This window comes from Aeromicrobium fastidiosum (assembly GCF_017876595.1).
GTDB lineage: Bacteria > Actinomycetota > Actinomycetes > Propionibacteriales > Nocardioidaceae > Aeromicrobium > Aeromicrobium fastidiosum.
The window spans coordinates 1-54,942 of the sequence record NZ_JAGIOG010000001.1; the positions used below are offsets into that span (position 1 = coordinate 1).

Sequence of the window (54,942 nt, forward strand, 5' to 3'; positions counted from 1 at the left end):
CCTTCTGCTGCCCACCCACCTCTGTCATTCTGGGTGCTCGACGTACGGAGGACACGTGGCAATCGACGAGCAGGGCGTCAGCACCGGCACCTACGTCCGTGGCATGGAGCGCCTCGTGCAGGCCGTGCAGGAGCTGTCGATGGCCCGCGACCTGCCGCAGGTGCAGCAGATCGTGCGCACCACGGCGCGCGAGCTGGCCGGCAGCGACGGTGCCACGTTCGTGCTGCGCGACGCGGGTCAGTGCTACTACGCCGACGAGGACGCGATCGAGCCGCTCTGGAAGGGCAGCCGCTTCCCGATGGAGACGTGCATCAGCGGGTGGACGATGATCAACCGCCAGACCGTCACGATCGAGGACATCTACGCCGACGACCGCATCCCGCACGCTGCGTACCGTCCGACGTTCGTCAAGAGCCTGGTGATGGTGCCGATCCGCAGCCTCGACCCCATCGGGGCGATCGGCAACTACTGGGCCGACGGTCATGTGGCCTCCGGCGACGAGATCCGGCTGCTGCAGGCGCTGGCCGATGCGACCTCTGTCGCGATGGAGAACATCTCGGTCCACGACGAGCTCGAGCGGCGGGTCGTCGATCGCACCGCCGACCTCGAGCAGGCCAATGCCGACATCCGCACCCTGTCGGCCACCGACTCGCTGACCGGCCTGCTCAACCGGCGCGGCTTCTTCGACGCCGCCGAGGTGCTGCTCACCGGTGCGCGGCACACCGGCAGCACCTGCCTCGTCGCGTTCGTCGACGTCGACGGGCTCAAGACCGTCAACGACGACCTCGGTCACGTCGCGGGCGACGAGGTGCTGGTGCAGGTGGCTGCTGCTCTGCGCACCGTGACCCGTCCGCACGACGTCGTGGCCCGGCTCGGCGGCGACGAGTTCTGCGTGCTCGTGGTCGATCCACCGGTCGACCAGCGGAGCCTGCGCGACCGGCTCGTGGCGCGTCTCGACGCCGTCAACCTCGGACGCGACGGGCACCAGCCGCTGTCGGCCAGCGTCGGCACCGCGTCGACGTCCGACCTGCCGGACGCCTCGATCGACGACCTGGTGCTGGCCGCCGACCAGAGGATGTACGAGCACAAGCGCTCGCGCCACGACTCATGATGTGATCGACCCATGAGCGCCGACTGCCTGTTCTGCCGCATCGTGTCGGGCGAGGCGGATGCGCACCGCGTGCTGGACACTCCGGACGTGGTCGGCTTCCTCGACGTCCGGCCCGTGTTCAAGGGCCATGTGCTGCTGGTGCCGCGCGAGCACGTCGTGACGCTGTCCGACCTGCCGGAGCCGGGGATCGTGCCGCTGTTCTCGGCCGCCCAGCGGGTGGCGGACGCCTTGACGTCGGGGCTGGGTGCCCAGGGAACGTTCGTGGCGATGAACAACATCGTGTCGCAGAGCGTCCCCCACCTGCACGTGCACGTCGTGCCACGCACCAAGGGCGACGGGCTGCGCGGCTTCTTCTGGCCGCGGACGACGTACGACGAGGGCGAGGCGCAGACCGTCGCGACCACGATCCGGGAGGCACTGGCATGACCATGACGCGCGACGAGGCGGCGGCGAAGGCGCGCCAGGTGCTGGCAGCGGACGACGTCACACCGCACGTCGATCCCGAGCTGGAGGGCGACACGCTGTGCGGCGGCTTCGCGTTCGTCGCGGGCGACAGCGGGGCCGTCATCGGCTATCGGGGCGGCTACCAGACCAGCGTGCTCGCACTCTCGGGCGAGACGATCGAGACCCTCGTCATCGGGTGGCTCGCCGAGCAGCGCCACCAGTACGGCGTCGACGCTGCCCCGGCCGCCCCTGAGCGTCCGACTCACCCGTGCCCCATCTGCGGACGCGCCGTCGTCCACCAGGACCGCTACCCCGCCGCGGTGTGCCCCGAGTGCCAGCAGCGCGCCGCCGACCGCGACGGACGACGCATCGTCGGCTACAACGAAGGATGGTCGGGCGGATTCATCGCCCTCTACGCCGAGTCGCCGACGGGGCCCCAGACCGAGATGGCAGGTGAGGTGCTCGAGACCGGACGCTGCTGGATCGACGGCATCGAGTGCACGATCGGCGAGGCCCGCTTCGGCGGCGTCGTGGTGCAGCGCGCCGACTGACGAGAGAGCCAGTCGCCGGATCGACGTGCCCGCGGATGCGGGATAGCATCTGCGCAACAGCAGGTTGCTGCCGCCGCGGCTCGTCCGTGGCGCTGTAGAAGGGGTGCACAGCATGGCCAACGTTTCAGTTTCCTACCAGGAGATGCAGGACCAGGCGACCAAGCTCAACAACGGTCGCGTGGACATCGAGTCGCAGCTGTCGGCTCTCAAGACGCAGATCGAGGGCCTGGTCACGGGTGGCTTCGTCACAGACTCGGCATCCGACCAGTTCCGCACGTCGTACGAGGAATTCAACTCCGGTGTCTCCAAGGCCCTCGAGGGTCTCGACGGCATGGCGACGTACCTCAACAAGGCCGCCGAGACGTTCGCCGACGTCGACACGCAGCTCGCGAGCGCCCTCAAGGGCTGATCGACCCGCATCACCGACTCGGCAAGGGGTGGCCGGGCCAACGTCCGGCCACCTCGTGCTGTGTCGACTCTTTCTGTTGACCACTCCCACGCGAGAGAGCACTGAACGATGGCCGCTGACCTGACGTACGATCCCGACCGGTTGTCCACCCTGGCCTCCCAGATGGCGACGATCACCGACAACCTCAAGGACGACCGAGACCTCAAGGGCTACGACGAGGACGACGTCGCCCATCACAAGGTGGCCCAGGCGATCGACGACTTCGTCAACGACTGGGACGACAAGCGCAACAAGCTCACCGAGAAGGTCGAGTCGCTCGCGCAGATGGCAGACAAGTCGGCCACGGAGTTCGACAAGGTCGACCGCGACCTCGCCGCCGCCCTGAAGGAGAAGTCGAAGTGAGCAGCCGTCGCACCGCCGAGTGGCACCTCGTGGGCCGCGACCGTGACCCGGTCCCCGCCGACATGGCCGACGTCGAGCACGTGGCCAAGGACTTCAAGGACCGTGGCACCGTCATGAACGAGGCCGCCGACACCCTGAAGTCGTTGGCCGGCCTGGACGGCTGGACCGGCGACGCCGCCAAGAAGTTCGCCGAGAAGGCCGACGAGGCCCATGGCGATCTCGCCAAGGCGGCCGACAAGTACACCGGTGCCGCGACCGCGCTCTACACCTTCGCCGACGACGTCGACACCGCCCGCACCAAGACCTGGACCGCCGTCAAGGCGGCCGAGCAGGCCAAGCGCGATCAGGACGCCAACCAGGGCAGTCTCCTCGACGGCGTCGACGATCCCACCGATGCCCAGAAGGAGGCGGACAAGCAGCGCGGCAAGGACCGCGAGGCCGCGGCCTCCGCCCTCGGGCAGGCGCGTACCGACCTCGACAATGCGATGGACGATCTGGCGACCGCCGCCTCGAACGCGGCCGCCAGGATCAACAAGGCGTCCGAGAAGTTCAAGGACAGCAAGATGGACAACATCAAGGGCTTCGTCGCGGCGGCGATCGACGTCCTCAACGTCATCGCGATCGTCATCCTGGCCGTGGTCATCGTCATCCTGATCGTGGCGACGTGCGGCGGGTTCCTCGGCGTCGTCCTGGCCGCAGGCGGCATCATCGGCACCCTGATGACGATCGGTACCGTCGTGGGAGCCGCGATCTTCGCGTTGACCTTCGTGCAGATGCTGATGGGCGAGGCCAGCTTCGGCGACCTGCTGATCTCGTCGCTCGGCGTCATCGGCGGTCCGATCGGCAAGCTGGGCGGCAAGCTCGCCGCACCGGCCCTCGCCCGCATGACGACGCTGGCCCGCACCTCGGCAGAGCTCGGGGCCCGCGGCTCCCTGTCCTACCGGATCGCCGGTGCCGTGCAGCGCATCCCGATCGGTCCTCTCCGCACCGGGCTCCGCGAATTCCAGCAGGGCTTGGTCGATGACGCCATCCGGGCAGTCGACGACCGACTGGTGTCCGTCGCCACCAAGCCTCGCCCCATCGGCGTCGTCACCGGCTTCGACGGTGCCACCGAGATGCTCGGCAACCTCAGGGCCCTGACCAACATGGCCGATCAGCTGCCTGCCGACGTCTCGGCCATCCGCCGTGCCATCGCGGTGCACACAGCCGGCGGCACCGCCACCTTCGCGGGTCAGGGCAACGACATCAAGGGATTCGGCGAGAGCCTCGGCAACACCCTCGACAACCTGCAGAACCTGCCGGACGTCTTCACGATCGAGGCTCCCGATCGCCCCACGACCATCGTCCCCGTGGGTCGATGACACGGTCGGTCCTCCAGGCGGCCACGCACGGCGGGCTGCTGGTTGCTGACACTCGCGGGTGGAGGCTGCTCGCCGGCTCAGGCGGCTCCGTCGTCGAGCACCGCCCGGACGGATCGACGCGCACCGTCGCCGAGGCGGGGCAGGTCGACCGGGTCGTCCTCGTCAGGGGTGCCGACCTCGCTCGTCGTCTGGGCGGCGGACGTGCCCGCGGCGACGCGATCTCGTTGCTGACCGACGACGCTGTCGCGCTGACGGTGCCGCTGACATCAGTGCACCTCGGCATCGAGACCTTCGACACCGACCTCATGCGGGCGACGTCGGGCGCGGCCGACTTCGCGCTGGCCATCGGCCGCACGCTCGAGATCGCGACACCCGACGAGATCGCGCGCGTCAACGCCGCCCGTGGGGCGTTCACCCGGGGTCCCAGCTCTGACGGCATGCGCCGGGTCCGCATCCTGCACGTCGGACTGCTGCTGCTCGCTGCCGTCGGGTTCGTCCTGTCCGTGGCCGCCGACGACGACCATCGCCGCCAGGTCCAGCTGGCGACCATCGTGCTCATCGCGCCGCTCGCCGTCGTGGCGGCGAGCCTCCTGCGTCTCAGCGGCACGTTCGTCGGACAGCGACCGCCGCCCCCCGATGGTCGCGCCGTGGTGCCCAACGTGCTGCCTGCGGACCGGTGGCTGTGGCTGCGCGAGTCGCAGCTGCAGATCGGTGCCGACGACGTCGTCCACACCGAGCACGCTCGCGAGACCTGGCTGCCGGGTCCCCGCCGCGGCGGGGTCGTCACGTGCGTCATCGCTCCGGGTGCGATCTGGTTCCTCGACCGCCACGGGGTGACGCTCGGGGTCGTGATGGCCGAGCGCTGGATCACTCCCGGCGGCTCCGCCGAGGCGCTCGAGCTGGCCTGCGCGGGCGCCGGCATCGCGGTCGACTTCCACTCGACCGGCGACGTCCCGCCGACCCTGCAGGCCGACGTCGACCCCGCCGTCTACGCCTCGTCCCAGGCGCTGCTCTACCTCCAGCCGCCGCTCGAGCGCGGCGTCCCCGTCCCCGCTGAGAGCTGGGTCGTCGGATTCCTCGGATTCACGGTCGGCGCGGGCAGCCTGGCGCTCCAGGTCGCCGACGGCGTCGACCCCGTCGACATCGTGTACTGCATCGTCGGGCTCACGATCGCGGTCTCGCAGATCGTCGTGACGATGCGCTTCCGCCGCTGGAACAACCGCCAGATGTCCACTGACACGACAGGAACCCGATCATGATCGAACAGCTCGAGTTCGGGGTCTACCCCGAGTGGCTCGCCCTCCCCGTCGACCAGCCGGCCGACGCGCTCGTCGCCGACATCGTGGCGCGCTTCGCCGGCGACCCCAAGCCGGCCGACGTCAAGCAGACCGTCGCCGAGGGACTCGCGAGCCTGCGCTCGCAGGTCGTCGACGCCGCAGGCGACCAGCTGCAGGTCTTCACCGTCTGGGTGCTGCTGCCGCTCGGGGGTGAGCTGCTGTCGCCCCGCGCCGCTGCGTTCGGTGCCGTCGCCGCGATCGAGCGCGGGACGACCCCGATGGAGCTGGTCGAGTCGCTCATCGGCGACGCTCCTCTGCACCAGCCGGTCGATCTGCAGGAGCTCGCCACACCGATGGGGCCCGCCCACGTCATGCGGGCGCGCACCTTCGCCACGACCGAGCACGGCATCAATCTCTCCGAGACGACGACGGTCGCGTGGCTGCCCGATGACGACGACATCGCGATCGTCCTCACGACCCTGCCGGTCGACGACCTCGTGCTGGCCAGCGACGCCTCGTCCGCCCTCGTCGGTCTCGCCGAGACCGCCACGTCTGCGGCACCCGCGTCGTGACGGGCACGCAGAGGGTCGTCGCCGCCCCGGGTGCCTACCGGCTCGTGCTGCCCTCGGGATGGTTCACGATCTCAGCCGACCCGAGCCGGCGTGACAAGGACATCACGCGGTTGATGGACCGGCAGTTCACCGGCACCGCCCGCGACGAGCTGATCGGCCTGCGCGTCGAGCTCGACCGCCGGTTGCGCCGTGACGTCGCCCGGGCCGCGGAGCGCGGCACCACCCAGATCCACGCTCTGGTCGACCCCCTGCTGGGACTGCCGATCTCCGCGACGCTCGTCGTCGCCCAGCTGTTCGCCGGACCCGCCGGTGCCCTCGACCTGCAGGTGCTCGAGCTGCTCGGCGACGCCGAGGGCGTGCTCGAGAACGACGCCGTGCGGATCGCCGGCGTCGACGCCCTGCGACGCGTCCGCCGTGCCGAGGCCCCGCTGACCGAGGACGAGGGCGCGCCCCTGGTGTGGCACACGCACGTCGACTACGTCGTGCAGGCCGATGCCGACCGGCTGCTCGTCCTCAGCTTCGTGACCTCGACCGACGAGGTCGCCGAGGCCATGGTCGTGGTGTTCGACAAGATCGCGGCCACGCTGCACCTCGACGGTGACGGCGACCTGACGTGGTCGGCACCGTCGCTCACCGAGCAACCCTGAGGGACGCAGTCGCCTCCGACACGATCGTGGTGCGGGAGCGGAAGCCCGGCGGGGCGAGCGCCAGGTCGACCGTGCGCTCGAGGCGCACCCGCACCTCGTCGCCGTCGGTGACGACCCGCACGACGCGGACCCCGGACCTCGACACGTACGACCTCACCAGCCGCTGTGCCTGCGACCCGTCGAGCTCGACCTGGCCGGTGCGGTAGAAGACGTCCGTGCTCAACCCGTCAGCGGCCGAGCGTGCTGCTCCGTCGGCCAGGTTGTCCAGCTGCTGACGCTGCAGGAAGGCCGCCGACGCGTTGACCACGACGGCGGCGAGCAAGCCCAAGAAGAGTAGGAAGCCGATCGTCATGACCGTGATGGTGCCCTCGTCGCGCCTCATCGCGTGGCTCGATAGCTGCCATACGGCTCGGTGTGGGTGCTGTCGACAGAGATGCCGCCGAGCCTGGAGCCCAAGGCCCTCGGTGTCAGCGGCAGGGGCTGGGTCGTCCGCACGACGACCCGCACTGACGAACCCGGCTCGAAGCACTCCGACGGCGTCGGCAGACAGCTCACGTCGACGCTGGCACGGGCGACACCCTGGTCGGCGAGTGCGGCGTGGGCCGCGACCTGGGCCCGCTGCTCGCCCGTCGCCGCATCGGGCGACTGCAAGAAGGCGATCGCGGCCGCCCGACTGGCCGTCGAGACACCGAAGGCGGCGCGCTGGGTGTCGAAGACCGCCACCAGCACGTAGACCAGGGGCACGAGCAGCAGCAGCGACAGCCAGACGAACTCCACCGTCGCGGTGCCACGCTCGTCGGCGCGGCACCTCATGGCTCGACCTCGCGAATCGCGTGGCCGCGCACCGAGATCGGGACCGACGGTCCGAACAGTCCCAGTGCCGGCACCCGTGTGCGCACCTCGACCTGCGCGCCGGGCATTCCACCGACCGTCGTCCACGACGCTCTGACTCCGTCGGCGTACTGATCGTCGAGCGCCGCCCGGATCATCGTGCGGGTGCGCTCGGCACCGTCGGCCGGCGTGGCACCGACAGGCGACGCCGCTCGGGCACCCTCGGATGCGGCGGATGCCAGGGTGTTGCGAATATGGAGCACCAGCGCGACCTGGGCGATGCCGAGCACCAGCGGGACGAGCAGCACCATGACCAGCACGAACTCGACGACCGCCGCACCACGCTCGCGGACGGCCACTGTTCAGCCGCCGACCGCCGACAGCGCCTGGTTCAGGATGCTGCGCAGCTGCGGGCCCGCGGCGGCGGTGATGATCGCGACGAGGCCGGCGGACATGACCGTGATCATGACCCAGCCGGGCACGTCGCCCCGCTCGTCATGACGGTGTGACCTGAAGATCGACATGGGAGTTTCCTTCCTACGTTCCGGATGTGAGATGAAGACCGACGAAGCCGGGGAAGAATGCGAAGACCACGGTCACGGGCAGGATCAGGAAGACGACTGGGATCATCATCGTGACCTCCTTGCGTCCGCCAGCCTCGATGAGCTCGCGGCGGCCCGACTCCCGCACGTCGGCGGCCTGGGCATGCAGCACGTCGACCAGCGGCGTCCCTCGTTCGACCGCGATGGCCAGCCCTTCGGCGAAGCGGGCGATGCTGGTGACGCCCGTGCGCGCGGCCAGGGCGTCGAAGGCATCGGCGATCGGCGTGCCGGTGCGGACGTCGGCGATGACACCGCCGAGCTCGTCGGCCAGGGCACCGTGACAGACCTGCATGATCCGGTCGAGGCCCGCGACGGGGCTCTCCCCTGCGGCGACCGCGAGCGCGAGCAGATCGGCCACGACCGGGAACTCTGCCTGCATGTCGCGTTCTCGAGCCGTGACGCGGCTCGACAGGTTCTGGTCGCAGAAGAGCACCCCGGCGACGAAGCTCATGGCACAGACGACGAGCAGGATCGGCGCCGAGGCACGGCCGCTCGACCACAGGACGGTCGAGACGGCCACACCCCCACCCAGCCCCGCCGCGCCCCACAGCACCTGTCGGACCCGGAACTCGTCGACGGTCATCGCGGATCCGAGCCGGGTCAGCCTCCGGGCGACGCTGGCAGACCCGCCCAGCACGTCTCCGACCATCTCGCCTGCCCGGCGGACTGATGGCCCGAAGACTGCCTCGACCGCGGTGGTCGACCTGACGAGTGAGGGCAGCTGGGGGTGGACGTCGCGGATGTAGGGCAGGACCCGCTGCTCCAGCGTGGGTCGGCGGGCGCGCAACCATCCCGACACCGCGAGGAGCATGCCTGCGGAGAAGCCGAACCCCATCAGCGCGCCCGTCATGCCAGGATCCTCCGCTCGGCCGGCAGGCGACCGATCCACATCATGGTCCGGTAGGCGACCGCGCACAGCGTGGCACCCGACAGCAGGACGAACAGCCCCGCACCGCTCGCGAACCGCTGCACGACGTCGCCCTGCAGGCACATCAAGAGCAGGACGAGCCACGGCGCAGCGACGGCGAGGCGCGCGCCGTTGACCGTCCACGACTGCCTGGACTCCAGTTCGCCCCGCGTGCGCAGGTCCTCGCGCAGGAAGCCTGACAGCGACCGCAGCATGCGTCCGAGGTCGCCACCGCCGACCTCTCGGGCGATGCGGAGCGCCTCGATGACGCGATCGCCGACCGGGTCGGAGAGACGGTCCTTGAGCAGGTCGAGCGACTCGTTGAACCGTCCCGTCGCCTGGTAGTCGCGGCCGAACTGCACGAAGGCGTCCCGCAGCCCCTCCGGCCCCCGCTCGCCGAGCTGGATCAGCGCCTCCGGCAACGACAGCCCTGCCCGCACCGCAGAGGTCAGGTTGTCGACCGCATCGGGCCACACGGCAGCATGGTCGCGCAGTCGACGGGACGCACGCCCCCGAAGCAGCGCGATGGGTGCCCCGGCGGCCATCAGCCCGAAGACCAGACCGATCGCGGGGACACCTGACACGCCTGCCATGACGACTGCGGTGAGGACGAACGCGACTGCGCACATCCCGACGAGCTGCCCCGGCACGATGCCCTGCACGCCCGCACGGGCCAGCAGGTCGGCCATGCGTCCCCGGCCGCGACGGTCCCTACGCTCGGGTCGCCACTCCGGCTCGACGAACGTCCAGGCCACCAGGACGAGCCCGAGGCCGGCGAGGAACCCGGTCAAGGCACCCATCGACTCACCCCCAGCGCCTCGTCGAGATCGACCCCCGCGCGCTCGAACGCGTCCCGCCGCAACGGCACACCGTGCCCCCGTTCGAGCCGCCCGTCGCGACGGGCGAACACGGGCTCCGACTCGATCAGTCCGTTCTCGACCCGCCCGGTGACCGCGACGATCTCACGCACCGCCCTGGAACCGTCGGGATCGAGACCTGTGTGCACCACGAGGTCGACGGACGCGGCCACCGTCGGCACCACGAACCTCGAGCCGATGTTGTCGCCTGCCAGCAGCGGGAGCGTGCAGAGCTTGACGAGGGCCTGCCTCGCCGAGTTGGCGTGGATGCTGGCCATGCCCGGGAGCCCGGCGTTGAGGGCCAGCAGCAGGTCGAGACACTCGGCTGCCCGCACCTCACCGACGATGATGCGCGAGGGACGCATGCGCAGCGCCTCCTTGACCAGCATCCGAAGGTCGATCTCGCCGGTGCCCTCGAGCCCGGCCTGTCGGGTCTGCATGGCGACCCAGTCGGGATGCCCCGTCTGCAGCTCGAAGACCTCCTCGACCGACACGAGCCGCTGCGATCCGGGGATTGACGCGGCCAGGCAGTTGAGGAGCGTCGTCTTGCCCGCCTGGGTGCCGCCGGAGACGACGATGTTGAGACCGGCGCGCACGCTGGCGTCGAGGAACGTCGCCGCAGCCGGGTCGAGCGTGCGCAGCGTGACGAGGTCTGCCAGTGAGTGGGCCCGTGCCACGAACTTGCGAATGTTGACGGCGGCGAAGCCTCGGGCGATGCCGTCGAGCACGACGTGCAGGCGGTGACCACCCGGCAGCATCGCGTCGACGAACGGCTGGCTGACGTCGAGCCGCCGGCCCGACGACGACAGCATCCGCTCGACCAGCTCGCGCACCTGCTCGGCGGTCAGGATCAGCGAGGTGAGCTCGTGACGTCCCTCGCGGGCGACGAACACCCGTGAGGGCTCGTTGACCCAGATCTCCTCGACCGTCTCGTCGTCGAGCAGCGCCTGCAGCGGACCGAACCCCGACACGTCGGCCACGATCTGGCCGATCACAGCCTCGGGCTCGTCGAGCGTGCGGACGGCACCGGTGAGGCTCCGTGCCTCGTGCTCGGCGATCGCGTCGAGGGCGGCGCGACGCACCGATGCGGTGTCGGTGCGCGGGTCGATGCGGCGCTGCCTCACCAGATCCCTGACGCGGTCGGCCAGCGCCGACGTCGACGACTCCATGTCAGAACTGCCCTTCCCCCGAAGTGTTCTTGGCCAAATAGTTCCGGAACCACGGCAGATTGTGAAGGCCTGGAGCGACAGGTTGTGGAGAACTTGTCAGGGAGGTGACAAGTTCGACCGCCCCGAGGCCCTCCGGAGTGACGCGGTTCACGTGACCGGGCGCACGCCGCGACCCCGTCCGCCCGGTACGTTGGATTCCGCATACCGAAGGTATGTGACGAGGGAGGGGTTCACCGAGTGGTCACGCGGCGCACGAAGATCCAACTGCTGGTCTTCGCCCTGGTGACGATCCTCGGCGGCACCTTCGTCGGCGGACGCTACGCCCAGGTCGACCGGCTCGTGGTCGACCGCACCTACACCGTGCAAGCCCACTTCGCCGACTCCGGAGGCATCTTCGCCGGCGCGCCCGTGACCTACCGCGGCATCGAGGTCGGCCGCGTCGGTCGCCTCGCCCCCGACCCCGACGGCGTACGGGTCGACCTCGACATCGACAAGAGCGCACCGCGCATCTCCGCCGACGCCCAGTTCGTCGTGGCCAACAAGTCGGCCATCGGCGAGCAGTTCGTCGACATCCGCCCCCGCGGCACCTCGGCCCCGTACCTCGCCCAGGGCACCGAGATCCAGCGCGACGACACCGCCATCCCGATCACCTCGACGCAGCTGCTGGTGGACGTCAACAACGTCGTCACGTCGGTCGATACTGACAACCTGCAGACCGTGGTGTCCGAGCTCGGCCAGGCCTTCCAGGGCACCGGCCCCGACATCGCGAAGATCCTCGACACCTCGTCGTCGTTCATCCAGACCGCCGACGACAACATCGGGGTCACCCGGTCGCTGATCCGCGACTCCGACTCCGTGCTGCAGACCCAGATCGACAAGCGCGGAGCCCTCTCGACATTCTCCAAGAACCTCGCACTGCTGTCCGACACGCTCGTGGACGCCGACCCCGACCTGCGCCGCCTCCTCGACAAGGGCGGCGACGCCGCCGCCACGGTGCGCGAGACCGTCGACGAGAACGCCGACGACCTCGGCTCGATCGTGCGCGACCTGCGCACGACCAACGAGCCGCTGCTCAAGAACCTGACGGGCCTGCAGACCGTCTTCGTGCTCTACCCCTACCTGCTGTCGGGCACCTTCTCGGTGCTCAAGCCCAATGGCAGCAACTGGGACGCCGCCTTCGGCCTGGCCCTCACCGACACCGCGCCGACCTGCACCTACGCCCGCAACGGCGGCTCTGCCAGCGGCTACCAGAAACGCGGCCTCGAGGGGTCCATCGCCGACCGCGAGTTCGACGTCGACACCGACTGCCTCGTCAAGGGCCTGGTCAACCGCGGTGCCTCCAAGACGAGGTTCAACCGCACCGTCGTCGGCACCGGCACCAGCTGGACCGACCTGCTGTCAGACCCCGTCAACCGCTGACCGGGCGCACCACCGGTCGGTGCGACGATGGGGCCATGACCTGGCACTCCCCCACGCCCGATCCCGTCGACGGCCCCATGACGGGTGACGAGCGGCCGATCCTGCAGGGCATGCTCGACCACCAGCGGACAACACTGCTCAACGTCTGCGCCGGCCTGACCGCCGAGCAGCTCGCCGAGCGTCCGCTCGCGTCGTCGAACCTGAGCCTGCTGGGGCTCGTGCGTCACATGGCCAAGGTCGAGCGCATCTGGCTGCGCAAGCGGGTCGCCGTCGAGGACGTCGAGCACCTGCACAACTTCGAGGCGCGCGACGACACCGACTTCAACCACCTCGACCCCGCGGACGCGCCGGACGCCGTCGAGTCGTTGCGCGACGAGTGGGCGCTGGCCGACCGGGCCGTGGCCGACATCGACCTCGACCACGAGATCGATGTGCACGGCAGCGCGATGTCGCTGCGGATGGTCTACGTCCACCTCGTGCAGGAGTACGCCCGGCACAACGGCCACGCCGACCTGCTGCGCGAGGCTGTCGACGGCACGACCCGACGCTGACCCGGCCTCGACGCCGGGCGCGGTGGCCACCGAACGCGCGGCGGACGGGCCATCATGGACCCATGACGCACACACGCCACCTCGTCGCCACCGCCCTGGCCGCCACCGCGCTGCTCCTGTCGGGCTGCGGCTCGGACGCCACGTCCGACGACGCTGCGACTCCCGAGGCGTCGGCGACCACCACACCGGCGCCGGCCGCGACGACGGAGCCGACAGCGACTGCCACGACACCTGAGCCGTCCGAGGCACCGACGACGCCCGCCACCACGGGCAAGCTCATCAGCTACGTCGACAGCGAGGACGTCGGCGTCATGATCGCCCAGCCGTCGGACACCTCGAAGCTCACCGGCGCTCCCGCCGACTTCAAGGCCTTCATCGCCGCCGAGCTCGGCCGGCTCTCGCCCGACCAGGGCTGCACCGAGAAGCCGCAGATCTCGGTCGACCAGCTCGACACCGGCGGCTGGGCCCGCGGCGGCACCTTCGTGCCCCAGTGCGGCGGCTCGGCGAGCCTCTGGGCCAAGGACGGCGGCACGTGGAAGGAGGCCTGGAGCGGCCAGTCGCTGGTCGAGTGCTCGATCCTCCAGCGCTACCGCTTCCCGTCACGGATCGCGGGCGACCAGTGCTCGAACGGCAGTGACGCGGTGCCCTACCGGGGCTGAGCCGTCAACAGGGCCAGCAGCGGTGCCATCAGGCGGATGAACCGGTCGGGCGATGCACCCGGATTGGTAACCTGCCGGACGCCGACGCCGATCGCGTAGTCGACCGCGGCCTCGGCGATGATGTCGAGCGTCTCGTCGTCGAGCGATCCCTCAGGGGCCACCGCACGGGCCACGGCACCGGCCTGCACGACCGCCGCCGCCTGGCGCTCGACCTGCGCAGCGGCGAGTCGCGGGTCGTTGACCGTGTCGAGCAGCAGCTCGAGCTCGAGCCGGATCCAGCCTGACGCCGTCGCAGCCTCGGCCCACGACAGGATGCCCGCAAGCGCCTCCTCGGTCGAGGACACATCGGCCAGACGTCGGCCCAGCTCGGCGATCTGCTCGGCCTGGATGCCCTCGAGGACACCGAGGGCCAGATCGGCCTTGCTGCCGAAGCCGGAGTAGACGATGCCCGTCGTGAAGCCCGCCTCGCGGGCGACCGATGCGAGCGACGTCGACACGTAGCCGTCACGCAGGAAGGCTTCACGAGCCACTCGCAGCACGGTCTCGCGGTTCTGCTCCTGCACCTGGGTGCGGGTCAGACGCGTCATGGACGACAGCGTAGTCAGGCCGACCGGGCGGGCCGTCGGCCCACCGCGCGACTAGCCCTGGGCCCGGTCGAACGCCTCGAGGACCTCAGCCTTGATGCGACCGCGCTCGCTGACCTCGTGGCCGTTGTCCTTGGCCCAGGCGCGGATGTGCGCGAGCTCCTCGGACGAACGACCCGAGCCGGACGCCTTGCGCGACGGTGCCTGCGTGCCGCGCGAGCTGGCGCGCGTGGCGACCTTGACGTAGCGGTCGAACGTCGAGCGCAGCTCGTCGGCCTCGGCGTCGGTGAGGTCGATCGAGTAGTCGGCACCGCCGACGGAGAAGATGATCGTCTCGCCCTGACCCGGCTCGAGCTCGACTCCCGACAGGTCGCTCGTGATGATCTCGATGGTCTTCTTCGCCACGGATGTGCTCCTGTCGATGGGCTGTGTAGCCCTCAGCATAAGGGTTCACGGCCCGTCATCGCAGGCCAGGACGTCCGCGCCACGCCGCCGGCGAGGTCGTCTAGATCGTGGCGGTGGAATCGTCCGTCGAGGACGGAGCTCCGCCAGACGGCAGCTGGGACGTCCCGGGCGGCTGCATCCGGCCGCCTTGGCCCGACATGCCGCCCGGCACCCCGGTCATCGGCCCACGCAGCTGGCCGGGCGCGCGACCGGGCCCGCCTCCGCGTCCGTCGCTGCCACCGACCGCCCCCACCGCGCCGCCGGCGGCCAAACCGAGGACGACGACGACAGCGGCGGCGACCACGGTCGTGCGGGTCGACCACGTCGCACCGGTCGGTTCGTTCGTGCTCTGCTGATCGCTCATGCCCCGATGCTGCGACGGGCACCTGTCGACAACCTGTGAGCCACCCGGCAGCCGACTGGGTCGACGATTCACAGGCTTCGCACAGCCAGGTCCCAGGCGGGACGAGGCCTGTGCGCCGCACAATGACCGCATGGCCACTTCTCTGACCCGCGCCGACGGATCGGCGCTGCGCGTGCTCGTCGTCGACGACGAGCCCAACATCGCCGAGCTGCTGCAGATGGCGCTGCGCTACGAGGGCTGGGACATCCGCACCGCCGGCACGGGACGCAAGGCGGTCGCCTCGGCCAAGGAGTTCGGCCCCGACGCGATCGTCCTCGACATGATGCTGCCCGACTACGACGGCATGGAGGTGCTGCGCAAGGTGCGTGCCTTCGCGCCCGACGTACCCGTGCTGTTCCTGACCGCGCGCGACTCCGTCGAGGACCGCGTCGCGGGGCTGACCGCCGGCGGCGACGACTACGTCACCAAGCCGTTCAGCCTCGAGGAGGTCATCGCACGCCTGCGCGGGCTCATGCGCCGCACGGGTGCCCTGGACGCCCGGCCCAGCTCGATCATCGAGGTCGGCGACCTGACGCTCGACGAGGACAGCCACGACGTCGTCCGAGCCGGCCGGGAGATCGACCTGACGGCCACCGAGTTCGAGCTGCTGCGCTTCATGATGCGCAACCCTCGGCGGGTGCTGTCGAAGGCGCAGATCCTCGACCGCGTGTGGGACTACGACTTCGGAGGGCAGGCCAACGTCGTCGAGCTCTACATCTCGTACCTGCGCAAGAAGATCGACGCCGGGCACGAGCCGATGATTCACACCAAGCGCGGTGCGGGGTACGTCCTGAAGCCGGTCGGCTGACGCGTGCGCAGACTCGTGCCCTCCTCCCTGACCGGCCGGCTGATCGTCACCGCCGTCGCCCTCGTCGCGGCCGTGAGCGTGTTGGTGGCGTTCGCGGCGACGCTCGTCATGCGCTCCTACCTGACCGACCAGCTGGACGAGAAGGTCACGCAGTCCCTGGGCCGCGCCGAGTTCCGCGCCGACCGGGTCATGCCCGCGCCCCCTGCCGGGCAGGACCGTGGTGGCGAGGGCTTCGGTCGCGACGTCGGCAGCATCGAGGCGATCCGGTCGGGAGACTCGGTCACCGGCACCGTCGTCGTGGCCGGCAACGGCGGTGGCCCGAAGGACCTCTCGACGCAGGCAGCCCGCGCGCTCCAGCAGGTCGACGCCGACCGGGAACCACGGACGATCGATGTGCCGGGCCTCGGGTCGTACAGGGTCGCCTCCACCACGTCGCCATCAGGAACCGTCGTCTGGAACGGACTGCCCACCAACGACGTGGACGACACGATCTCGAGCCTCGTGCTCTGGGAGTCGCTGCTGGCACTCGCCGGCATCGCGACGGCGGCGGTCGCCGGTCGCCTCCTCGTGCGCCGTCAGCTGCAGCCGCTGCGCGACGTCGCCGCCACGGCCCACCAGGTCGCCGCGATGCCGCTGTCGTCCGGCCAGATCGGCGAGACCGTCCGCGTCCCCGACGCGCTGACCGACCCCGGCACCGAGGTCGGCCAGGTGGGCGAGGCCCTCAACAGGTTGCTCGGACACGTCGAGCACGCCCTCGACGCCCGCCACGAGAGCGAGCAGCAGGTGCGCCAGTTCCTGGCCGACGCGTCCCACGAGCTGCGCACGCCGCTGTCGACCATCCAGGGCTACGCCGAGCTCAGCCGGCGCACCGGCAGGGCCGACCCCGACCAGATCCTCGCCAAGGTCGAGTCGGAGGCCGGACGCATGGCGACCCTCGTCGAGGACATGCTGCTGCTGGCCCGGCTCGACGCGGGGCGCGGCATCGACCGCCGCCCCGTCGACCTGACGCGACTCGTCGTCGAGGCCGTCGACGACGCCCGCGTCCGCGACCCCGAGCGTCGCTGGACGTTCGACGTCCCCGACGAGCCCGTGACCGTCGCGGGCGACGAGCAGCGGCTCCACCAGGCCGTCACCAACCTCGTCACGAATGCGACACGCCACACACCGCCCGGCACCGTGGTGTCGGTGCGACTGACGAGCGGCGAGGCCGTGCGCGTCGACGTGCACGACGACGGGCCGGGCATCGACCCCTCGCTGCTGCCGACGGTCTTCGAGCGATTCACCCGCGGAGACTCGTCGCGCACCCGCGCCTCGGGCGGCGCGGGCCTCGGCATGTCGCTGGTCAAGGCGATCATGCACGCCCACGGCGGCACCGCGACGGTCCGCAGCGCGCCGGGCGACACGACGTTCACCCTGCTGCTGCCGACCGCCTGACGCTCACAGACTCGGCACAGACTCAGCACACCCCGCCCCCAACTCGCGATCGCATCGTGGGGACATGACCCAGACCGCGATCTCGCCCCCGGCACCGGCGCCGCACCGCGACGCCACCGCTCCGGCCACTCCCCCGTCCCCGTCCCTGTCCCATGCCCGCCGCCTCTGGCGAGGACGCGAGGACGACTCGCCGCTCGTCCGGCCGGCCCTGCTGGGGCTGCTGCTGGTCACGGCCCTGCTCTACCTGTGGGGCCTCGGTGCCTCGGGCTGGGCCAACTCGTTCTACGCCGCGGCCGTGCAGGCCGGGTCCGAGTCGTGGAAGGCCTTCTTCTTCGGCTCGTCCGACGCCGCGAGCTCGATCACGGTCGACAAGACGCCGATGTCGCTGTGGCCCATGTCGTTGTCGGTGCGGATCTTCGGCCTGTCGTCGTGGGCGATGCTCGCGCCGCAGGCCCTGATGGGCGTCGCGTCCGTCGGGCTGCTGTACGCGACGGTGCGCCGCACGACGCACGACGCCTGGGCGTCCCTGCTGGCCGGAGCGGCTCTCGCGCTGACCCCCGTGGCGGTGCTGATGTTCCGGTTCAACAACCCCGACGCCCTGCTGACGCTGCTGCTGATCGGTTCCGTGCACGCGACCATCCGCGCGATCGAGAACCCCGCGCGGGCCGTGCGGTGGCTCGCGCTCGGCGGCTCCCTCGTCGGCTTGGCGTTCCTGACCAAGATGCTGCAGGCCTTCCTGGTGCTGCCCCCGCTGGCACTGGTCTACCTGCTCACCGCGCGCGTCGGCGTCGTGGTGCGACTCAAGCACCTGCTCATCGCATTCGGATCGATGATCGTCGCCGGCGGCTGGTGGATCGCGATCGTCGAGCTGTGGCCGGCCTCGAGCCGGCCCTACATCGGCGGTTCGCAGGACAACTCGATCCTCGAGCTCACGCTCGGCTACAACGGCCTCGGCCGCCTCAACGGCAACGAGACCGGCTCGGTCGGCGGGGGTGGCGGCTGGGGCGAGACCGGCGTCTTCCGGCTGTTCACCTCTGAGATCGGCGGACAGGTGGCCTGGCTGCTGCCCGCCGCGCTGGTGCTGCTGGGTCTGAGCCTGTGGTTCGTCCGCCGGGCGGGCCGCACTGACCGGCAGCTCACGGGCCTGCTCGTGTGGGGTGGCTGGCTCTTGGTCACCGGACTGACCTTCAGCTTCATGGCCGGCATCTTCCACGCCTACTACACCGTGGCCCTGGCCCCGGCGATCGCCGCGCTGGTCGGCATCGGCGCGAGCATCCTGTGGGAGAACCGTGAGTCGCCGGTCGCATCGCTCGGCGCGGCCTTCGTCATCGCGATGACCTCGGCCACGAGCTTCGTGCTGCTCGATCGCTCGACCGACTTCGTGCCATGGCTCAAGTACGCCGTCGTGGCGTTCGGCGGGGCGGCCGCCTTCTTGGTCGTCGCCCACCGACTACTGCCGCGGCGCACCGTCGTCGCCGCGATCGCGACGGCTCTCGCGGCCGTCCTGGTCGGACCGGCGGCCTACGCGGTCGACACCGCCTCGACCCCGCACACGGGCTCGATCCCGTCGGCCGGTCCCAGCGCCGGTGGCGGCATGGGCGGTGGGCCCGGCGGACGGATGGGCGGCATGCGACGTCCGCAGGGCATGACGCAGGGCCAGGGCCAAGCGCAGGCCGGCGGCCAGACGCCGACCACGCCGAACGGGATGCGGTCCCGCGGCGGCGCGGGAGGCGGAGCCGGCGGACTGCTCAACGGATCGCAGTCGACCGACGCGATCAACGCCCTGCTCGAGACCGATGCCGACTCGTACACCTGGGTCGCCGCGGCCGTCGGCTCCAACACGGCGGCGGGCTACCAGCTCGCGACCGAGCTGCCCGTCATGGCGATCGGCGGCTTCAACGGCTCCGACCCCAGCCCCACGCTGGCCGAGTTCGAGCAGCGGGTCGCCGACGGCGAGATCCACTACTTCATCGCAGGCGGCGGATTCGGCGGCGGAGGGGGCCGCGGCGGCCAGAGCGGCGGCAGCAGCTCGAGCTCCGACATCGCCGCGTGGGTCGCCGAGACCTTCACGGCCCAGACCGTCGACGGCGTGACGCTGTACGACCTGAGCGGAGGCGTCCGGTGACGGCCACGGCCACGGTGCCCGGCAGCCTCCCGTCGCCCGGACGCGCGCCCGTCCTCGACATCGTGATCCCGGTGTTCAACGAGGAGGCGGCGCTCGTTCCCTCGGTCGAGAAGGTCCGGGAGCACCTGCGCACCCTGCCGTTCGACCACCGCATCACGATCGCCGACAACGCCAGCACCGACGCCACCAGCCTGCTGGCCCACCAGCTGGCCGACCGCTTCGACGACGTGAGGGTCGTCAGTCTCACCCGCAAGGGACGCGGCCGGGCGCTCAAGGAGGCGTGGTCGCACTCCGATGCCGAGGTGCTGGTCTACATGGACGTCGACCTGTCGACCGACCTCAACGCCCTGCTGCCGCTCGTCGCTCCCCTGCTGTCGGGGCACTCCGACCTGGCGATCGGGTCGCGGCTGGCGCGCACGTCGCGGACGACCCGTGGGCCGCGCCGCGAGGTCATCTCCCGCAGCTACAACGTCCTGCTCCGAGGTGCCCTGCGGGCCCGGTTCTCGGACGCGCAGTGCGGCTTCAAGGCCATCCGGCGCGACGTCGCCGCGCAGCTGCTGCCGCTGATCGAGGACGACGAGTGGTTCTTCGACACCGAGCTGCTGGTCGTCGCCGAGCGGGCCGGGCTGCGCATCCACGAGGTGCCGGTCGACTGGGTCGACGACCCGGACAGCCGGGTCGACGTCGTCCGCACGGCTCTCGCCGACCTGCGCGGGATGGGCCGGCTCGGCTGGTCGCTCGTCCGCGGTCGCATCCCGCTCGCCGACGTGGCGCAGGCGCTGGGCCGTGCGACATCGCGCAGCGCCCGCGGGGGGCTGAGCGCACAGATGGTCGTCTTCGCGCTGATCGGCGCGCTGTCGACCGCGGCGTACGGGCTGCTCTACGTGCTGCTGCGCAGCAGCCTCGGCGCGCTCGAGGCCAATGCCGTCGCCCTGGCGGCGACCGCCGTGGCCAACACCGCTGCCAACCGGCGCTTCACGTTCGGCCTGCGCGGTCCGACCGACGCCCTCAAGCACCAGCTGCAGGGGCTGCTGGTCTTCGCCTGCGGACTGGCCGTGACGAGCGGGACGATCTGGACCCTGCGCGCCGTCCGGGGCGACGGCCACCCGCTCGTCGAGGTCGCCGCCCTGACCGCCGCCAACCTGTTCGTGACGGTCATGCGCTTCGTCCTGATGCGGATCTGGATCTTCCGGGGTCCCCGCACGACGACCTCGCCCGGCACCTGAGCGGCGACGAGGTGGCCCGATCTGTTGTCTCGTCACCGGCCATGCAGCAAGATCGACAGCGACGGCATCCCTTCGAGACCGCCGACCGACGAAAGTGACGGAACACAGATGGCTCAGAAACAGTCCATCCTCGGGCGCATCGGGCAGCTGACCCGGGCCAACATCAACTCGCTGCTCGACAAGGCCGAGGACCCCGAGAAGATGCTCGACCAGCTCGTGCGCGACTACACGAGCTCGATCGCCGAGGCGCAGGACGCCGTCGCGCAGACCATCGGCAACCTCCGGCTCGCCGAGGCCGACCACGCCGAGGACGTCGCCGCGGTCAAGGAGTGGGGCTCCAAGGCCATCCGCGCCTCACAGAAGGCCGACGCACTGCGCGCCGCGGGCCAGGGGTCCGAGGCCGACAAGTTCGACTCGCTGGCCAAGGTGGCTCTGAGCAAGCAGATCGGCTTCGAGAACGAGGCGAAGGCCGCAGCCCCGCAGATCGCCGCCCAGAACCAGACCGTCGAGCAGCTCAAGGCCGGGCTCATCAACATGCAGGGCAAGCTCGGCGAGCTCAAGAGCAAGCGCGACCAGCTCGTGGCCCGTGCCAAGACCGCCGAGGCCCAGGCCAAGGTGCAGGACGCCGTCTCGTCGATCAACGTCCTCGACCCCACGAGCGAGCTGTCCCGCTTCGAGGAGAAGGTCCGCCGCGACGAGGCACAGGTCGCGGGTCAGGCCGAGCTCGCGGCGTCGAGCCTCGACGCGCAGTTCGCCGAGCTCGAGGGGGACAGCACCCAGACCGAGGTCGAGGCCCGCCTGTCCGAGCTCAAGGCACTGGCCGCCGGCGACCAGCCGACCGCCTGATGAGCATCATCCGTCACCACCAGAGGACCCAGGCATGAAGCTCAACGAGAAGTACACCTACGACGCCGGCGTGGACGCGGTCTACGCGATCCTGGTCGACCAGGCCTTCCGCACCGACTCGTGCGCCAACCAGGGCGCGACCGACTACGAGGTCACGGTGGAGCCGAAGGGCGACGGCGCGACCGTCACGATCGTCCGCACGCAGGACGCTGACCTCCCCGACTTCGTCAAGAAGCTCACGGGCAGCACCGTCAAGGTCAAGCAGACCGAGGTCTGGAGCGGACCCGACGCCTCGGGCAACCGCACCGCCGACGTCAAGGTCAGCATCATCGGCCAGCCCGCCGAGATGGTCGGCAAGGCCAAGCTCTACGCCGCCGGCGAGGGCTCGGAGTTCACGGTCGACGGCGACGTGACGGTCAAGATCCCGTTCCTCGGCAAGAAGATCGAGCCCGAGGTGGCCAAGGCCATCAAGGCCTCGCTGCGCGAAGAGGTCGACTACGGCAAGAGCAGGCTCTAGCCGGAACCCTCGACCAGCTCGATGACGGCGGCGATCTCCTGCGTGGCGAACCACGCGAGGTCGCCGCTGTCGTCGAGGTCGAGGTGCAGCGACGCGATGTCGACGAGCCGCACCGGCCCGTCGGGGTCGTCGAGCTCGGCCGCCGCAGCCACGGCCCCGTGCTCAGCCGCCTCCTCGAGCGCCGCCAGCTCGTCCTCCTCGTCGGTCGAGGCCGCGACGAACGCCTCGGACGGCGTCACCTGCTCCCCGCGGGCGAGGGCGACGAGCTCGTCGACGTCCAGCCCCAGATAGACCCTCATGCCGTCTCCTGCCTCGTGATGTCGTCGCCGGTCATGACCGCGCCGGACGCTGTCGGCCCCGGGGAGCGCGGGTGCGCCGGTCGTCGACCGACACGACCAGCTCGGCCAAGGCGTCCTCGATGCACTGCGCCAGCACGTCGACGTCCGGCACCGCGTCGCGATCGGCGACGATGCCGAAGAACACCTGGCCGTGGTACGACGTCACGCCGATGGCGACCGCCCGCTTGCCGCTGAGCGGGATGCACGGGTACACCTCGGCGACAGCGGTGCCCGCGAGGTAGAGCGCGTCCTGCGGACCGGGCACGTTGGTGATGACGATCTGGTGGCCGCGGCCCGCCTCGGCATCGGCCACGCGCGCGCCCACGGCGTGGAAGGTCGACGTCGCGAAGCCCGGCAGGCTCGCGAGCTTGTTGGCGGCGACGGCCGAGCCGGTCTCGCGGTGGTCCTTGAGCGCGTACGACACCTGGTGCAGCCGCACGACGGGATTGGACTCGCCGACCGGCAGCGACAGCAGATGACCGCGCACCTGCGAGCCCAGCGACGTCGGCAGGCCGTCCTTGGCAACGACCGACATCGGCACCATGGCCCGGAAGCTGGTCTTGGCCGTGACGGGCTCGGCGCGCGTCAGCATCCAGCCGCGGATGCCGCCGGCGATGCACGCCAGGATGACGTCATTGACGGTGCCGCCGTGCTCCTCACGGATGCGACGCAGGTCGGACAGGCTCACGGCGAGCGAGGCGAAGCGGCGGTGACGGCTCAGCTGCGTCGACAGGACGCTGCTCGGTGTCTGGCCGTCGGACCCGATGACCGGCAGCTTGCGGGCCAGGCGTCCCAGGTTGAGCTCGGTGACGCGCAGCGCCTCGGCGGGGTGACGGACGTTGCGGCTGACGGTGTTGACCAGCAGCTCGGCCGCATGGGGCTCCGAACGGGGGTTCCACTCCTCGTGGGGGATGTCGCGGTCGTGGGCCGTCTCCTCGAGCAGCACCTGGGCCAGGTCGACGGTCTCGCTGCCGTCGACGAGCGCCTGGTGCGACTTGAACAGCAGCGCGACACGGCCGCCCTCGAGCCCCTCGATGAGGTACAGCTCCCACAGCGGGCGATCGAGGTCGAGCCGGCGGGCGATGAGCCGTCCGACCAGCTCGTGCAGGGCGTCGGTCGTGCCGGGACGCGGCAGGGCAGAGCGGCGGACGTGCAGGGAGATGTCGAAGTTCTCGTCGTCGAGCCAGACCGGCGTGCCGAACGCGCCCGGCACCGACCGCGGGATCTGCCGGTAGCGCGGCACCAGGTCGATGCGCTCGTTGATGACGTGGATCAGGCGGTCGTAGTCGAGCAGCTGGTCGCCGGGCTCGAGGATCGCGAGCGAGGCCACCTGGCGAGGAACGGTCGGGCTGTCCTGATGGAGGAACATCGCGTCCAGGGGGCTCAACCGTTGCATGTCTCTCCTCGTGACGACCTGCAGAGAAGTTACCACCGGGTCAACGTCGGGACCCTGCGAGACTGTCGGGCGAGACGACCGCTGCCAGCACGTGCGAGGTCAGCACCTCGAGACGGGCGACGAACGGCGACGACGGAGCGGCCTCACGGGGTGCCCGGCCGCTCATCGCGGCGAGGTCGAGGCTCGACTGGTCGGACGGCAGGTGCACGACCGGCTCGATGCCCGTGAGCCGCGCGACGGTCGCCCGGACCTCCCGTTCCTTCCAGCCGAGGGTCGACCGCATCTGGTTGACGACGACCACCGGCTCGACACCCGGCACGATCGTCGCGAGGTCGTGCAGGCCCCGCACGAGCCGCGACAGCCCGACCGGGTCAGGACGCCCGACGACCACGACGACGTCGGCGGCGTCGACGACCTGCAGCGCCGTCTGGTGCCGGGAGGGCCCCGGCGCGCTCGGTTGCTCCAGCTCGGCACCGATGTCGACGACGATGAGCTGGGCGGCACCGCGCAGCTGGTCGAGCACGCCCTGCATCGCAATCGTGCGCACCTGCGGCCACATGTCGGCACGCGGCAGCCCCGTGAGCAGGCGCAGCGAGGGGTCGACGTCGAGCAGGTGGGTGGCGACCTCGTGCGGTCGACCGTTGTTGACGCCGCGACAGGCCGCCACGAGACCACTGACGTCGTCGAGCACGCCGAGCAGCTGACCCAGTGATCCGCCGTGGGTGTCGGCGTCGACCAGCACGGTGTCGACGGAGCGCGCCGCCGCGGCCGAGGCCAGCGCGAGGGCCACGGTGCTGCGGCCGGGTGCACCCGCCGGGCCCCACACGGCGACGACCGGCGCACGTCGGGACGGCTCGGGGCGCGGCTCGACCCAGCTCTCGTCGGCGATGCCCTCGAGCTCGCCCAGCCGGAGCACGCGGCGGATGCCCCACGCCTCGCTGAGCGACGGGTCGGGATCGACCGCCGCGACCCGCACGCCCGCGCCCTCCAGCTGGGTGACCGCGTCGAGGTCGAGGCCCGGCAGACCGGTCGAGACGATGGCCGCCCCGGCGCGACCTGCCTGGGCGACGGCCAGCAGGTCTGCGACGTCGACGCACCGGCGAGCCAGGCGCAGGACCGTGGAGGCCTCGACCTCGCGGATGGCCGCCTCCTCCCAGGCCGCTCCCCCGGCGGCGATCACGACGTCCATGTCACGACACCCGGACGAGCGTGACGTGCCCCGTGGCCACCGTGCTGATGACCTCGGTGCCCAGGCGTGACGCGTCGACGTCGACCAGCACGGTCTGCGCCGCGGCACCGCTCGCGGCGGCGGCCTCGTCACCGGACTGGACGACTCGGACGTCCTCGAGCACCCGCGATGCCTCGCCTCCGGGCTCGTCCCCGGGCCCCGGGCCGACCCAGACGTCGACCCTGTCGCCGGCCGCCAGGTCGGACGGTGCCGATCCCTGCGCGACGCTGAGCGGCAGCTCGACCTCGTCGGCGGCCGAGCGGCTGACCAGCGATGCCTTGTCGACCAGCGAGCCCGGTGCCATCGCATGCGCCCAGACGAGCTGGTCGAGGGGCTCGTCGAACTCCTCGTCGGTGCGGATGTAGCTCGTGGCCGCGTCGCCGGCGAGGCGCACCTTGGCCGGCCGCAGGTCGTCGCGCGACACGACGTCGCCGGGCGTCGTGCCGGCCCGCACCGACCAGTACTCGACGCGGTCGTCGCCCGCGGCCGCGACCCGTGCACCGAGCACCGTCGCCCCCAGCACCAGCACGACGCCGAGGACCAGCCTCGGGTCACGCCAGGGTCGGACCTGCAGTCGTGGTGTCGTCCCGCCTGATCTCCCAGGCCCCCGCCAGTTCGTCATGCCACGGTTCTACCGACATCAGGCCGTCCCGTCCAGCCCCTGGCCGACTTGTCCACAGGTGGGGCCCACCTCGCGATCGGCTGACACCGGGGCGTGGGAAACTGTGGGCATGCCATCTCCCAGCCCGCGGTTCCTCACGCTGGCAGACGTCGCGGAGGTGCTCAACGTGACGGTGCGGCAGGTCTACGCGCTCGTGCGCTCCGGCGAGCTGCGCGGCATCCAGATCGGTGGACGCGGCCAGTGGCGCATCGAGAACGACCAGCTCGAGGACTACATCTCCCGGCAGTACGCCCGCGCCGACCACGACGTGCGCGAGCTCGCGGAGTCGTCGGTCGACGACGACGTCACGTCCGACCGCTGACCATCGCGACGGCAGACCACAGCACGTCCTGAGACCGGCCGCCGTCGGTCGTCAGCCGCACGAAGTCGGCACCCACGACGCCGACTGTCCCCTCCCGTGAGCTGCCGTCGACCAGCCTCACGACGATGCCGTCGCCGTCGTCGCGCAGCGCCCGGAAGACGTGACCCCAGCCCAGGCTGGCCGCCACGCGGCCTGCCGGGTCGGCGCGCCGCTCTGCCGAGTGCACGACCAGCACGGCCGCCGTCGAGATGACGTGATCGGCCCGGTCGCCGGAGATCTGCAGCACCCGCTCGTTGACGAGGGTCACGGCACCCTCGACACGTCCGCAACCGACCACCTCGACCGCCACACGGCCTCCGAGCAGGTCCAGCCACGAGGTGTCCGCCCACTCACCGTCCCGCAGCTCGACGACGAGCGCGTCACGTTCCTCGCGCTCCAGGTCTTCCGCCTGGGCCTCGAGGTCGTCGAAGAGTCGGTCCCACCGCACAGCGGCACGGTATCGCACGTCCACACCCCCGCGCACTGTCCGTTGACAAACTACCTCGAAATGAATTTGATGTAATCAAACGTACTCAAACGTCATCAAGGGGGCTGACATGCAAATGTCGCGCACTGGCTGGGGTCTCGCGGCCGTCTCCGCCGTCGTGGTCGCCGTCCTCGCTCCCGATGTCGCCGACCTCGTCGCCGATGCGCACGGGCCCTCGTTCCCCGAGGCTGCCGTCGCCGTCGCGTCGCTGGGCCTGCTGGGCCTCGCCGCCTGGTCGCTGCTGGCATGCGGCGCGGTCGTGCTCGGGGCCTCGTCGCAGGTCGTGTCAGCACTGACCCCCGCCTTGCTCCGACGTGCCCTGCTGGTCGGCGCGGCCGGGGCGCTCACGGTGGTCCCCGCGCATGCCGAGTCGCTCACGGCGCCGAGTGCCGCCGACCCCGCCCGCCACACGGTCTCCGGGCTGCCGCTGCCCGACCGGCCAGATGTCAGGGGCGGGCCCACCGCACGCCGGGCGACCTCCCCTGCGACGACCCCGGTCCCGGCCGCAACCCCGGCCCCAGCCCCGTCGCGGGCCGTCGCGGTCCGGCCCGGCGACACGCTCTGGGGCATCGCGGCGCGCTCCCTGCCGCATGACGCCTCCGTCGCCGACATCGCGCGAGCCACGGAGCGGTGGCACCACGCCAACCGCGGCGTCATCGGCGACGACCCCGACCTGATCATCCCTGCCCAGCTGCTCCAACCGCCGACCGGAAGTGAATCGTCATGAAGACCGCCACCCAGCTGGTCGCCCCTGAGGTGACCGTCCCGTTCGTCGGACCGTCGAGCAGCCCCTTCGACGACCCCGTCGAACCGTCTGCCGGGCAGATCCCGCTGCCGTTCCCCGGCATGACCCCCGTGCTGCCCGCGCCGGTCGAGCGGGGCGACGCCCGGGTGATCCGCGAGCGGGCCGCGCGGTTCATGCAGGCGCTGGTCGAAGTCCTGTCCGGTGAGCGTCCACTGCGGCAGATGGCCGCCTGGATGGCACCCGACGTCTACGCGCAGCTGACCGCCCGGCTCACGGTGCACGCGAGGGTGCCGTTGCGGGCCAGATCGGGTCGGGGCGCGCGCATCGTCTCGGTGCACGTCGCGATGGTGCACGACGAGGCCGCCGAGATCGCCGGTCGCATGGTGCACCGCGGACGCTCACGGGCCATCGCCGTCAGGCTCGAGCTGCAGACCACCCACCGCGGCGACCAGGTCTGGAAGTGCACAGCCCTCGTCTGGGCCTAGGTGAGCACGCCAGCCCGCCCGACCCACGAAGCAACCATGGGCCGAGCGAGCGCCAGCGAGCGAAGGCAGGCGCCCAGGCGAAGCCTGGCCGCTGCGAGGTACGAGCAGCGGATGCGGCGACGAAGGAGCCGTGCGCCCTACCTATTGTTCTTGCGACTCTTGCGCTGCTGCTTCGTCTTCTGGCGGGCCCTGTTCTTGGCGTTGGCCACGCGGCGAGCCTCGGTCTCGGGAGACTCCTCCTCAACCGTCTCGCCGTGAACCTCGACGTCGCCGTCCTCGCTGGGGGCCGAGTACGACAGGTTCTGCGGGGCCGACTTCACGCCGAGGCCCTTGGCCGACAGCTGCATGACCTCGTCGGCGTCGTCGTCCTCGGTCTCCTCGACCTGGACGTCGAGGTTGAACAAGAAGCCGACCGACTCCTCGGCGATGCCCTCCATCATGGCGGAGAACAGCTCGAAGCCCTCGCGCTGGTACTCGACGAGCGGATCACGCTGCGAGTAGGCCCGCAGGCCGATGCCCTCGCGCAGGTAGTCCATCTCGTACAGGTGCTCGCGCCACTTGCGGTCGAGCACGCTGAGCACGACACGGCGCTCGAGCTCGCGCATGACCTCGGTGCCCAGATCGGCCTCGCGACGCTCGTAGGCGGCGAGGGCGTCCTCGGCGATCGTGGCGGTCAGCGACTCGCGGCTGAGACCCTCGCGGCCACCGGCCTCGGCCTCGACCTCCTCGATCGTGATCCCCACGGGGTAGAGGGTGCCGAGGGCGGTCCACAGCTGCTCGAGCTCCCACTCCTCGGGGAAGCCGTCGGTGGCACCGGTGACATACGCACCCGTGACCTCGCCGATCATCGAGCGGACCCACTCGTTCATGTCCTGGCCCTCGAGCACCTGACGGCGCTCGGTGTAGATGACCTCGCGCTGCCGGCTCATGACGTCGTCGTACTTGAGGATGTTCTTGCGGGTGTCGAAGTTCTGCGCCTCGACCTGGGCCTGCGCCGAGGCGATGGCACCCGTGACGCGCTTGTTCTCGATCGGCACGTCGTCGGGGATCTTCATGGTCTGCAGCACCCAGTTGACCCAGTCGGCCTTGAACAGGCGCATCAGGTCGTCCTCGAGCGACAGGTAGAAGCGGGTCTCGCCCGGGTCACCCTGGCGCCCGGAGCGTCCACGCAGCTGGTTGTCGATGCGGCGCGACTCGTGGCGCTCGGTGCCGATGACGGCGAGGCCGCCGGCCTCGGCGACCGCGAGCTTCTCGTCCTTGACCTGCTGCTCCATCTGCTGGAGCGTCTCGGGCCACGCGGCTTCGTAGGCCTCGGAGTCCTCGAGCGGGTCGAGGCCCTTCTTGCGCAGCGCAGCGTCGGCCAGGAACTCCACGCTGCCGCCGAGCATGATGTCGGTGCCTCGGCCAGCCATGTTGGTCGCGACCGTGACGGCACCCTTGTGCCCGGCCATCGCGACGATCGCGGCCTCACGGTCGTGCTGCTTGGCGTTGAGCACCTCGTGGGGCACTCCGCGCTTCTTGAGCTGCTTGCTCAGCCGCTCGCTCTTCTCGACGCTGGTGGTGCCGACCAGGATCGGCTGGCCCGTCGCGTGACGCTCAACGATGTCCTCGACGACCGCGTTGAACTTGGCCTCCTCGGTGCGGTAGACCAGATCGGGCTGGTCGACGCGCGCGACGACGCGGTTGGTCGGGATCGGGACCACGCCGAGCTTGTAGATCTTGTCGAACTCGGAGGCCTCGGTCAGGGCCGTGCCCGTCATGCCACCGAGCTTGTCGTAGAGGCGGAAGTAGTTCTGCAGCGTGATCGTGGCGAGGGTCTGGTACTCCTCGCGGATGCGCACGCCCTCCTTGGCCTCGATCGCCTGGTGCAGGCCCTCGTTGTAGCGGCGTCCGTCGAGGATGCGTCCGGTGTGCTCGTCGACGATCAGGACCTCGCCCTCCATGACGACGTAGTCCTTGTCGTTCTTGAACAGCTCCTTGGCCTTGATGGCGTTGTTCAGGAAGCTGATCAGCGGCGTGTTGACGGCGTCGTAGAGGTTGTCGATGCCGAGCTGGTCCTCGACCTTGTCGATGCCCTCCTCGGTGACCGAGATCGTGCGCTTCTTCTCGTCGACCTCGTAGTGCACGTCGATCGTCATCGCTCCGACGATCTTGGCGAACTCGCCGTACCACTTGACCTCGTCCTCGGTGGGGCCCGAGATGATCAACGGCGTGCGGGCCTCGTCGATCAGGATCGAGTCGACCTCGTCGACGACGGCGAAGTTGTGTCCGCGCTGCACGCAGTCGGCGATGTCGTCGGCCATGTTGTCGCGCAGGTAGTCGAAGCCGAACTCGTTGTTGGTGCCGTAGGTGATGTCGGCGGCGTACGACTCGCGACGCTCGTTCGGCGACATGCTGGGCAGGATCTGACCGACCGACAGGCCGAGGAAGTGGTGGACGCGGCCCATCCACTCCGCGTGGTACTTCGCGAGGTAGTCGTTGACCGTGACGATGTGGACGCCCTTGCCGCTCAACGCGTTGAGGTAGGCCGGCAGCGTCGAGACCAGGGTCTTGCCCTCGCCGGTCTTCATCTCGGCGATGTTGCCCAGGTGAAGCGCCGCCCCGCCCATGATCTGCACGTCGAAGTGTCGCTGGCCGAGGACGCGGAACGCGGCCTCGCGCACCGTCGCGAAGGCCTCGGGCATGATGTCGTCGAGCGACTCCCCCGCCTCGAGACGGTCGCGGAACTCGTCGGTCATGCCGCGCAGCTCGTCGTCGGTCATCGCGCGGAACTCGTCCTCGATCGCGTTGACCTGCTTGGCGATGGCCTCGAGCTGCTTGAGGACCTTGCCTTCGCCCATGCGAAGGATCTTGTCGATGACCTTGGGCACGAAATGCACTCCTGGGACGGCGGTTGCTGCACAGATGACTGATGAGGACGTAAAGCCTAGTCAGTCTAGGCCAGAGGCAAGACAGGTCGTGAGTTCCCCGGCCAGATCGCCCCGGGCCGGCGGATCTATCGCGCCGAGACCCAGCCAGCGGGCCATCAGTCGCAGCTCGTGGGCGAGCTCGTCGGCGGTGCGCGCCGGCGCGTGCGGCTCGGCCCACGCACCGTGCACGACCAGGGTGCCCGCATGCCGGTCCGCCTTGAGGTCGACCCGGGCCACGAGCCGGTCGCCCAGCAGGAACGGCAGGACGTAGTAGCCGTGGACGCGCTGGGCCGCCGGCACGTAGATCTCGATGCGGTAGCGGAAGTCGAAGAGCCGCTCGGTGCGAGTGCGCTCGAACACCAGCGGGTCGAAGGGGCTCAGCAACGCGCGAGCGTCGACCTTGCGTGGCGTCACGGCGTCGCGGTGGATGAAGGCGGGGCGCTTCCAGCCGGCGATCGTCGCGGGCAGCAGCTCGCCGATCTCGAGGAGGTCGTCGATCGCGGCCCTCGTCTGGGCGGGGTCCATGCGGAAGTAGTCGCGCAGGCACTGCGCCGTGCCCACCCCGAGCGCGCTCGCCGCGTGGCTGACGAGCACGCGGTGCGCCTCGGGGGCGTCCATCGGCGGCGCATCGAGCTGGGCCTGGGGGATGACCCGCTCGGGGAGGTCGTAGACCCGCTCGAACGCGGAGTTGCGCCGAGCGCACGTGACCTCGCCCTTCCAGAACAGGTACTCGAGCGCGAGCTTGACCTCCGACCAGTTCCAGCCCCACTGCTCGCGGTCGCGCTCCCGGGGCACGTCGTGCTCGATCTCGCGTGCCGTGAGCGGACCGTTGGCGCGGACCTCCTCGAGGACCCAGTCGACGAACGCGGGACGTTCGGCCGCGATCTTGGCCATGCCGCCCCACATGCGCGCTCCGGACTCCATGCGGAGCTGGAAGGCTTGCCACAGCCTGACGTCGACCAGGGCCGCCTCGTGCGCCCAGTACTCGAACAGCCGGCGGGGTGCCCGGCCCGCGGCGCGGTGCAGGATCTCGACGTCGTACGGCCCCAGGCGCGAGAACAGCGGCATGTACTGCGCCCGGGCCAGGACGTTGACGGAGTCGATCTGGAAGAAGCCGAGCCGGTCGACGACGCGCGCGACGTGCCGGGCCGCCACGTCGCCGTGGACGCCGGGACGCGGTCGCGTGAATCCCTGCGCCGCCAACGCGATGCGGCGTGCCTGCAGGACGGAGAGCTGACGGGTCAACGGGGTGCCGGCTAGGGCATGTCGTCGACGAGCTTGCTGCGCACGGCGTACATGGCAGCCTCCATGCGCGACTTCATCTGCAGCTTCTCGAGGATGTTGCGGATGTGGTTCTTGACCGTGTTCTCGCTGATGAAGAGCTCTTCGGCGATCTCACGGTTGCTCAGCCCACGGGCGACGTGGCGCAGCACGCCGAGCTCGCGAGGCGTCAGGTTGGTCGCGGGGGCCGGACTCTTGGACATCTGGACGAACTCGTCGAGCAGCTTGGTGGCCATGCTGGGGCTGATCAGCGACTGCCCCGACGCCACGAGACGCACGGCCTCGGCGACCTGGTCGTACGTCGACCCGTCCTTGAGCAGGTAGCCGGAGGCACCGCTGCGGATCGACTCGTACAGATCGGACTCGTCGTCGCTGGCGGTCAGCATGATGATGCCCGTCGTGGGCGACATCTGCTTGATCGCAGCGCAGACCTCGACGCCGCTGCGTCCTGGCATGCGAACGTCGAGGAGGACGACGTCGAACGGGTTCTCCGAGACGAGCTCGAGAGCCTTGTCGCCGTCGTCGACCTCCTCGAGCTCGAGCGAGTCGTCGGCGCTGAGCACCATCTTGACGCCGCGTCTGAACAGCTCTTGATCATCGACGAGCAGCACGCGAATGCTGTTGGCCCCGGAAGTCACCCGATGATCATGCCACGGAACTGGGACAGACGTGCACGGACAGTCATTCGACGACGTCGAGGTGGATCACGCCGTAGTCGTAGCCCTTGCGCAGGTAGACCACGCTGGGGCGCATCGAGTCCTTCTCGAGGAACAGGAAGAAGTCGTGCCCGACGAGCTCCATCTCGTACATCGCCTGCTCGAGCGTCATGGGCGATCCCTGGTGGGTCTTCTCGCGCACGACCAGAGGGCTCTCGCCCTGGACGTCGATCGGGCCGGCCTTGGTCCAGGGGATCTCGTCGGTGTCGTCGTCGACCTGGTCGACGACGGGGAGGCTGGCGGTGGCCTCGGCGACCGAGGTGGGCGTCTTGTCACCGTGGTGGATGCGCCTGCGGTCACCGGCGCGGCGCAGCCGGGACTCGAGCTTGTCGATCGCGGCGTCGAGCGCGGAGTGCTGGTCGGTCGAGGCGGCCTCGGCTCGCACCGCGGGTCCGCGGGAGCGCAGCGTCATCTCGACCTTGGCGGCCTTGTCGTGCTGACGGGGGTTCTTCTCGTGGGTGACCTCGACCTCGACCCGGGTGATCTTCTGGCGGGCGTCGTACTTCTCGAGCCGGAGGAGCTTCTCCTCGACGTGCTCCCTGAAGCGCTCTGAGATCTCGCTGTTGCGACCGTTGACGACAATTTCCATGTGGACTCCTCGTGTCGGTGTCACGCTTCTGGTGCGGTGGTCATGCCATGCCTAGGACGTTAGTCCGCACCGTGGGGATTGACCAGCGTTCAGCCGAAGTTCATCGGGCGGTCTCAGGAACGTCGCGGCGTTGCAGCGATCACCGCGATGCCGACCGGCCGACGTCCCGCCGCCGTGAGCGCACGGACGGCCTCCACGGCCGTCGCGCCGGTCGTGAAGATGTCGTCGACGACCACGATCCGCCGCGGCGACATGCCTTTGCGCGGGCGCGCCACGAAGGCACCGGCGAGGTTGTCGTGGCGCGACATCGCGTCGAGGCCGGCCTGGTCGGCCGTCGTGCGGGCGTAGGTCAGCGCCTGCACCGTGACGGTGTCGATGCCGACGTCGACCAGCAGACGGGCGGCCGACCTGGCCACGTCATCGACGAGGTCGCAGCCGCGCTCGCGTCGGCTGCGCCGCGACGTCGGCACCGGCACCAGCGCCACCGGCGACGATCCGTGCAGGTGAGGGACGACTGCTGCCGCGAGGTGATGCGCGAGGACGTCGGTCAGCCGTGAGACCCCCTGTTCCTTCCAGGCCAGGACGACCCGGCGCAGCACCCCGGAGTTGTCACCGGCAGCGACGGGCCGGACGCGTGTGGGCCGGGTCAGCTGGGCGGGGACGGGACGCGGCCACACCTCACGGGGGTCTGGCCGGACGATGTCGCCGCACGCCCGGCACAGCAGGAGAGCCGGTCCGCCGCAGCCCGCGCACCGGGCACCCAGCAGCAGGTCGGCGGCAGGGACGATCAGCTCACGCACGAGTCGAGCGTGGCTCACCAGACCGCCCCCGTCGACCGTCCGTGCGGAGGCTGTGGAGTCAGCGGCCGATCGTCAGGGCTGTGACCGGAGGCGTGTCGAGCACCTTCCACGAACCGCCCGGCGGCAGGAACCAGAGCCGGTCGCGCTGGTCCGTGACGTAGACGACCTGCGAGCGGCCCGTGCCGAGAGCCAGGGCGTCGGCACCGACGTCGGGGAGCAGAGAGCCGCTGCGGGACACCTGGCTCGTGGTCTCGGAGCCGTCGATCGACACGAGGTAGATCTGCGCGCCGGCCTCGCTGTCGCCCAGGAACGCCAGCTCGGTCGTCGAGGCCCACGACGCGGCTCGCGGTGCCTGCGCCGTCGTGAACACCGGGGCGGGGTCGCCGAGGCCGCGCACCTGGTCGGTGACGTCACGGAGGACGCGACCGACGTACAGCCTGCCGACTCCCCCGTCGATCGCGACGAGCGCGTAACGGGTGCCGTCGGGCGAGAGGTGGAAGTCGGTGACGTCGAGCCCCGCCACGGCGCCGACATCGAGCGTGGTCTGCTCGCTGCCGGTCGTCACGCGGACGCGAGTGCTGCCCGCCGGACGATCGACGAGCCACAGGCGACCGTCGGGGTCCCAGTCGGGCGCGATGAAGTCGGTGCCGCGGACGGTGCGACCGCCGGTGCCCTCGCGCGACGTGAGCCTCACCGCCGCGCCGCCCGGCAGCACCGCGGCGACCCCGGACTCCGCCACGGCGACCTGCTGGGCGCCGCGGGCATCCTTGCCCCACGTGCCGCTGATGGGCCGGGTCTCGCCGTCGTCGACCTCGACGACCTGGTTGGCGACGACGGCATATGCCCTGCCCCGCGCCGTGCTGGGCCCGAAGCCGCCCCACGCCTGCACGGGCTGGGTGTCGTCGCCGCCGGCCGTGAGCGCCGTCGTGCCGCCGAGCACCTGGACGCCCTCGACGTCCGGCACCTGGCGCAGCGTCCAGACGACCTGCGCCGAGAGCCGGTCGCGGGACGAACGCCCGAGGTCCGCGAAGTCGTCGGTGAACTCGACGTCGGCGACACCGCGCGAGCTCACCGGCACGGACGGACGCAGGGCCGAGCGCTCGGGCACGTAGGTGCGCGTGGCCTCACGGGCCGCAGCGGACGGGCCTCCCGCGAGACTTGTCATCAGGTTCGTGGCCAGCTGGTCGCCGACGACGAGGTAGACCGGATCGGGCACCAGCCGGCGACCGGGGCGGTCGAAGAAGTAGAGGTCGAACGACCTGAAGTAGTCGGCGAAGAACTTCTCGTTGACCAGCAGCCCGTCCTGCGGGTCGGTGATGCGCCACTCGCCGTCGACCTGCTCGAGCGTGTAGGCGACGGCCGAGGGGGCCGCGACCCGGGTGTAGCGGCCCTGGCGGTCGAGCTGGGCGTCCTCGGCGAACCCCAGTCGCACCGTCACGGTGCCGGGCACCAGCTCTCCGGTGTCACCGCTGCCCGCAGGCGCCTGTGGCTGCGACACCTCGGGCTGGGAGTAGACACGCACCTGCGACGACGGTGCCCAGCTGTCGGCGGCCTTGGCGGTCAGGAAGGTCGATGCCGTGCGGGTCGACTGCGGGAACGCGAGCATCGCGTCGAGGTAGCCCCGGACGATCTGCTCCGGCGTCGCGCCCTGCTGCGGCCCGGCCGGCGCGTAGCGCACCGCGCTCTGGCCGAGGTCCCCGTCGTCGGCGACCCTCGTGACCGGTCCGGACGACGGGATGCCGGCGCAGGCCGACACCGCGACGGCCACGATCGCGACGAGCAGCGTCCGCACCGCCAGACGGCGGTTCACGCGTACACCGACTCGAGGGGCGGGTGCTTGGCCGATCCCTCGGGCTTGGGGATCGTGAGGATGAACTCGCTGCCCACACCGGGACGACCCCAGGCCTGCAGCGTGCCGCCGTGGAGCGCGGCGTCCTCGCGCGAGATGGCGAGCCCGAGCCCCGTGCCGCCCTGGGTGCGAGCCGGGTCGGCGCGCCAGAAGCGGTCGAAGACGCGGATGTTCTCGTCGCCCGACAGCCCGACACCGAAGTCGCGGACCGACAGCGACGCTGACTCGGCGTTCTGCGCGACCTCGACCTCGACGACGTCGGAACCGCTGTACTTGGCCGCATTGGCCAACAGGTTGCGCACGATGCGGTCGATGCGCCGCGGGTCTGCCTCGACGAGGGCGGGACGCTCGACGCCGACCAGCCGCACCGTGATGCCGGCACGGGCGAGGACGGGGTCGTCGGCCGCACGGCGCGCGACCTGGGCGAAGTCGATCGTGTCGAGCTCGAGCACCGCGGCACCCGCATCGAACCGGCTGAGGTCGAGCAGGTCGGACAGCAGCGACTCGAACCGGTCGAGCTCACGCTTGAGCAGCTCGGCCGACCGGGCGGTCAGCGGGTCGAACCGCTCCCGCGAGTCGTAGAGCACCTCGCTGGCCATCTGCACCGTCGTCAGGGGCGTCCGCAGCTCGTGCGACACGTCGGACACGAACCGCTGCTGGAGGCGCGACAGGTTCTCGAGCCGCCGGATCTGGCTCTGCAGGCTCGCGGCCATCTGGTTGAACGACGTGCTCAGCCGCGCGATGTCGTCCTCGCCGCTGACGTGCATGCGCTGCTCGAGGTTGCCGCTCGCATAGCGCTCGGCGATGCGCCGGGCCAGCCGCACGGGGTCGAGCACCTGCCGCGACACCAGCCAGGCCACACCACCGACCATCAGGATCATCGCGAGCCCGCCCAGCAGCAGCGCCCGGCGCACCAGGTCGAGCGTGTCCTGCTGGTCCTCGAGCGAGAACAGGTAGAACATCGCGTAGGTGTCACCGCTGCCCGGCGCGCGCAGCTGGCTGCCCACGACGACCGACGGCTCGACGGAACCCGAGCCCACGAGCGACAGCTCGGAGTAGCGCCAGAACGTGCCCGGTCCGGCACGCACCGCGGCGGCCAGGTCGGCCGGGAGAGCACGGGGCTGGATCGCGGCGGACGAGCGGATGGGCACCTCGCCGTCGTCGGTCAGCAGCGGTCCCTGGAGCACGAGCTCGTAGGTGCGCTGGGCGCCCCGCGAGCGGGTCAACGAGTCGACCATCTGCGTCAGCGCCTGCGACTGCGTCGACGGCTCGGTCTCGACCGCTGCGTCCAGCTGGGTCTGCGCGTAGTCGAAGCCCGAGCGCGCCTCCGACACCGCTGCTGCCCGGCGACTGTCGGCCAGTCCGCTGGCCACGTCGCGCAGCAGCGCCCAACCCGTCAGGGCCACGACCAACGTGCTCAGCAGGATCGTGCTGGTGACGACCCTCGTCTGGATGGACCGCCGCCAGATCCGGACGAGGCTGGGCATCAGTCGTCCGTCACGAACCGGGCTGGATCGCCTGGTAGCCGACGCCGCGCACGGTGCGGATGACCTGCGGGTTCTCGGCGTCGTCCTCGATCTTGGACCGCAGACGCGTCATGTGGACGTTGACCAGCTTGGTGTCGCCGGGGTGGTGGTACCCCCACACCTTCTGCAGCAGGGTCTCGCGGGTGAAGACCTGTGAGGGATCGCTGAGCAGGCACGCCAGCAGGTCGAACTCCAGCGGCGTCAGCTCGAGCGGCTCGCCCTTGCGGGAGACCGTGTGACCGGCCGGATCGAGCACGATGTCGCCGAACTCCAGCGGCGACGCCAGCTGGTCGGAGCGCCGCAGCCGGGCCCGCACCCGCGCGACCAGCTCGGTGTTCTTGAACGGCTTGGTGATGTAGTCGTCGGCCCCGGCCTCGAGCCCCGCGACGACGTCGGGGGTGTCGGACTTGGCCGTCAGCATGATGATCGGCACGGCCGACTCAGCACGGATCTGCCGGCACACGCTCATGCCGTCGAGCCCCGGCAGCATCAGGTCGAGCAGCACGACATCGGGCTTGAACTGCGTGAACGCCGCCATGACGCGGTCGCCCGACCGGCACACCGCAGTCGTGAGCCCCTCGCCCTCGAGGACGATCGTGAGCATCTCGGCCAGCGAGGCGTCGTCGTCGACGACCAGCACGCGATCGCGCTTGGTGCGCCGGTAGCTCATGGGATCAGCTCGCTCATAGACCCTCCATCATACGGAGCCACGACAGCGACGAGCGCCCGGATTGGCATCCGGGCGCTCGTCGAGGTCGTTGCTGTGCTGCTCAGCCGCAGGTGCTCAGTAGCGGTAGAGGTCGGACTTGTAGGGTCCTTCGATCGGCACGCCGAGGTAGGCGGCCTGCTCCTTGGTCAGCTCGGTGAGCTCGACGCCGAGGGCGTCGAGGTGCAGGCGGGCGACCTCCTCGTCGAGGTGCTTGGGCAGCACGTGGACGCCGAGCTCGTACTCGTCGGCCTTCGTGTACAGCTCGATCTGCGCCAGCACCTGGTTGGTGAAGGAGTTCGACATGACGAACGACGGGTGGCCGGTCGCGTTGCCGAGGTTGAGCAGACGCCCCTCCGACAGGACGATGATCTTCTTGCCGTCCTCGAAGATCCACTGGTGGACCTGCGGCTTGATCTCGTCCTTGACGATGTTCGGGATCTTGGCCAGGCCGGCCATGTTGATCTCGTTGTCGAAGTGGCCGATGTTGCCGACGATCGCCTGGTGCTTCATCTTCTGGAAGTGCTCGACGGTGATGATGTCGAAGTTTCCGGTCGTGGTGATGAAGATGTCGGCGGTCTCGACGACCGAGTCGAGGCGCTTGACCTCGTAGCCGTCCATCGCGGCCTGCAGCGCGCAGATGGGGTCGATCTCGGTGACGATGACGCGGGCACCCTGGCCACGCAGCGACTCCGCCGAGCCCTTGCCGACGTCGCCGTAGCCACACACGACGGCGACCTTGCCGCCGATCATGACGTCGGTGGCGCGGTTGAGGCCGTCGATCAGCGAGTGGCGGCAGCCGTACTTGTTGTCGAACTTGCTCTTGGTGACCGAGTCGTTGACGTTGATCGCGGGGAACAGCAGCGTTCCCTCACGGAAGCGGTCGTACAGACGCAGGACGCCGGTGGTGGTCTCCTCGGAGACACCCTTGATGTCCTTCGAGATCTTGGTCCAGTGGTCGGGCTTCGCGGCGACCGAACGGGCCAGGACGCGCAGCACCTCCTTGAACTCCTCGTTGTCGGTGCTGTCCTGCGAGGGGACCTTGCCGGTCTTCTCGAACTCGACGCCGAGGTGCAGCAGCATCGTGATGTCGCCACCGTCGTCGAGCAGCACGTTGGGTCCGCCCTCGGCGAAGTCGAAGACCTTCTCGGCCTCGTCCCAGTACTCGGCCAGCGACTCGCCCTTCCAGGCGAAGACGGGGGTGCCCTGGGGGTCTTCGGCGGTTCCGTCACGGCCGACGACGACAGCCGCGGCGGCGTGGTCCTGCGTGGAGAAGATGTTGCAGGTTGCCCAGCGGACGTCGGCACCGAGGTCGACGAGCGTCTCGATCAGCACAGCGGTCTGAATCGTCATGTGCAGCGAGCCGGCGATACGGGCTCCGGCGAGCGGCTTGCTCTTGCCGTAGCGCTCACGCATCGCCACAAGGCCGGGCATCTCGTGCTCGGCGAGGTCAATCTCCTTGCGACCGTACTCCGCGAGGGAGAGGTCTGCGACGTTGTAATCCATGGTCCCAGCGTAACGCCGACCGGCGAAGTTGGCCGAATCGGCGAGCCGTCCCGGATGTGACACATCGCGCGTCATGCCGCCGGAACGTCAGGGGTGCTCAGTCGTTGACCACGTCGACCGCCGGAGCTGCGTCAGGACGAGCTCACGTCAGGGACCGGGCCTCGTCGACGAGCATGACGGGGATGTCCCGGCGCACCGGGTAGGCCAGCGCGCAGGCGTTGCACACGAGCTCGCTGGCGTCGTCGTCGACGAACAGCGTCGCCCTGCACTGCGGGCAGACGAGGATCTCGAGCAGGGCCGGGTCGAGGTTCATGGGTGCAGCCTATCCGCGGATGACCGCGAGGACGTCGTCGCGCACCTGCGCCATGGTCGCCTCGTCGTCACCCTCGACGTTGAGGCGCAGCAATGGCTCGGTGTTGGACGCGCGCACGTTGAACCACCAGGTGTCGCCCGTGACCGTCAGACCGTCCATCGTGTCCTGCGCCTGGTCGGCGTACGTCGTCGTCAGCTGCTCGAGGATCGCGGGGCCGTCTGCGACGGTGCTGTTGATCTCGCCGGACGCGACGTAGCGCTCGTACTGCGCCAGAGCTGCGAGACCGTGCCGTCGGTCTCGGCGAGGGCCGCCATGACGTGCAGCGCGGCGATCATGCCGGAGTCGGCGAGGAAGAAGTCCTTGAAGTAGAAGTGCCCGGAGTGCTCGCCGCCGAACACCGCGCCCGTGCGGGCCATCTCGGCCTTGATCAGCGAGTGCCCCACCGGGGTGCGGACGGCCGTGCCACCGTTCTCGACGATGATCTCGGGCACGGCCTTGGACGTGATGACGTTGTGCAGGATCGTGGCCCCGGGCGTCGTGATGAGCGCGCGGTGGGCGATGAGGCCCGTGATGGCCGAGGGCGACACGACCGCACCGGTCTCGTCGACGACGAAGCAGCGGTCGGCGTCGCCGTCGAAGGCCAGGCCGATGTCGGCACCGGTCTCGCGGACCTTCGCCTGCAGGTCGACGAGCGTCGAGTGGTCGAGCGGGTTGGCGTCGTGGTTCGGGAACGTGCCGTCGAGCTCGAAGTACATGGGCGTGAGCTCGACGTCGAGCGAGGCGAACACCGACGGGACGGTGTGGCCGGCCATGCCGTTGCCCGCATCGGCCACGACCTTCAGGCGTCGCCCAGCCGGGATCGGCACGATCTCGTGCAGGTAGGCCGCGTAGCGGCTGAGCGCGTCGAGCTGCTCGAACGTCCCGGTGGGCTCGGGAAGCTCCGAGCGCTGCAGCAGGACCGTGGCGTGCTCGGCGATGGCCGACAGCCCCGTGTCGTAGCCGATGGGCTTGGCACCCGCACGGCACAGCTTGATGCCGTTGTACTCGGCCGGGTTGTGGCTCGCCGTGATCATCGCGCCGGGCAGGTCTAGGTCGCCGGAGGCGAAGTAGAGCAGGTCGGTCGACGCCAGACCGATCGCGATGACGTCGCCGCCCTGCGAGCGGACACCGTCGGCGAACGCCTCGACGAGGACGGGCGACGTGTCGCGCATGTCGTGACCGATGACGGCCGTGCCGCGGCCCTGGTCGATGCCGGTCTCGACAGCGAACGCCTCGCCCAGCGCGCGGGTCAGCACCGGGTCGAGCTGCTCGGGCGAGCGTCCACGCACGTCATAGGCCTTGACGACTTCTTGCAGACGGGGGTCGATCACGGGTCGGGCCTCACGAGTCGTAGGGACGGGGGTCCGTCGGGGGTGGGAGCAGGTGGCTTGCCGGCCTCGCGGACGGCGTCGGCCAGGGCGAGGAGGTCGTCGCGGTTCGGTGCGGCGGCGGTCGGGTCGGGAGCGAGTCGCAGCACGCTCCAACCCTGTGGGGCGGACATGCGCTGCGCGTGCTCGTCGCACAGGTCGTAGGTGTGCGGCTCGGCATACGTCGCCAGCGGTCCGAGGACCGCGGTCTGGTCGGCGTAGACGTACGTCAGGGTCGCCACGGCGGCCTGCGAGCACGTCGAGCGCGTGCAACGTCGAACTGTTCCCACGTGGCGAGGCTAGCGGGGCCACCCCCACGACCGCGTTAGGCTCACCGCATGACCGACCCCACGCCCGGTCGCGCCGACGGTGGCGCGAGCTCTCGCTGGCGTGGCGTGGTCAGCGGCCCCCGCCCGGGACGCATGCGCGACCGGCGTGGACGCGGGCCCCGCGGGCCCATGGCGCTGCCCGGGCCGTTGTCGCCGCGCAGCGTCCCGGCCCACCGGCCGCCGCGCGAGTCGTTCGACCTGCTGGTCAGCGATGTGCTGTCGGCCCTCGAGCCGCACTTCAGCGTCGAGCCCGACCACGTCGAGATCGTCGTCGAGGAGGCGCCCCTGCTGCCTCCCGAGTGGACCGACGACGTGCCGCTCAGCATCGTCGCCCCCATCCCCGGTGGCAGCCGCATCATGATCTTCCGCATCCCGATCACGCACCGGTGCCTGACCGACCGCGATCTCGAGGAGGTCGTCTGGTCAGTCATCCTCGACCGGCTGGCCGAGGTGTGGCACCTGTCCCCCGACGACCTCGACCCGCGGCCCCGCTGACCGGGGCGTCCGATCAGCCGGCCGGTCGCACCTGCGGGCCGAGGACCGTCAGCGGCGCGCCGGCCAGCGCCAGCGAGCTGAGCGCATCGCCCTTCGCGTACGTCGCCGCCGCCACGACCTGCCCCGTCGGGCGCAGCACCAGGTAGGCGGCACCCGGGGCTTCCGGGGTGACGGTCGTCGTGGTGCCGGCGGCGACCCGCACCGTGGACGTCGCCAGCGGCTTCATCGCGGCGTCGAAGGCCTGCACCTCGACGCTCGCGGCCGTGCCCGGCGCGGTCAGGACGAGCTGCGGCACGTCCGTCCGGTCGCCCAGGGCCACCGGCACCACGGCCGGACCGGCGAGCGGCTCGGTCGCCTCGGCGTACGCGTAGTCGGCGGTCGTCGGCGCCATGCGGACGGTCGACGACACCGGCTGGTCGGACGTCAGCCGCAGGGCCTGGGCACCTGATCCGGCGGTCGGCGGCACCGTGACCGCCTGCAGCGTGCCGGCCTTGACCGTGACCTGCTCGAGGCCCGCGGGCGTGAAGGTGCCGGCTGGCCCGATGACCTCGACGTCGACGCGGGCGGTCGACGTGCCGGGGTTGAGCACGAGCAGGGTGCGCCCCGAGGTGCCGCCGACCAGGCCGCCGACGACCTGCTCCCGGCTGGGCGCAGCGGTCGCGGAGATCGGCTCGGTGCCGCGGAACGTGGCGGTGGAGGTGTCGTTGACGACGGCGGAGACCGAGCCGCGTCGGCGCTCGAGGTGCACGGCGACCTCCGACTCCCCGGCCGCGAGCGTGTCGAGCCGGATGCGACTCACCGAGAAGGGCTCGATCACGATGCCATCGGCGTCGACCGCGTCGATCTCGCCCTCCGGGCCCCACAGCGTCAGGTCGACCGAGGCCGGAGAGGCCGCGAGATTGGTCAGGATGAGGGTCGAGAAGTGCTTGTTGCCCGATCCGAGACCCAGCAGCCAGGCGTCGTCGACGATGCCGGGGCACGAGCCGACGACCAGGCCGCCGCCACCGGACTTCGGTGCCGTGCCGGCGAAGTAGCCGACGGCACCGGACCCCTTGCCCTGCTGGTCGACGATGACGCCCTGGCCGTCGACCACGCCGGTGCGCCACGCGTCGGCTGCTCCCAGCGCCTCGTCGGCCGTGCGAGACGGCAGAGCGGTCGCCGTGGCCGAGCTGCCGGGCACGACCTGGCCGGAGGCGACCGTGATGACCGATCCGGCCGGGCAGGCGTAGGACGACTGGGTGACGTCGACCGCGGTCGGTGCCCGGCGCGCGTCGTCGTCACCGGCCTTCGGCACCACCAGGGCCGTCACCGCCAGCAGCGTCGCGACGAGGGGGAACGCCGCCGCCTTGAGCACACCCAGTGCGTCACGGCCCGTCACGAGGCCACCTCCTCGACATCGCCGGCCAGGGGAGCCGGATCGGCGCGCCGGCGCACGGGTGCCGTCAGGACGATCGCGACGAGCCACGCGAGAACCTGCAGGCCCGTCAGCGGCCGGTGCCACCACGGGGCCGAGGGCCGGTCGAGGTCGGGCGCGGACGTCAGGGTCCAGACCCGGGAGTCGGGGTCGTCGCTGCCGGACGGCTCGAGCGACGGCGTCGCGTCGACGCGCCGGACGAGCTCGGGGTCGGCGTCGGGCGCGTAGATCGCGTCGATGCCTGCCGCGCTGAGGGTCGTGAGCTCGTCCGCGCTCGACTGCGCCAGCAGACGTCGCACCGCGTCGCTCAGCTGCGCGGTCGCCTCGTCGGACGGGGCGAGGGCCTCCTGGCCGAGGAACGGTCCGTCGCCCGCCACGACCCGCACGTCGACGCCACCGGCGATGCTGCCCCTGACGATCAGGGTGCTGCCGGGACGATCGGCCACGAAGGCGGGGACGACGGCGCGCGGCTGGTCGTCGAGCGGGTCTCCCGTGCCGCGTGCGACCCACCAGACGGCCGTCCCGATCGGCAGGACGAGCGCCAGGACGGTGGTCGCGACGACCACCGTCCGGGACCTGTCGACGACGGCGGGCACCGCCAGGAGCACCGCCGTCGCGAGACCGCCGATCCACAATCCGGTCGGGACGCCGACCCACGGCGTGACGCCTGCAGCTCCCGCCGCCGTCGAGAAGGTCACGAGCGTGCCGAGCAGCGCGACGCCGAGGCCGATGAGCGCCACGAGCCAGGCCAGCTGCACGCCCGGACGGGTCTCACGCGGCAGGAGTGCCAGCACCGCCAGCACCAGCAGCCCGACGCTGAGCCATCCCGGTGCCGATCCCGTGCCACCGCCGCGGCCGAGGAGCACGTCGGTCACGCTCGCGTCGCCGCCGACGGGCAACCCGGCCTCCCACCACATCTGCCACGGCCGGAGTGCCCGCTGGACCAGCCAGGGGCCCAGCAGCACCAGCGGCGTCACGAGGGCGACCACGAGCTGCCGGCTGACCCACCGTCCCTCGGACCACCACAGCACGAGCAGACCGGCCAGGCCCAGCACGAGCACGATCGGGGCGAACGCCGCGGCCAGCGCCGTCCAGATGCCCAGCCGGAGAGCCAGCTGCCAGCCGGGCTGCTCGGCCAGCTGCCAGGCGGTGTTGACGACGATCGGCAGGACCACCAGCGCGACCACGGTGCCGATGCGCCCCTGGGCCACGGCGCCCGTCGCGGCGACGGCCAGCGCGTAGCTGACGGCCCACACGAGCCGGGCGATGCGGTGCTCGCTGATCTGCCGGCCGAGGCGATGGGCCGTGAGCGCTGCCAAGGGGACGGCGAAGACCATGAGCAGCGTGACGACGAGGCCCGGTGCGAACCAGACCGGCGTCGCGGCGACCGCGAGCGGAAGGGCGAACAGCGGCGGCAGGGCCGTGCTGGCCAGGCCCGTGGCATGACTGCCCTCGAAGAGCAGGCCCCACCAGCCGGCTGCCGAGCCGGGTGCCGGCAGCAGCGCACCGCCGTCGAGGCCTCCTCCGAACAGGCTCCTGCCGGCCAGGACCGACAGGACGATCAGCGTCAGGACGGCGACGAGCCACGGCCGCCGCAGCAGCAGGGACGGTCCGTCGTCGAGGTCGACCGTCTCGTCGGGTGCACGGTCGAGCGTCGTCGACCGACGCCCGACCGACGACACGGCCTCTGGCTTGACGAGGGCCGTGACGGTGTCGCGGAGGACGTCGTAGCCGTGCTGGTAGGGCAGCCAGTACGGCGGGAAGAGGTCGCGGATCGCGCGGTGCGGACGCCTGCTGGTGCGCGCCCGGTGTCGTCTGGCCCGCAGCAGCGCGACGGGGTGCAGGTAGGTCGACCGCAGCGCGAGCAGCTCGTCGCCGGCTGCCTCCGGGTCCTTGCCGACCAGCAGGCCGAACACGCGGACCAGCGAGCCGACGAACAGGCGGACGTACTGCCACACGAAGTGCGGCATCGGGGTGTTGGCGAGCAGCGTGTAGAGCGCAGCACGCCGCTGCTCCCAGTGCGGGAGGTCGCCGGGCACGTGGGCGCGGGTGCCGCGACGGCTCGACTCGGCGTGGAACAGCACGGCCGTCGGCGCGGTGCGGGTGCGGTGCCCTGCCCGGGCCAGCCGCCACCCGAAGTCGATGTCGTCGAAGTGCAGCGGCAGGCGCGGGTCGAGACCGTCCAGCTCGTCCCACACGTCACGCCGCACCAGCATGCCGGCGGTGTTGACGGCGAGCACGTCGCGCGGTCGGTCGTGCTGCCCGGCATCGGGCTCGCCGGTCTCGAGCCCCGTCTCGCGCACTCCGGTCGAGGTGACCGTGAGGCCGACCTCGAGCAGGCGTCGCAGGGAGGGCCACTCGCGGATCTTGGGTCCGACCAGGGCGATGTCGGGCGATGACGTCGCGGTGTCGAGGAGCCCGGACAGCGTCCCGGGCAGCACCGAGGCGTCGTCGTGCAGGAGCCACAGCCAGTCGGTCGGCGGGAGGTCTGCCAGGGCCAGCTTGACCGCGTCGCCGAAGCCGGTGCCGGCCGGTGCGCGGGTGACGCGCTCGGCACCGAAGAAGTCTTCGAGCAGCTCGGTGGTGCCGTCGGTGGAGTCGACGTCGACGACCTGCCAGGCGGTCGGCGCGTAGTACATGTGCGTCAGCGACGCGAGCACCTTCGGCAGCCAGCGCGCGCCGTTGTGGGCCACGAGGACCGCCCCCACGGACGGTGGGGAGTCGAGCCAGTGGCGCGTCGCCCCCGCCTCGTCCACGCCTGCCTCGTCCACAACGGCCAACCCTAGGCCATCTCCCGAAACCCGCAGACGTGGTGAGTCAGGCCCGGGGCAAGGACGTCAGCCAAGCCTGGGCGGCGTCGCGCCCGTCCGGCAAGGCAGAGGAGGAAAGGCGCACTGGTGGGGGCACCTCCCGCGAGCGCTAGCGAGTGGGGGATTGTGCGCCGCCCGACGATAACGCCGCCGGTCGGGATGCGACGTCGTTCAGGCTCGTTTTTTGAGCTTGCGGCGCTCGCGCTCGGAAAGCCCGCCCCAGATGCCGAAGCGCTCGTCGTGGGCGAGGGCGTAGTCGAGGCACTCGCCGCGGACGTCGCACGTCAGGCAGACGCGCTTGGCCTCGCGCGTGGAGCCGCCCTTCTCGGGGAAGAAGGCTTCTGGGTCGGTCTGGGCGCAGAGCGCGCGCTCCTGCCACATGAGTTCCTCTTCGGGCTCGTGCGACAGTTCCAGATCGAATGACATACGTGGAATTACAGTCCTGTCGACTCGCACATGTCAAGCCGAATGGCAAGATTCGCGGAATGTGCGGCGTGTCGCCCCGCCGCGCGGCACCGGGTCGTGGGACGACACAATGGTCGGATGCGCATCACGCTCATCTCCGGCGCCGACGGGACCGCGTTCGCACGCGATCTCGCGGCGGCCCTCGCCCCCTCCGACGAGCTGACGGTCGTGGCCCCCATCGTGGGTGACCACTGGTCGGCGTGGCTCAAGGCCTGTCCCGATCTCGACGGCCTGCTGGGTGCGCCCGGTGTGCCGACCACGTTCGCCGTCGCCGACCAGCTGGCCGCGATCAACTACTCCCCCGCGTGGCAGCGCGTCAGCGACCAGGCGGTTGCTGCGCGACTCGTCCGCACCGAGCTCGTCGGCACGGGCTATTCGCTGTCGGAGGCGACGCTCGCGGCCGCGACCCGCGCTGGTCTGCCCTACCGGGTGCTGCCGATGAGCGACGACCGCGCCGAGCTGCGGGTCGTGGTGGACGGCGAGGAGCCACACGCGATCCACCTCGGTGAGTACCTCGCTGCTCCGGGCGCGCACTCCCCCACCGAGACCGTGCTGGTCGCGGAGGCGTGGACCGTGTCGCCGTCGGTCGTCGACCAGCTGCGCGCCACCGACGTGCTGGTGCTGGGTCCGTCGAGCCGCACCCTCGCGATCGACCCCGTCCTGCGCACACCGGGCCTGCTCGACGCGCTGCCGTCGACCGTCCCGGTACTGGTCGTCGACCACGACGACACCGCCCCGGCGGACCTCGTCCGGGTGGCCGGGCTGAGGGCCGACGACCCGGGCGCTGCCGAGCACGTGCCCGCCGACGCCGCCGCGGTCGCCGAACTCGTGCGACGGGTCGTGGCGTCGTGAAGACCCTCGACCAGCTGCTCCGCGCGGCATCCGACCCGTCGCAGCCGCTCATCACGTACTACGACCTCGTGACGGGCGAGCGCGTCGAGCTCAGCACCACGACTACGGCCAACTGGGTCGCCAAGACGAGCAACTTCCTGGTCGACGACCTCGAGGTCGAGCCGGGCACGCGCATCCGTGTCGGGCTGCCGAGCCACTGGTTGACGATGGTCTGGATCCTGTCCGCCTGGAACGTCGGCGCCGCCCTCGTCGACCACGACGCCACGATCGGGGTCAGCGGGCCCGAGCTCGAGGCCGACGAACCGCACCGGCTCGCCGCCTCGCTGCGGCCGCTCGGCGGACGGTTCGTCGAGGCACCGACCGGCTTCGTCGACCTCGGGGCCGAGGTCCCGGGGCACGGCGACCACTTCGTCGCGCTCGACCCGCCGTCCCCCGACACGCTGGCCCTCGACCTCGACGGCACGCCCCGCAGCCAGGCCGACGTCCTGGCGTCCACGCCTGCTGTGTCCGAGCGGCTGGTCGTCACCCCCGGCTCCCTGTCGCGGGACGCCGATCTGATCGCGGGCGCGTGCCTCGGCGGCGGCTCGCTGGTGGTCGTGGCGTCCGCCACACCCGAGCAGATCGCGGCAGTGGCGCAGCAAGAGGGCGGCGTCCCAGCATGAACCGATCCTCTACACTCGTCCGAGGCTGACGCGGCACGTCCCCGGGGCCACGATCGTCTGAACAGTAGGGACACGACACGCAATGACAATCGCCGACGACGCTGCGCGCGCTGGCCTGACCAAGGTCGGCGGTCGCCCGCCCCTGCGTGCCTACGTCACCGAGGTGTGGCAGCGGCGCGCGTTCATCTACTCCCTGGCCCGGTTCAAGATCGAGTCCGAGAACCAGCAGAACTCCCTCGGCATGTTCTGGGTCATCCTCAAGCCTCTGCTGAACGCCCTGATCTACGGAGCGGTCTTCGGCGTCCTGATCGGCCCCCAGGGACGTCCTCCGCACTTCGTCGAGTTCCTCATCATCGGCATCTTCGTCTTCGAGTTCTTCGCGCAGTCGTGGACCGCGGGCGGGCGAGCCATCACCAACAACTCCGCCCTGGTGCAGAGCCTGGCGTTCCCGCGCATGGTCCTGCCTCTGGCCGCAGTCACCGAGCGGTTCCTCAAGTTCCTGCCCACGGTCGGCATCATGCTGGTCTTCCTGATTGCCACCGGCAACCCGATCTCGTGGCACTGGCTGTTGATCGTGCCGATCTTCGCGCTCTTCTTCGCCTTCACCTGCGGCATCGTGCTGATCACGGCCCGCCTCGCCGTGCACTGGCGCGACCTCAACAACTTCCTGCCGTTCATCACCCGGTTCTTCTTCTACACGACCGGCATCTTCTTCAGCATCGAGGAGCGGTTCGGCCCCAAGCCACCGTCGGCCGCCAACCCGCAGGGCACACCCGGCCACCCCTGGCTCGTGACCGCGACCGACTACCAGCCCGTCCACGAGTTCCTGAGCATCGCCCGCGCATCGCTGCTGGACGGCCCGACCTACACGACCAACGGCGACTACTGGCTGTACGCGTGCCTGTGGACCGTCGCGGTGGTGGCCTTCGGGGTCTGGTTCTTCTGGCGCGCCGAGGAAAGGTACGGACGTGTCGACTGAGCCGCACGAGAGCACCCGGGACCTCGACGACATCGGACCCCGACCCGAGCCTCCGGCCAAGCCGACCGGGCCACGAGCCCCCGTCGTGATCGTCGACGACGTGCACGTCGAGTACAAGGTATTCGCGACCGGCAAGCGCCCGTCGGCTGCTGATCGCAAGACGCTCAAGCTGCGCGGTCGCGGCAAGCAGATGCGCACCGTGCACGCCCTCAAGGGCGTCTCGTTCACGGCGTACCAGAACGACAGCATCGGCGTCATCGGCACCAACGGCTCCGGAAAGTCGACACTCATGCGGGCCATCGCCGGTCTGACGCCGACCAGCCAGGGTGCCATCTACTCCGACTCCCGACCCAGCCTGCTGGGCGTCGGCGCGGCCCTGCTCAAGGATCTGTCCGGCGAGCGCAACGTCATCCTCGGCGGCCTCGCGATGGGGTTCACGATGGAGGAGATCGAGGAGCGCTACGACGAGGTCGTGGAGTTCGCCGGCCTCGAGAAGTTCATCGACCTGCCGATGCGCGCCTACTCGTCGGGCATGACCGCGCGGCTCAAGTTCGCGATCGCCAGCATGGCCACCCACGAGATCCTCATCGTCGACGAGGCCCTCGCCGTGGGCGACCGCAAGTTCCGTCAGCGGAGCGAGGCCCGCATCCGCGAGATCCGCGACAACGCGGGCACGGTGTTCCTGGTCAGCCACTCGATGCAGTCGATCAAGGACACCTGCAGCCGCGTGATCTGGCTCGACCAGGGCACTCTGCTCATGGACGGCGACCCCGACGAGGTCATCCGCGAGTACCACAAGGCCCAGGACAAGTAGCGCGCGGCTCCTTCGTCGCCGCTCCAGCCGTTCGTTCCTCACGGCTGCCAGGCTTCGCCTGGGCGCTTGCCTTCGCTCGCAGGGCTCGCTCGGCCCGTGGTGACGTGTCGTGCTTGCGCTCGCCCGATTGCTTTGGGTTTAGCAGGCGGTTTTGAGGTCTTCGGCGTTGTTGGCCGAGCGGCCCTCGGTCGGCGACTGGGTCGTCGGGGTCGTGGGTGCCGGCTGCGTCGGCGTCGTGGCCGAAGGGGTGCCGGGCGTCGCGCCGGTCGACTGGCTCGCGGCCGGTGCGCGGGTGCCCTCGGAGGTGCGGATGGCGTCCTTGATCGCGGCGTGGATCGCGTCGAAGTCGGGCGTCTGGGTGTTGAACTGCGGCGGGACGATCGAGACCGTGCGGATCTGCTTGCCCCGCGCCTTGAGCGCCAGGTCGGCGAACCGGCCCAGCTCGGTCTGCGGGATGTTGGTGCTCAGCAGGTCCTTGCCCGAGCTCGCGATGTCGGTGGCGTTGGTCAGCACGTTGGCCGGGCTCAGCTGGTTGGCCATCGCCGCCATGAGGCACTTCTGGCGCCCCATGCGCGCATAGTCGTCGGACTGCACGCGACTGCGGGCGTACCAGAGGGCCTTCTGGCCGTCGAGCTTCTGCCGGCCCGGCTCGATGTAGACGTTCTTGTAGGCGTCGTCATGACCGAACATCGCGATGCGGCTCTTGACGTCCATCTCGACGCCGCCGACCGCGTCGACGAGTCCCTTGAAGCCGTTGAGGTTGACCATGACGTAGTAGTTGATCGTGAGATCGGTGGCCCCCTCGACCGCGTCGATCGTGGCGTCGAGGCCGGGATCCTTGCTGTCGGGATACAGGTCCTTGCGGTCCTGGGCGGCGGTGTGGACGGCGTTGAGCAGGCACTCGTCGCCGCAGTTGTAGCCGTACGGGTAGAGCGCGTGCATCGGCGAGCTGTCGCGGAACGGCACGTTCTCGAGGTTGCGGGGCAGCGACACGAGCACCGACTTGCCGGTGTCGGCGTCGATGCTGACGACCGTCAGCGAGTCGGGGCGGATGCCCGTGCGGTCGGCCCGGGCGTCGGAACCGACCAGCAGGATGTTGTAGCGCCCCTCGAGGGGCTTGGACGTCTTGGTCTCCGGGAAGACCTCCTGCACGACGTTGCGCTGCACCTGGATCAGCTGCGAGGCGAAGGCCGTCGAGCCCGCGACGCTGCCGATGATGGCCAGGTTGACGACCGTCACGACGGCCGCCCGGGCGAACGTCAGCCGCACGGGCGAGCCGAGCCGCCACGCGTCGATGAACAGCGCCAGCCAGATCAGCACCAGCACGACCATCGCGACCCGCGTGGCCAGCAGGACGTCAGGATCGGTGAACCAGCCCAGCACGCGGGCGCGATCGGTGCGGAACGTGTAGAACACGAAGACCCCGCCGAGGATGGCCGTCAGCCAGCCGGCGATCGCCGTCCACCCGATGGTCCGCTTGCCGAGGGCGACCTGCGCCGAGCCGGGCACCGCCATCGTCATGAGGCACAGCGTGAGGACACGGCGGAACCGGACACGCGGCGAGTCGAGGTGCCGGTCCTCGTAACCGCGGCCCAGCAGACTGGCCCGATGCGTCATGGTTCCTCGTGATCTTGCGCAGCGGACGGATGCCGCCGGACGGAGTGTCCAGTATCGCTGATGGCGGTGCCACTCGTGCACCAGAGCCCGCTATCTCAGCGACTCCTCAGCGTCCCGGACGGCGTGGCGGTCAGCAGGCCGCGCCGAGGTCGGTGCTCTGGTTGGCCTTGATCGGGTCCTTCTTCTTCTCGGCGACCTTCTGCTCGACCTGCTCCTCCTGCGTCGGAGGCACCGCGAGCGCCGCGGTGACGAGGTGGGCCTCGGTCGCCGCCGTCCTGCCCTCGGCGGCGTCGATGGCACCGCTGATCATGTCGCGGACCTTCACGTAGTCGGGGTTGCCGGTGTAGATGACCGGCGGGACGAGCGAGACCGTCGAGACCTTCTGCGACTTGGCCTTGAGCGCGAGGTCCATGAAGACGTCGAGGTCCTTCTGCGGGATGTCGGTGCTGAGCAGCTCCTTGCCCGACTTCGCGATCTTGCCGACGTTGAGCAGCACCTTCTGCGGGCTCATCTCCTGCACCATCGCGTTCATGACGCACTTCTGGCGTCCCATGCGCGAGAAGTCGTTGTTCTGCACCCGGCTGCGCGAGTACCAGAGCGCCTGGTCACCCGTGAGCTTCTGCTTGCCGGCCTTGATGTAGCCGCGGATCGGCGAGCCGATGCCACCGATCGCGGTGCGCTCGCGGACGTTGAGCGTCACGCCGCCGACGGCGTCGATGAGCTTGGAGAAGCCCTTCATGTTGACCATCGCGTAGTAGTTGAGCTTGAGGCCCGTGATCTGCTCGACGGCGTCCATCGTCGCCTTGATGCCGGGCGACTTGGTGCCGTAGCGGTCGGCGTGGTCGTTGGCCCAGGTGTTGACCGAGTTGAGGTAGCAGCCGTCGCAGTCGAAGCCGTTCGGGAACTCCTTGTCCATCACGGTGCCGGGCTTGAAGGGCACGTCCTCGAGGTTGCGGGGCAGGCCGATCAGCACGGTCTTGCCCGTGTCCTTGTCGATCGAGGCGACCGTCAGCGAGTCGGGACGCACGCCGTTGCGGTCGGGACCGGAGTCGCCGCCCAGCAGCAGGACGTTGTAGCGGCCGTCCTCGGGTGCCGAGGTCGTGCTGGCCGAGAACACCTCGCCGACGAATGACTGCGAGGTGCTGACCATGTGGGCGGCGAAGAACATCGCCCCGGCCGTCACGAAGCACAGGGCGCTGTTGAGCCCCGTCATCCACAGCCGGTGCTTGCGCGCCATCTCCAGCGGCCGACCGAGTCGCCAGGCGTCGACCATCAGCGCGACCCAGGCGATCGCGCCCGCGATCAGGACCCAACGGCCCAGCGTCAGCACCGTCGGGTTGGTCATCAGCGAGAACAGTCCCGTGCGCGAGGTCAGCGACACGATCAGCAGCAGCGCACCGGCGGCCAGGAAGCCCAGCCAGATGCGCAGGCTGATGCGTCCGATGCGCTTGTCGCCGGCCACGAGCTGGGCGGAGCCGGGCATGACGAGCGTCATGGCCATGAGGGTCAGGGCGCGGCGGAACTGGATGCGTGCCGAGGTGTCGGCCGGACGGGCGTAGGACCCACCCATGACACTCGATGAAACGTCAGACATGGTGTCCTCGCGGATCGGGGAAGAGGCTGAGGTGGTCTCAGTATTCACACAAACTCTCAAGACGAGGTTGAGGGCGCGCCGCGCCGCGCCGTCCAATTTTCGGCCGCGGCCCGGTGCCGCGCTCCGGTCCTGGCGCTGAGGGGTCCGGTACGGTCGTGCTCATGTCAGATCAGCGCCCCGAGGGCAGCTACGGGTGGCTCTACGGCGAGGACGACGCAAACCGGCAGGCACCCCGCTCCAACGCCTCCGCACCCCCGACGTCCCAGCTCCCGCCGCCCAATCTGCCGCCTCCCGGAGGCCGTGGCAACGGCCCTGCAGTGGGTGGCGGTGACGGCCGTCCGCCGAAGCAGAAGAAGCGCCGCACCAAGCGCCGCGTGGCCGGCATCCTGGTGCTGGCGTGGATCGTGTTCCTGGTGGCCGTGCCGATCTGGGCCTGGGGCAAGATCGCCAAGGTCGACGCCGATCCAGGCGGCGACCGTCCGGCCGACCAGCCCGGCACGACCTACCTGATGGTCGGCTCCGACAGCCGGCGCGGGCTCACCAAGGCCGAGCAGAAGGCCCTGTCGACCGGCGGTGACGGCGGCGGACGGGGACGCACCGACACGATCATGCTGCTCCACACCGGCAGCGGCCCCGACGTGCTGATGTCGATCCCCCGCGACTCCCTGGTCGACATCCCCGGCTACGGCCGCACCAAGATCAATGCCGCCTACGCCTACGGCGGTGCCAAGCTGCTCGTCAAGACGATCGAGAACAACACCGGCATCCGCGTCGACGACTACGTCGAGGTCGGCTTCGGCGGTCTCGTCAAGGTCGTCGACTCCCTCGGCGGCGTCGAGATCTGCCCCAAGACCGACATCAAGGACAAGGACTCGGGGCTCGACGTCAAGAAGGGCTGCCAGAACGCCGACGGAGCCACCGCGCTGGCGTACTCGCGCAACCGTCACACCTATGCGACGCAGGACATCCAGCGGGTCCAGAGCCAGCGCGAGGTGCTCGGCTCGATCGCCGGGCAGGCCAAGTCGCCGTGGACCGTCATCAACCCGCTGCGCTACCTCAACGTCGCCTCCGGCGCATCGGGATCCCTGACGATCGGCGAGAACGTCGGACCGCTGTCGCTGGGCAAGTTCGCCTTCGCGCTCTCGGGCTCGATGAGCGGCAAGGGACTCAACTGCACCGTGCCGCTGCGAGACTTCGCCGTGACGTGGGATCCCGAGCGCGCGCCCCGCATGTTCGACCTCATCGCCCAGGACAAGACCGACGAGATCGGGTCGCTGTGCACCAAGGACGGCCTCCCGAAGTCGTAGAGCCCGCCCGATAGATTGGGGCTCATGACTTCTGCAGACCAGCACCAGGGCGCTCACGCCTACGGCCTCGCGACGCTCACGGCCGACGGGACGGTGCTCGACGTCTGGTACCCCGAGCCCCGGCTGGGCGCGGCTCCCGAGCACGA

61 protein-coding genes (1 of these 61 only partly in view) are annotated in these 54,942 nt (G+C 70.5%); 28 read left to right on the forward strand and 33 right to left on the reverse strand.

Features of this window, described 5'->3' with window-relative positions; translation table 11 throughout:
• Positions 1-55 precede the first annotated feature (55 nt).
• From JOF40_RS00005 to JOF40_RS00045, 9 genes are all read left to right on the forward strand, one after another.
• The gene (locus JOF40_RS00005) at positions 56-1,111 is read left to right on the forward strand and encodes a GGDEF domain-containing protein (RefSeq protein ID WP_246152818.1); all 1,056 of its coding nucleotides are present in this window, start codon (positions 56-58) and stop codon (positions 1,109-1,111) included.
• Positions 1,112-1,123: 12 nt separating this feature from the next.
• Complete coding sequence (locus tag JOF40_RS00010; protein WP_129182930.1) at positions 1,124-1,537, forward strand: HIT family protein; 414 nt, start codon at positions 1,124-1,126, stop codon at positions 1,535-1,537.
• Entirely contained in the window at positions 1,534-2,106 is a 573-nt protein-coding gene (locus JOF40_RS00015) for a DNA gyrase inhibitor YacG (protein ID WP_129182932.1), read from the forward strand. The genes JOF40_RS00010 and JOF40_RS00015 overlap by 4 nt, the downstream gene beginning before the upstream one ends.
• 112 nt (positions 2,107-2,218) lie before the next feature.
• Positions 2,219-2,515 carry a WXG100 family type VII secretion target gene (locus JOF40_RS00020; RefSeq protein WP_129182934.1) on the forward strand — a complete coding sequence of 99 codons (297 nt, stop codon included), beginning with the start codon at positions 2,219-2,221 and terminating at the stop codon, positions 2,513-2,515.
• Between the two features lie 108 nt (positions 2,516-2,623).
• The gene (locus JOF40_RS00025; RefSeq protein ID WP_129182936.1) at positions 2,624-2,917 is read left to right on the forward strand and encodes a type VII secretion target; all 294 of its coding nucleotides are present in this window, start codon (positions 2,624-2,626) and stop codon (positions 2,915-2,917) included.
• The gene (locus tag JOF40_RS00030; RefSeq protein ID WP_129182938.1) at positions 2,914-4,278 is read left to right on the forward strand and encodes a WXG100 family type VII secretion target; all 1,365 of its coding nucleotides are present in this window, start codon (positions 2,914-2,916) and stop codon (positions 4,276-4,278) included. Before JOF40_RS00025 ends, JOF40_RS00030 begins: the two co-directional genes overlap by 4 nt.
• On the forward strand, positions 4,275-5,537 hold the full coding sequence (locus JOF40_RS00035) for a hypothetical protein (RefSeq protein ID WP_129182940.1): 1,263 nt from the start codon (positions 4,275-4,277) through the stop codon (positions 5,535-5,537). The genes JOF40_RS00030 and JOF40_RS00035 overlap by 4 nt, the downstream gene beginning before the upstream one ends.
• The gene (locus JOF40_RS00040; protein WP_129182942.1) at positions 5,534-6,127 is read left to right on the forward strand and encodes a hypothetical protein; all 594 of its coding nucleotides are present in this window, start codon (positions 5,534-5,536) and stop codon (positions 6,125-6,127) included. Before JOF40_RS00035 ends, JOF40_RS00040 begins: the two co-directional genes overlap by 4 nt.
• Entirely contained in the window at positions 6,124-6,774 is a 651-nt protein-coding gene (locus tag JOF40_RS00045) for a hypothetical protein (RefSeq protein ID WP_129182945.1), read from the forward strand. The genes JOF40_RS00040 and JOF40_RS00045 overlap by 4 nt, the downstream gene beginning before the upstream one ends.
• Here the strand turns inward: JOF40_RS00045 and JOF40_RS00050 are convergent.
• From JOF40_RS00050 to JOF40_RS00080, 7 genes are read right to left on the reverse strand one after another with little or no spacing between them, the layout of a single operon-like run.
• A complete protein-coding gene (locus JOF40_RS00050; RefSeq protein ID WP_129182947.1) occupies positions 6,758-7,156 on the reverse strand; it encodes a pilus assembly protein TadG-related protein in 399 nt (132 codons plus the stop codon). The two genes, JOF40_RS00045 and JOF40_RS00050, sit on opposite strands and share 17 nt — an antisense overlap.
• Entirely contained in the window at positions 7,153-7,587 is a 435-nt protein-coding gene (locus JOF40_RS00055) for a hypothetical protein (protein ID WP_129182949.1), read from the reverse strand. The genes JOF40_RS00050 and JOF40_RS00055 overlap by 4 nt, the downstream gene beginning before the upstream one ends.
• The gene (locus tag JOF40_RS00060) at positions 7,584-7,964 is read right to left on the reverse strand and encodes a TadE/TadG family type IV pilus assembly protein (protein ID WP_129182951.1); all 381 of its coding nucleotides are present in this window, start codon (positions 7,962-7,964) and stop codon (positions 7,584-7,586) included. Before JOF40_RS00060 ends, JOF40_RS00055 begins: the two co-directional genes overlap by 4 nt.
• Before the next feature lie 3 nt (positions 7,965-7,967).
• Complete coding sequence (locus JOF40_RS00065) at positions 7,968-8,129, reverse strand: hypothetical protein (RefSeq protein ID WP_188111758.1); 162 nt, start codon at positions 8,127-8,129, stop codon at positions 7,968-7,970.
• A gap of 13 nt (positions 8,130-8,142) precedes the next feature.
• Positions 8,143-9,057, reverse strand: a complete 915-nt coding sequence (locus tag JOF40_RS00070; protein ID WP_129182953.1) for a type II secretion system F family protein — start codon at positions 9,055-9,057, stop codon at positions 8,143-8,145.
• Positions 9,054-9,914, reverse strand: a complete 861-nt coding sequence (locus JOF40_RS00075; protein WP_129182955.1) for a type II secretion system F family protein — start codon at positions 9,912-9,914, stop codon at positions 9,054-9,056. Before JOF40_RS00075 ends, JOF40_RS00070 begins: the two co-directional genes overlap by 4 nt.
• The gene (locus JOF40_RS00080) at positions 9,902-11,140 is read right to left on the reverse strand and encodes a TadA family conjugal transfer-associated ATPase (protein WP_129182957.1); all 1,239 of its coding nucleotides are present in this window, start codon (positions 11,138-11,140) and stop codon (positions 9,902-9,904) included. The genes JOF40_RS00075 and JOF40_RS00080 overlap by 13 nt, the downstream gene beginning before the upstream one ends.
• Before the next feature lie 237 nt (positions 11,141-11,377).
• Here JOF40_RS00080 and JOF40_RS00085 point away from each other — a divergent pair, with 237 nt between their 5' ends.
• From JOF40_RS00085 to JOF40_RS00095, 3 genes are all read left to right on the forward strand, one after another.
• A complete protein-coding gene (locus tag JOF40_RS00085; protein ID WP_188111757.1) occupies positions 11,378-12,559 on the forward strand; it encodes an MCE family protein in 1,182 nt (393 codons plus the stop codon).
• Between the two features lie 35 nt (positions 12,560-12,594).
• Positions 12,595-13,110 carry a DinB family protein gene (locus tag JOF40_RS00090; RefSeq protein ID WP_129182961.1) on the forward strand — a complete coding sequence of 172 codons (516 nt, stop codon included), beginning with the start codon at positions 12,595-12,597 and terminating at the stop codon, positions 13,108-13,110.
• A 62-nt stretch (positions 13,111-13,172) separates the two neighbouring features.
• Positions 13,173-13,769, forward strand: coding sequence for a hypothetical protein (locus JOF40_RS00095; protein WP_129182963.1), 597 nt, complete (start codon positions 13,173-13,175; stop codon positions 13,767-13,769).
• Here JOF40_RS00095 and JOF40_RS19830 read toward each other — a convergent pair.
• The 3 genes from JOF40_RS19830 to JOF40_RS00110 form a co-directional block, all read right to left on the reverse strand.
• Positions 13,757-14,356, reverse strand: coding sequence for a TetR/AcrR family transcriptional regulator (locus JOF40_RS19830; RefSeq protein WP_129182965.1), 600 nt, complete (start codon positions 14,354-14,356; stop codon positions 13,757-13,759). The genes JOF40_RS00095 and JOF40_RS19830 overlap by 13 nt on opposite strands.
• A 51-nt stretch (positions 14,357-14,407) precedes the next feature.
• Positions 14,408-14,758 carry a histone-like nucleoid-structuring protein Lsr2 gene (locus JOF40_RS00105; protein ID WP_188111756.1) on the reverse strand — a complete coding sequence of 117 codons (351 nt, stop codon included), beginning with the start codon at positions 14,756-14,758 and terminating at the stop codon, positions 14,408-14,410.
• A gap of 100 nt (positions 14,759-14,858) precedes the next feature.
• Positions 14,859-15,161, reverse strand: coding sequence for a hypothetical protein (locus JOF40_RS00110; protein WP_129182970.1), 303 nt, complete (start codon positions 15,159-15,161; stop codon positions 14,859-14,861).
• 130 nt (positions 15,162-15,291) lie between these two features.
• Between JOF40_RS00110 and JOF40_RS00115 the strand changes: the two genes are divergently transcribed.
• From JOF40_RS00115 to JOF40_RS00140, 6 genes are all read left to right on the forward strand, one after another.
• Positions 15,292-16,008, forward strand: coding sequence for a response regulator transcription factor (locus JOF40_RS00115; protein WP_129182972.1), 717 nt, complete (start codon positions 15,292-15,294; stop codon positions 16,006-16,008).
• Positions 16,009-16,011: 3 nt separating this feature from the next.
• Positions 16,012-17,442: a sensor histidine kinase gene (locus JOF40_RS00120; protein WP_129182974.1), complete on the forward strand. Its 1,431-nt coding sequence runs from the start codon at positions 16,012-16,014 to the stop codon at positions 17,440-17,442.
• A 64-nt stretch (positions 17,443-17,506) separates the two neighbouring features.
• Positions 17,507-19,567 carry an ArnT family glycosyltransferase gene (locus tag JOF40_RS00125; protein WP_129182980.1) on the forward strand — a complete coding sequence of 687 codons (2,061 nt, stop codon included), beginning with the start codon at positions 17,507-17,509 and terminating at the stop codon, positions 19,565-19,567.
• A complete protein-coding gene (locus JOF40_RS20095) occupies positions 19,564-20,793 on the forward strand; it encodes a bifunctional glycosyltransferase family 2/GtrA family protein (RefSeq protein WP_129182982.1) in 1,230 nt (409 codons plus the stop codon). Before JOF40_RS00125 ends, JOF40_RS20095 begins: the two co-directional genes overlap by 4 nt.
• Positions 20,794-20,901: 108 nt before the next feature.
• On the forward strand, positions 20,902-21,639 hold the full coding sequence (locus tag JOF40_RS00135; protein ID WP_129182984.1) for a PspA/IM30 family protein: 738 nt from the start codon (positions 20,902-20,904) through the stop codon (positions 21,637-21,639).
• A 34-nt stretch (positions 21,640-21,673) separates the two neighbouring features.
• Positions 21,674-22,156, forward strand: a complete 483-nt coding sequence (locus JOF40_RS00140; protein ID WP_129182986.1) for a DUF2505 domain-containing protein — start codon at positions 21,674-21,676, stop codon at positions 22,154-22,156.
• On the opposite strand, the gene JOF40_RS00145 is transcribed toward JOF40_RS00140, so the two are convergent.
• The 4 genes from JOF40_RS00145 to JOF40_RS00160 are packed head-to-tail and all read right to left on the reverse strand — an operon-like array spanning position 22,153 to position 25,740.
• Positions 22,153-22,455 carry a hypothetical protein gene (locus JOF40_RS00145; RefSeq protein WP_129182988.1) on the reverse strand — a complete coding sequence of 101 codons (303 nt, stop codon included), beginning with the start codon at positions 22,453-22,455 and terminating at the stop codon, positions 22,153-22,155. The two genes, JOF40_RS00140 and JOF40_RS00145, sit on opposite strands and share 4 nt — an antisense overlap.
• A gap of 31 nt (positions 22,456-22,486) precedes the next feature.
• Positions 22,487-23,890: a WS/DGAT/MGAT family O-acyltransferase gene (locus JOF40_RS00150; RefSeq protein ID WP_129182990.1), complete on the reverse strand. Its 1,404-nt coding sequence runs from the start codon at positions 23,888-23,890 to the stop codon at positions 22,487-22,489.
• Positions 23,891-23,930: 40 nt separating this feature from the next.
• Positions 23,931-25,079, reverse strand: coding sequence for a CpaE/TadZ family protein (locus JOF40_RS00155; protein WP_129182992.1), 1,149 nt, complete (start codon positions 25,077-25,079; stop codon positions 23,931-23,933).
• Position 25,080: 1 nt separating this feature from the next.
• Complete coding sequence (locus JOF40_RS00160) at positions 25,081-25,740, reverse strand: hypothetical protein (RefSeq protein WP_129182994.1); 660 nt, start codon at positions 25,738-25,740, stop codon at positions 25,081-25,083.
• Positions 25,741-25,849: 109 nt separating this feature from the next.
• Here JOF40_RS00160 and JOF40_RS00165 point away from each other — a divergent pair, with 109 nt between their 5' ends.
• Positions 25,850-26,101: a helix-turn-helix domain-containing protein gene (locus JOF40_RS00165; RefSeq protein WP_129182996.1), complete on the forward strand. Its 252-nt coding sequence runs from the start codon at positions 25,850-25,852 to the stop codon at positions 26,099-26,101.
• Here the strand turns inward: JOF40_RS00165 and JOF40_RS00170 are convergent.
• Positions 26,085-26,606 carry a hypothetical protein gene (locus tag JOF40_RS00170; RefSeq protein ID WP_209674288.1) on the reverse strand — a complete coding sequence of 174 codons (522 nt, stop codon included), beginning with the start codon at positions 26,604-26,606 and terminating at the stop codon, positions 26,085-26,087. The two genes, JOF40_RS00165 and JOF40_RS00170, sit on opposite strands and share 17 nt — an antisense overlap.
• 91 nt (positions 26,607-26,697) lie before the next feature.
• On the opposite strand from JOF40_RS00170, the gene JOF40_RS00175 reads away from it, so the two are divergent.
• Together JOF40_RS00175 and JOF40_RS00180 are read left to right on the forward strand one after the other, a co-directional pair.
• Complete coding sequence (locus tag JOF40_RS00175) at positions 26,698-27,354, forward strand: LysM peptidoglycan-binding domain-containing protein (RefSeq protein ID WP_129183000.1); 657 nt, start codon at positions 26,698-26,700, stop codon at positions 27,352-27,354.
• Positions 27,351-27,857 carry an Rv3235 family protein gene (locus JOF40_RS00180; protein ID WP_129183002.1) on the forward strand — a complete coding sequence of 169 codons (507 nt, stop codon included), beginning with the start codon at positions 27,351-27,353 and terminating at the stop codon, positions 27,855-27,857. The genes JOF40_RS00175 and JOF40_RS00180 overlap by 4 nt, the downstream gene beginning before the upstream one ends.
• Before the next feature lie 137 nt (positions 27,858-27,994).
• Here JOF40_RS00180 and secA read toward each other — a convergent pair whose 3' ends face one another.
• The 13 genes from secA to JOF40_RS00240 form a co-directional block, all read right to left on the reverse strand.
• Positions 27,995-30,697 (reverse strand): preprotein translocase subunit SecA, encoded by a 2,703-nt coding sequence (gene secA / locus JOF40_RS00185; protein WP_245343168.1) that lies wholly within the window; start codon positions 30,695-30,697, stop codon positions 27,995-27,997.
• 90 nt (positions 30,698-30,787) lie between these two features.
• Complete coding sequence (locus JOF40_RS00190) at positions 30,788-32,011, reverse strand: winged helix-turn-helix domain-containing protein (RefSeq protein ID WP_129183006.1); 1,224 nt, start codon at positions 32,009-32,011, stop codon at positions 30,788-30,790.
• A gap of 11 nt (positions 32,012-32,022) precedes the next feature.
• Entirely contained in the window at positions 32,023-32,685 is a 663-nt protein-coding gene (locus JOF40_RS00195; RefSeq protein ID WP_246152817.1) for a response regulator, read from the reverse strand.
• A 43-nt stretch (positions 32,686-32,728) separates the two neighbouring features.
• The gene (hpf, locus tag JOF40_RS00200) at positions 32,729-33,352 is read right to left on the reverse strand and encodes a ribosome hibernation-promoting factor, HPF/YfiA family (RefSeq protein ID WP_129183008.1); all 624 of its coding nucleotides are present in this window, start codon (positions 33,350-33,352) and stop codon (positions 32,729-32,731) included.
• A 113-nt stretch (positions 33,353-33,465) separates the two neighbouring features.
• Positions 33,466-34,152, reverse strand: coding sequence for a ComF family protein (locus JOF40_RS00205; RefSeq protein WP_129183010.1), 687 nt, complete (start codon positions 34,150-34,152; stop codon positions 33,466-33,468).
• Positions 34,153-34,210: 58 nt separating this feature from the next.
• Positions 34,211-35,962: an LpqB family beta-propeller domain-containing protein gene (locus JOF40_RS00210; RefSeq protein WP_129183012.1), complete on the reverse strand. Its 1,752-nt coding sequence runs from the start codon at positions 35,960-35,962 to the stop codon at positions 34,211-34,213.
• Entirely contained in the window at positions 35,959-37,488 is a 1,530-nt protein-coding gene (gene mtrB / locus JOF40_RS00215) for an MtrAB system histidine kinase MtrB (protein WP_129183014.1), read from the reverse strand. The genes JOF40_RS00210 and mtrB overlap by 4 nt, the downstream gene beginning before the upstream one ends.
• 10 nt (positions 37,489-37,498) lie before the next feature.
• The gene (gene mtrA / locus JOF40_RS00220) at positions 37,499-38,197 is read right to left on the reverse strand and encodes an MtrAB system response regulator MtrA (RefSeq protein ID WP_129183016.1); all 699 of its coding nucleotides are present in this window, start codon (positions 38,195-38,197) and stop codon (positions 37,499-37,501) included.
• A 114-nt stretch (positions 38,198-38,311) separates the two neighbouring features.
• A complete protein-coding gene (gene ahcY / locus JOF40_RS00225) occupies positions 38,312-39,739 on the reverse strand; it encodes an adenosylhomocysteinase (RefSeq protein ID WP_129183018.1) in 1,428 nt (475 codons plus the stop codon).
• Between the two features lie 142 nt (positions 39,740-39,881).
• Complete coding sequence (locus JOF40_RS00230; RefSeq protein ID WP_129183020.1) at positions 39,882-40,052, reverse strand: Trm112 family protein; 171 nt, start codon at positions 40,050-40,052, stop codon at positions 39,882-39,884.
• 9 nt (positions 40,053-40,061) lie between these two features.
• Positions 40,062-40,325: a hypothetical protein gene (locus JOF40_RS20100; protein WP_307800779.1), complete on the reverse strand. Its 264-nt coding sequence runs from the start codon at positions 40,323-40,325 to the stop codon at positions 40,062-40,064.
• Entirely contained in the window at positions 40,244-41,422 is a 1,179-nt protein-coding gene (locus JOF40_RS00235) for a phosphohexomutase domain-containing protein (RefSeq protein ID WP_307800750.1), read from the reverse strand. Before JOF40_RS00235 ends, JOF40_RS20100 begins: the two co-directional genes overlap by 82 nt.
• Complete coding sequence (locus JOF40_RS00240; protein WP_129183022.1) at positions 41,419-41,748, reverse strand: DUF3499 domain-containing protein; 330 nt, start codon at positions 41,746-41,748, stop codon at positions 41,419-41,421. Before JOF40_RS00240 ends, JOF40_RS00235 begins: the two co-directional genes overlap by 4 nt.
• A gap of 48 nt (positions 41,749-41,796) precedes the next feature.
• Between JOF40_RS00240 and JOF40_RS00245 the strand changes: the two genes are divergently transcribed.
• Positions 41,797-42,282: a metallopeptidase family protein gene (locus JOF40_RS00245; RefSeq protein WP_129183024.1), complete on the forward strand. Its 486-nt coding sequence runs from the start codon at positions 41,797-41,799 to the stop codon at positions 42,280-42,282.
• A gap of 13 nt (positions 42,283-42,295) precedes the next feature.
• On the opposite strand, the gene JOF40_RS00250 is transcribed toward JOF40_RS00245, so the two are convergent.
• The 3 genes from JOF40_RS00250 to JOF40_RS00260 form a co-directional block, all read right to left on the reverse strand.
• Positions 42,296-43,660: a DUF5719 family protein gene (locus tag JOF40_RS00250; RefSeq protein WP_129183026.1), complete on the reverse strand. Its 1,365-nt coding sequence runs from the start codon at positions 43,658-43,660 to the stop codon at positions 42,296-42,298.
• A complete protein-coding gene (locus JOF40_RS00255) occupies positions 43,657-46,452 on the reverse strand; it encodes a glycosyltransferase family 2 protein (protein ID WP_129183028.1) in 2,796 nt (931 codons plus the stop codon). Before JOF40_RS00255 ends, JOF40_RS00250 begins: the two co-directional genes overlap by 4 nt.
• Before the next feature lie 225 nt (positions 46,453-46,677).
• Positions 46,678-46,932, reverse strand: coding sequence for a WhiB family transcriptional regulator (locus tag JOF40_RS00260; protein ID WP_129183030.1), 255 nt, complete (start codon positions 46,930-46,932; stop codon positions 46,678-46,680).
• A 117-nt stretch (positions 46,933-47,049) separates the two neighbouring features.
• On the opposite strand from JOF40_RS00260, the gene JOF40_RS00265 reads away from it, so the two are divergent.
• From JOF40_RS00265 to JOF40_RS00280, 4 genes are all read left to right on the forward strand, one after another.
• Positions 47,050-47,823 (forward strand): 2-phospho-L-lactate transferase CofD family protein, encoded by a 774-nt coding sequence (locus JOF40_RS00265; protein ID WP_188111755.1) that lies wholly within the window; start codon positions 47,050-47,052, stop codon positions 47,821-47,823.
• The gene (locus tag JOF40_RS00270; RefSeq protein WP_129183034.1) at positions 47,820-48,485 is read left to right on the forward strand and encodes a TIGR03089 family protein; all 666 of its coding nucleotides are present in this window, start codon (positions 47,820-47,822) and stop codon (positions 48,483-48,485) included. Before JOF40_RS00265 ends, JOF40_RS00270 begins: the two co-directional genes overlap by 4 nt.
• Before the next feature lie 82 nt (positions 48,486-48,567).
• Positions 48,568-49,464 carry an ABC transporter permease gene (locus tag JOF40_RS00275; protein WP_129183036.1) on the forward strand — a complete coding sequence of 299 codons (897 nt, stop codon included), beginning with the start codon at positions 48,568-48,570 and terminating at the stop codon, positions 49,462-49,464.
• Positions 49,454-50,278 (forward strand): ABC transporter ATP-binding protein, encoded by an 825-nt coding sequence (locus JOF40_RS00280; RefSeq protein ID WP_246152816.1) that lies wholly within the window; start codon positions 49,454-49,456, stop codon positions 50,276-50,278. The genes JOF40_RS00275 and JOF40_RS00280 overlap by 11 nt, the downstream gene beginning before the upstream one ends.
• A gap of 138 nt (positions 50,279-50,416) precedes the next feature.
• Here the strand turns inward: JOF40_RS00280 and JOF40_RS00285 are convergent, their stop codons facing one another.
• On the reverse strand, positions 50,417-51,895 hold the full coding sequence (locus tag JOF40_RS00285; protein WP_129183038.1) for an LCP family protein: 1,479 nt from the start codon (positions 51,893-51,895) through the stop codon (positions 50,417-50,419).
• A 130-nt stretch (positions 51,896-52,025) separates the two neighbouring features.
• Complete coding sequence (locus JOF40_RS00290) at positions 52,026-53,489, reverse strand: LCP family protein (RefSeq protein WP_129183039.1); 1,464 nt, start codon at positions 53,487-53,489, stop codon at positions 52,026-52,028.
• A 161-nt stretch (positions 53,490-53,650) separates the two neighbouring features.
• On the opposite strand from JOF40_RS00290, the gene JOF40_RS00295 reads away from it, so the two are divergent.
• Entirely contained in the window at positions 53,651-54,796 is a 1,146-nt protein-coding gene (locus JOF40_RS00295; RefSeq protein ID WP_129183041.1) for an LCP family protein, read from the forward strand.
• Between the two features lie 24 nt (positions 54,797-54,820).
• Positions 54,821-54,942 carry the beginning of a 2,3,4,5-tetrahydropyridine-2,6-dicarboxylate N-succinyltransferase gene (gene dapD, locus JOF40_RS00300; protein ID WP_129183043.1) on the forward strand. Its footprint extends 826 nt past the window's final position, so the window shows 122 of its 948 coding nt (coding positions 1-122); its start codon is at positions 54,821-54,823; its stop codon lies off the right edge, out of view.

What these genes read in the sequence shown, in the direction of transcription:
- JOF40_RS00070 (WP_129182953.1), bottom strand. Translation starts at nt 9,057, where the DNA reads ATGACGGGCGCGCTGATGGGGTTCGGCTTCTCCGCAGGCATGCTCCTC.
- JOF40_RS00265 (WP_188111755.1), top strand. Translation starts at nt 47,050, where the DNA reads ATGCGCATCACGCTCATCTCCGGCGCCGACGGGACCGCGTTCGCACGC.
- JOF40_RS00155 (WP_129182992.1), bottom strand. Translation starts at nt 25,079, where the DNA reads ATGGACGTCGTGATCGCCGCCGGGGGAGCGGCCTGGGAGGAGGCGGCC.
- JOF40_RS00090 (WP_129182961.1), top strand. Translation starts at nt 12,595, where the DNA reads ATGACCTGGCACTCCCCCACGCCCGATCCCGTCGACGGCCCCATGACG.
- JOF40_RS00285 (WP_129183038.1), bottom strand. Translation starts at nt 51,895, where the DNA reads ATGACGCATCGGGCCAGTCTGCTGGGCCGCGGTTACGAGGACCGGCAC.
- JOF40_RS00115 (WP_129182972.1), top strand. Translation starts at nt 15,292, where the DNA reads ATGGCCACTTCTCTGACCCGCGCCGACGGATCGGCGCTGCGCGTGCTC.
- JOF40_RS00290 (WP_129183039.1), bottom strand. Translation starts at nt 53,489, where the DNA reads ATGTCTGACGTTTCATCGAGTGTCATGGGTGGGTCCTACGCCCGTCCG.
- JOF40_RS00050 (WP_129182947.1), bottom strand. Translation starts at nt 7,156, where the DNA reads ATGAGGCGCGACGAGGGCACCATCACGGTCATGACGATCGGCTTCCTA.
- JOF40_RS00055 (WP_129182949.1), bottom strand. Translation starts at nt 7,587, where the DNA reads ATGAGGTGCCGCGCCGACGAGCGTGGCACCGCGACGGTGGAGTTCGTC.
- JOF40_RS00230 (WP_129183020.1), bottom strand. Translation starts at nt 40,052, where the DNA reads ATGAACCTCGACCCGGCCCTGCTCGAGATCCTCGTCTGCCCGCAGTGC.
- JOF40_RS00145 (WP_129182988.1), bottom strand. Translation starts at nt 22,455, where the DNA reads ATGAGGGTCTATCTGGGGCTGGACGTCGACGAGCTCGTCGCCCTCGCC.
- JOF40_RS00160 (WP_129182994.1), bottom strand. Translation starts at nt 25,740, where the DNA reads ATGACGAACTGGCGGGGGCCTGGGAGATCAGGCGGGACGACACCACGA.
- JOF40_RS00080 (WP_129182957.1), bottom strand. Translation starts at nt 11,140, where the DNA reads ATGGAGTCGTCGACGTCGGCGCTGGCCGACCGCGTCAGGGATCTGGTG.
- JOF40_RS00175 (WP_129183000.1), top strand. Translation starts at nt 26,698, where the DNA reads ATGCAAATGTCGCGCACTGGCTGGGGTCTCGCGGCCGTCTCCGCCGTC.
- JOF40_RS00035 (WP_129182940.1), top strand. Translation starts at nt 4,275, where the DNA reads ATGACACGGTCGGTCCTCCAGGCGGCCACGCACGGCGGGCTGCTGGTT.
- secA (WP_245343168.1), bottom strand. Translation starts at nt 30,697, where the DNA reads ATGGGCGAAGGCAAGGTCCTCAAGCAGCTCGAGGCCATCGCCAAGCAG.
- JOF40_RS00065 (WP_188111758.1), bottom strand. Translation starts at nt 8,129, where the DNA reads ATGTCGATCTTCAGGTCACACCGTCATGACGAGCGGGGCGACGTGCCC.
- JOF40_RS00015 (WP_129182932.1), top strand. Translation starts at nt 1,534, where the DNA reads ATGACCATGACGCGCGACGAGGCGGCGGCGAAGGCGCGCCAGGTGCTG.
- JOF40_RS00140 (WP_129182986.1), top strand. Translation starts at nt 21,674, where the DNA reads ATGAAGCTCAACGAGAAGTACACCTACGACGCCGGCGTGGACGCGGTC.
- JOF40_RS00165 (WP_129182996.1), top strand. Translation starts at nt 25,850, where the DNA reads ATGCCATCTCCCAGCCCGCGGTTCCTCACGCTGGCAGACGTCGCGGAG.
- JOF40_RS00150 (WP_129182990.1), bottom strand. Translation starts at nt 23,890, where the DNA reads ATGCAACGGTTGAGCCCCCTGGACGCGATGTTCCTCCATCAGGACAGC.
- ahcY (WP_129183018.1), bottom strand. Translation starts at nt 39,739, where the DNA reads ATGGATTACAACGTCGCAGACCTCTCCCTCGCGGAGTACGGTCGCAAG.
- JOF40_RS00110 (WP_129182970.1), bottom strand. Translation starts at nt 15,161, where the DNA reads ATGAGCGATCAGCAGAGCACGAACGAACCGACCGGTGCGACGTGGTCG.
- JOF40_RS00010 (WP_129182930.1), top strand. Translation starts at nt 1,124, where the DNA reads ATGAGCGCCGACTGCCTGTTCTGCCGCATCGTGTCGGGCGAGGCGGAT.
- JOF40_RS00245 (WP_129183024.1), top strand. Translation starts at nt 41,797, where the DNA reads ATGACCGACCCCACGCCCGGTCGCGCCGACGGTGGCGCGAGCTCTCGC.
- JOF40_RS00135 (WP_129182984.1), top strand. Translation starts at nt 20,902, where the DNA reads ATGGCTCAGAAACAGTCCATCCTCGGGCGCATCGGGCAGCTGACCCGG.
- JOF40_RS00295 (WP_129183041.1), top strand. Translation starts at nt 53,651, where the DNA reads ATGTCAGATCAGCGCCCCGAGGGCAGCTACGGGTGGCTCTACGGCGAG.
- JOF40_RS00260 (WP_129183030.1), bottom strand. Translation starts at nt 46,932, where the DNA reads ATGTCATTCGATCTGGAACTGTCGCACGAGCCCGAAGAGGAACTCATG.
- JOF40_RS00025 (WP_129182936.1), top strand. Translation starts at nt 2,624, where the DNA reads ATGGCCGCTGACCTGACGTACGATCCCGACCGGTTGTCCACCCTGGCC.
- JOF40_RS00095 (WP_129182963.1), top strand. Translation starts at nt 13,173, where the DNA reads ATGACGCACACACGCCACCTCGTCGCCACCGCCCTGGCCGCCACCGCG.
- JOF40_RS00040 (WP_129182942.1), top strand. Translation starts at nt 5,534, where the DNA reads ATGATCGAACAGCTCGAGTTCGGGGTCTACCCCGAGTGGCTCGCCCTC.
- mtrB (WP_129183014.1), bottom strand. Translation starts at nt 37,488, where the DNA reads ATGCCCAGCCTCGTCCGGATCTGGCGGCGGTCCATCCAGACGAGGGTC.
- JOF40_RS00075 (WP_129182955.1), bottom strand. Translation starts at nt 9,914, where the DNA reads ATGGGTGCCTTGACCGGGTTCCTCGCCGGCCTCGGGCTCGTCCTGGTG.
- JOF40_RS00180 (WP_129183002.1), top strand. Translation starts at nt 27,351, where the DNA reads ATGAAGACCGCCACCCAGCTGGTCGCCCCTGAGGTGACCGTCCCGTTC.
- JOF40_RS00125 (WP_129182980.1), top strand. Translation starts at nt 17,507, where the DNA reads ATGACCCAGACCGCGATCTCGCCCCCGGCACCGGCGCCGCACCGCGAC.
- JOF40_RS19830 (WP_129182965.1), bottom strand. Translation starts at nt 14,356, where the DNA reads ATGACGCGTCTGACCCGCACCCAGGTGCAGGAGCAGAACCGCGAGACC.
- JOF40_RS00275 (WP_129183036.1), top strand. Translation starts at nt 48,568, where the DNA reads ATGACAATCGCCGACGACGCTGCGCGCGCTGGCCTGACCAAGGTCGGC.
- mtrA (WP_129183016.1), bottom strand. Translation starts at nt 38,197, where the DNA reads ATGAGCTACCGGCGCACCAAGCGCGATCGCGTGCTGGTCGTCGACGAC.
- JOF40_RS00020 (WP_129182934.1), top strand. Translation starts at nt 2,219, where the DNA reads ATGGCCAACGTTTCAGTTTCCTACCAGGAGATGCAGGACCAGGCGACC.
- hpf (WP_129183008.1), bottom strand. Translation starts at nt 33,352, where the DNA reads ATGGAAATTGTCGTCAACGGTCGCAACAGCGAGATCTCAGAGCGCTTC.